This is a genomic window from Streptococcus sp. 2_1_36FAA (genome assembly GCF_000161955.2).
Classification (GTDB): domain Bacteria; phylum Bacillota; class Bacilli; order Lactobacillales; family Streptococcaceae; genus Streptococcus; species Streptococcus gordonii.
Genome location: NZ_KI391975.1, coordinates 1 through 56651 on the forward strand (window position 1 = coordinate 1; position 56651 = coordinate 56651).

57 protein-coding genes and 12 tRNA genes (1 of these 69 running past the window's edge) are annotated in these 56651 nt (G+C 41.7%); 60 read left to right on the top strand and 9 right to left on the bottom strand.

Annotation, left to right across the window (positions count from 1 at the left end; all coding sequences use genetic code 11):
* Positions 1-117: 117 nt before the first annotated feature.
* The 12 genes from HMPREF0847_RS05260 (at position 118) to HMPREF0847_RS05315 (ending at position 1177) form a co-directional block, all read left to right on the top strand.
* A tRNA-Val gene (locus HMPREF0847_RS05260) sits at positions 118-190 on the top strand.
* Positions 191-197: 7 nt separating this feature from the next.
* Positions 198-268 (top strand) — tRNA-Gly (locus tag HMPREF0847_RS05265).
* A gap of 36 nt (positions 269-304) precedes the next feature.
* A tRNA-Ile gene (locus HMPREF0847_RS05270) sits at positions 305-378 on the top strand.
* 14 nt (positions 379-392) lie between these two features.
* Positions 393-464, top strand: a tRNA-Glu gene (locus HMPREF0847_RS05275).
* A gap of 11 nt (positions 465-475) precedes the next feature.
* Positions 476-565: transfer RNA gene (locus HMPREF0847_RS05280), tRNA-Ser, on the top strand.
* A 19-nt stretch (positions 566-584) separates the two neighbouring features.
* Positions 585-658: transfer RNA gene (locus HMPREF0847_RS05285), tRNA-Met, on the top strand.
* Between the two features lie 3 nt (positions 659-661).
* Positions 662-734, top strand: a tRNA-Phe gene (locus HMPREF0847_RS05290).
* 18 nt (positions 735-752) lie between these two features.
* Positions 753-833: transfer RNA gene (locus HMPREF0847_RS05295), tRNA-Tyr, on the top strand.
* A 9-nt stretch (positions 834-842) separates the two neighbouring features.
* Positions 843-913: transfer RNA gene (locus tag HMPREF0847_RS05300), tRNA-Trp, on the top strand.
* A gap of 12 nt (positions 914-925) precedes the next feature.
* Positions 926-998, top strand: a tRNA-His gene (locus HMPREF0847_RS05305).
* Between the two features lie 13 nt (positions 999-1011).
* Positions 1012-1083: transfer RNA gene (locus HMPREF0847_RS05310), tRNA-Gln, on the top strand.
* A gap of 10 nt (positions 1084-1093) precedes the next feature.
* Positions 1094-1177: transfer RNA gene (locus HMPREF0847_RS05315), tRNA-Leu, on the top strand.
* A 693-nt stretch (positions 1178-1870) separates the two neighbouring features.
* On the opposite strand, the gene HMPREF0847_RS05320 is transcribed toward HMPREF0847_RS05315, so the two are convergent.
* Complete coding sequence (locus HMPREF0847_RS05320; protein ID WP_008810082.1) at positions 1871-3127, bottom strand: MFS transporter; 1257 nt, start codon at positions 3125-3127, stop codon at positions 1871-1873.
* A gap of 626 nt (positions 3128-3753) precedes the next feature.
* Here HMPREF0847_RS05320 and HMPREF0847_RS05325 point away from each other — a divergent pair.
* The 9 genes from HMPREF0847_RS05325 to HMPREF0847_RS05365 all read left to right on the top strand — a co-directional run bounded on the left by HMPREF0847_RS05325 (position 3754) and on the right by HMPREF0847_RS05365 (position 11668).
* Positions 3754-4197, top strand: a complete 444-nt coding sequence (locus HMPREF0847_RS05325; protein WP_008810081.1) for a zinc-dependent MarR family transcriptional regulator — start codon at positions 3754-3756, stop codon at positions 4195-4197.
* The gene (locus HMPREF0847_RS05330) at positions 4194-4904 is read left to right on the top strand and encodes a metal ABC transporter ATP-binding protein (RefSeq protein ID WP_008810080.1); all 711 of its coding nucleotides are present in this window, start codon (positions 4194-4196) and stop codon (positions 4902-4904) included. Before HMPREF0847_RS05325 ends, HMPREF0847_RS05330 begins: the two co-directional genes overlap by 4 nt.
* Complete coding sequence (locus HMPREF0847_RS05335) at positions 4897-5703, top strand: metal ABC transporter permease (RefSeq protein ID WP_008810079.1); 807 nt, start codon at positions 4897-4899, stop codon at positions 5701-5703. The genes HMPREF0847_RS05330 and HMPREF0847_RS05335 overlap by 8 nt, the downstream gene beginning before the upstream one ends.
* Positions 5704-5712: 9 nt before the next feature.
* Positions 5713-7215, top strand: coding sequence for a zinc ABC transporter substrate-binding protein AdcA (locus HMPREF0847_RS05340; protein WP_008810078.1), 1503 nt, complete (start codon positions 5713-5715; stop codon positions 7213-7215).
* A gap of 148 nt (positions 7216-7363) precedes the next feature.
* Positions 7364-7795: a CopY/TcrY family copper transport repressor gene (locus HMPREF0847_RS05345; protein WP_008810077.1), complete on the top strand. Its 432-nt coding sequence runs from the start codon at positions 7364-7366 to the stop codon at positions 7793-7795.
* 7 nt (positions 7796-7802) lie between these two features.
* Entirely contained in the window at positions 7803-10049 is a 2247-nt protein-coding gene (locus HMPREF0847_RS05350; RefSeq protein WP_084624306.1) for a heavy metal translocating P-type ATPase, read from the top strand.
* A gap of 20 nt (positions 10050-10069) precedes the next feature.
* A complete protein-coding gene (locus tag HMPREF0847_RS05355) occupies positions 10070-10279 on the top strand; it encodes a heavy-metal-associated domain-containing protein (RefSeq protein WP_008810075.1) in 210 nt (69 codons plus the stop codon).
* A 136-nt stretch (positions 10280-10415) separates the two neighbouring features.
* Positions 10416-11027: a DUF6287 domain-containing protein gene (locus HMPREF0847_RS05360; RefSeq protein WP_008810074.1), complete on the top strand. Its 612-nt coding sequence runs from the start codon at positions 10416-10418 to the stop codon at positions 11025-11027.
* A 95-nt stretch (positions 11028-11122) separates the two neighbouring features.
* On the top strand, positions 11123-11668 hold the full coding sequence (locus tag HMPREF0847_RS05365) for a DUF6287 domain-containing protein (protein ID WP_008810073.1): 546 nt from the start codon (positions 11123-11125) through the stop codon (positions 11666-11668).
* Positions 11669-11693: 25 nt separating this feature from the next.
* Here the strand turns inward: HMPREF0847_RS05365 and HMPREF0847_RS05370 are convergent, their stop codons facing one another.
* Together HMPREF0847_RS05370 and HMPREF0847_RS05375 are read right to left on the bottom strand one after the other, a co-directional pair.
* Positions 11694-12554 (bottom strand): putative RNA methyltransferase, encoded by an 861-nt coding sequence (locus HMPREF0847_RS05370; protein WP_008810072.1) that lies wholly within the window; start codon positions 12552-12554, stop codon positions 11694-11696.
* 82 nt (positions 12555-12636) lie between these two features.
* Complete coding sequence (locus HMPREF0847_RS05375; protein WP_008810071.1) at positions 12637-12945, bottom strand: YciI family protein; 309 nt, start codon at positions 12943-12945, stop codon at positions 12637-12639.
* A gap of 87 nt (positions 12946-13032) precedes the next feature.
* On the opposite strand from HMPREF0847_RS05375, the gene HMPREF0847_RS05380 reads away from it, so the two are divergent.
* Positions 13033-13347 (top strand): winged helix-turn-helix transcriptional regulator, encoded by a 315-nt coding sequence (locus tag HMPREF0847_RS05380; RefSeq protein WP_020992694.1) that lies wholly within the window; start codon positions 13033-13035, stop codon positions 13345-13347.
* A gap of 94 nt (positions 13348-13441) precedes the next feature.
* On the opposite strand, the gene tyrS is transcribed toward HMPREF0847_RS05380, so the two are convergent.
* Positions 13442-14698 carry a tyrosine--tRNA ligase gene (gene tyrS, locus HMPREF0847_RS05385; RefSeq protein ID WP_008810069.1) on the bottom strand — a complete coding sequence of 419 codons (1257 nt, stop codon included), beginning with the start codon at positions 14696-14698 and terminating at the stop codon, positions 13442-13444.
* 177 nt (positions 14699-14875) lie between these two features.
* Between tyrS and pbp1b the strand changes: the two genes are divergently transcribed.
* From pbp1b to HMPREF0847_RS05510, 25 genes are all read left to right on the top strand, one after another.
* Positions 14876-17416: a penicillin-binding protein PBP1B gene (gene pbp1b, locus HMPREF0847_RS05390; RefSeq protein ID WP_020992695.1), complete on the top strand. Its 2541-nt coding sequence runs from the start codon at positions 14876-14878 to the stop codon at positions 17414-17416.
* A gap of 422 nt (positions 17417-17838) precedes the next feature.
* Positions 17839-21411 (top strand): DNA-directed RNA polymerase subunit beta, encoded by a 3573-nt coding sequence (gene rpoB / locus HMPREF0847_RS05400; protein ID WP_008810067.1) that lies wholly within the window; start codon positions 17839-17841, stop codon positions 21409-21411.
* Between the two features lie 40 nt (positions 21412-21451).
* On the top strand, positions 21452-25099 hold the full coding sequence (rpoC, locus tag HMPREF0847_RS05405) for a DNA-directed RNA polymerase subunit beta' (protein WP_008810066.1): 3648 nt from the start codon (positions 21452-21454) through the stop codon (positions 25097-25099).
* Between the two features lie 250 nt (positions 25100-25349).
* Complete coding sequence (locus tag HMPREF0847_RS05410; RefSeq protein WP_008810065.1) at positions 25350-25709, top strand: DUF1033 family protein; 360 nt, start codon at positions 25350-25352, stop codon at positions 25707-25709.
* A gap of 112 nt (positions 25710-25821) precedes the next feature.
* Positions 25822-26760, top strand: a complete 939-nt coding sequence (gene comGA / locus HMPREF0847_RS05415; protein ID WP_008810064.1) for a competence type IV pilus ATPase ComGA — start codon at positions 25822-25824, stop codon at positions 26758-26760.
* Positions 26693-27727, top strand: coding sequence for a competence type IV pilus assembly protein ComGB (gene comGB / locus HMPREF0847_RS05420; RefSeq protein WP_008810063.1), 1035 nt, complete (start codon positions 26693-26695; stop codon positions 27725-27727). Before comGA ends, comGB begins: the two co-directional genes overlap by 68 nt.
* The gene (gene comGC / locus HMPREF0847_RS05425) at positions 27724-28041 is read left to right on the top strand and encodes a competence type IV pilus major pilin ComGC (RefSeq protein WP_008810062.1); all 318 of its coding nucleotides are present in this window, start codon (positions 27724-27726) and stop codon (positions 28039-28041) included. The genes comGB and comGC overlap by 4 nt, the downstream gene beginning before the upstream one ends.
* Complete coding sequence (gene comGD, locus HMPREF0847_RS05430; protein ID WP_008810061.1) at positions 28001-28429, top strand: competence type IV pilus minor pilin ComGD; 429 nt, start codon at positions 28001-28003, stop codon at positions 28427-28429. The genes comGC and comGD overlap by 41 nt, the downstream gene beginning before the upstream one ends.
* On the top strand, positions 28401-28694 hold the full coding sequence (gene comGE, locus HMPREF0847_RS05435) for a competence type IV pilus minor pilin ComGE (RefSeq protein ID WP_008810060.1): 294 nt from the start codon (positions 28401-28403) through the stop codon (positions 28692-28694). The genes comGD and comGE overlap by 29 nt, the downstream gene beginning before the upstream one ends.
* Positions 28678-29115, top strand: coding sequence for a competence type IV pilus minor pilin ComGF (gene comGF / locus HMPREF0847_RS05440; RefSeq protein ID WP_008810059.1), 438 nt, complete (start codon positions 28678-28680; stop codon positions 29113-29115). Before comGE ends, comGF begins: the two co-directional genes overlap by 17 nt.
* Positions 29096-29527: a competence type IV pilus minor pilin ComGG gene (gene comGG, locus HMPREF0847_RS05445; RefSeq protein ID WP_037622427.1), complete on the top strand. Its 432-nt coding sequence runs from the start codon at positions 29096-29098 to the stop codon at positions 29525-29527. The genes comGF and comGG overlap by 20 nt, the downstream gene beginning before the upstream one ends.
* A gap of 30 nt (positions 29528-29557) precedes the next feature.
* Complete coding sequence (locus HMPREF0847_RS05450; RefSeq protein WP_008810057.1) at positions 29558-30511, top strand: class I SAM-dependent methyltransferase; 954 nt, start codon at positions 29558-29560, stop codon at positions 30509-30511.
* A gap of 49 nt (positions 30512-30560) precedes the next feature.
* Complete coding sequence (locus HMPREF0847_RS05455; RefSeq protein WP_008810056.1) at positions 30561-31751, top strand: acetate kinase; 1191 nt, start codon at positions 30561-30563, stop codon at positions 31749-31751.
* Positions 31752-31799: 48 nt separating this feature from the next.
* Positions 31800-32465: a CPBP family intramembrane glutamic endopeptidase gene (locus HMPREF0847_RS05460; protein ID WP_008810055.1), complete on the top strand. Its 666-nt coding sequence runs from the start codon at positions 31800-31802 to the stop codon at positions 32463-32465.
* 76 nt (positions 32466-32541) lie between these two features.
* Positions 32542-33507, top strand: coding sequence for a dihydropteroate synthase (gene folP / locus HMPREF0847_RS05465; protein WP_008810054.1), 966 nt, complete (start codon positions 32542-32544; stop codon positions 33505-33507).
* Positions 33508-33511: 4 nt separating this feature from the next.
* Positions 33512-34843 (top strand): bifunctional folylpolyglutamate synthase/dihydrofolate synthase, encoded by a 1332-nt coding sequence (locus HMPREF0847_RS05470; protein WP_037622507.1) that lies wholly within the window; start codon positions 33512-33514, stop codon positions 34841-34843.
* Positions 34824-35636 (top strand): 2-amino-4-hydroxy-6-hydroxymethyldihydropteridine diphosphokinase, encoded by an 813-nt coding sequence (gene folK, locus HMPREF0847_RS05475; protein WP_008810052.1) that lies wholly within the window; start codon positions 34824-34826, stop codon positions 35634-35636. Before HMPREF0847_RS05470 ends, folK begins: the two co-directional genes overlap by 20 nt.
* A gap of 97 nt (positions 35637-35733) precedes the next feature.
* Complete coding sequence (locus tag HMPREF0847_RS05480) at positions 35734-36441, top strand: ABC transporter ATP-binding protein (protein ID WP_008810051.1); 708 nt, start codon at positions 35734-35736, stop codon at positions 36439-36441.
* 1 nt (position 36442) lies between these two features.
* A complete protein-coding gene (locus HMPREF0847_RS05485; protein WP_008810050.1) occupies positions 36443-37231 on the top strand; it encodes a lantibiotic ABC transporter permease in 789 nt (262 codons plus the stop codon).
* Positions 37231-37953 (top strand): lantibiotic ABC transporter permease, encoded by a 723-nt coding sequence (locus tag HMPREF0847_RS05490; protein WP_008810049.1) that lies wholly within the window; start codon positions 37231-37233, stop codon positions 37951-37953. Before HMPREF0847_RS05485 ends, HMPREF0847_RS05490 begins: the two co-directional genes overlap by 1 nt.
* Before the next feature lie 12 nt (positions 37954-37965).
* Positions 37966-38664, top strand: a complete 699-nt coding sequence (locus tag HMPREF0847_RS05495) for a response regulator transcription factor (protein ID WP_008810048.1) — start codon at positions 37966-37968, stop codon at positions 38662-38664.
* The gene (locus HMPREF0847_RS05500; RefSeq protein ID WP_008810047.1) at positions 38631-39632 is read left to right on the top strand and encodes a sensor histidine kinase; all 1002 of its coding nucleotides are present in this window, start codon (positions 38631-38633) and stop codon (positions 39630-39632) included. The genes HMPREF0847_RS05495 and HMPREF0847_RS05500 overlap by 34 nt, the downstream gene beginning before the upstream one ends.
* Positions 39633-39928: 296 nt before the next feature.
* Positions 39929-40132 carry a helix-turn-helix transcriptional regulator gene (locus HMPREF0847_RS05505; protein ID WP_002896748.1) on the top strand — a complete coding sequence of 68 codons (204 nt, stop codon included), beginning with the start codon at positions 39929-39931 and terminating at the stop codon, positions 40130-40132.
* Positions 40129-40293 carry a hypothetical protein gene (locus tag HMPREF0847_RS11350; RefSeq protein WP_004193711.1) on the top strand — a complete coding sequence of 55 codons (165 nt, stop codon included), beginning with the start codon at positions 40129-40131 and terminating at the stop codon, positions 40291-40293. Before HMPREF0847_RS05505 ends, HMPREF0847_RS11350 begins: the two co-directional genes overlap by 4 nt.
* Before the next feature lie 9 nt (positions 40294-40302).
* Positions 40303-40737 (top strand): hypothetical protein, encoded by a 435-nt coding sequence (locus HMPREF0847_RS05510; RefSeq protein WP_008810046.1) that lies wholly within the window; start codon positions 40303-40305, stop codon positions 40735-40737.
* A gap of 53 nt (positions 40738-40790) precedes the next feature.
* On the opposite strand, the gene HMPREF0847_RS05515 is transcribed toward HMPREF0847_RS05510, so the two are convergent.
* From HMPREF0847_RS05515 to HMPREF0847_RS05535, 5 genes are all read right to left on the bottom strand, one after another.
* Positions 40791-42275, bottom strand: coding sequence for a DUF1846 domain-containing protein (locus HMPREF0847_RS05515; protein WP_008810045.1), 1485 nt, complete (start codon positions 42273-42275; stop codon positions 40791-40793).
* A gap of 178 nt (positions 42276-42453) precedes the next feature.
* Positions 42454-42849, bottom strand: a complete 396-nt coding sequence (locus HMPREF0847_RS05520) for a single-stranded DNA-binding protein (RefSeq protein WP_008810044.1) — start codon at positions 42847-42849, stop codon at positions 42454-42456.
* A 63-nt stretch (positions 42850-42912) separates the two neighbouring features.
* Positions 42913-43539, bottom strand: a complete 627-nt coding sequence (gene ytpR / locus HMPREF0847_RS05525) for a YtpR family tRNA-binding protein (RefSeq protein ID WP_008810043.1) — start codon at positions 43537-43539, stop codon at positions 42913-42915.
* 16 nt (positions 43540-43555) lie between these two features.
* Positions 43556-43873, bottom strand: a complete 318-nt coding sequence (locus tag HMPREF0847_RS05530; RefSeq protein ID WP_012130918.1) for a thioredoxin family protein — start codon at positions 43871-43873, stop codon at positions 43556-43558.
* Positions 43873-44157: a DUF4651 domain-containing protein gene (locus HMPREF0847_RS05535; protein ID WP_008810041.1), complete on the bottom strand. Its 285-nt coding sequence runs from the start codon at positions 44155-44157 to the stop codon at positions 43873-43875. The genes HMPREF0847_RS05530 and HMPREF0847_RS05535 overlap by 1 nt, the downstream gene beginning before the upstream one ends.
* Before the next feature lie 180 nt (positions 44158-44337).
* On the opposite strand from HMPREF0847_RS05535, the gene pepA reads away from it, so the two are divergent.
* The 13 genes from pepA to groES all read left to right on the top strand — a co-directional run.
* On the top strand, positions 44338-45405 hold the full coding sequence (pepA, locus tag HMPREF0847_RS05540; protein WP_008810040.1) for a glutamyl aminopeptidase: 1068 nt from the start codon (positions 44338-44340) through the stop codon (positions 45403-45405).
* A 248-nt stretch (positions 45406-45653) separates the two neighbouring features.
* Positions 45654-46640, top strand: a complete 987-nt coding sequence (locus tag HMPREF0847_RS05545) for a sugar ABC transporter substrate-binding protein (RefSeq protein WP_096754965.1) — start codon at positions 45654-45656, stop codon at positions 46638-46640.
* Positions 46640-47956 (top strand): sensor histidine kinase, encoded by a 1317-nt coding sequence (locus HMPREF0847_RS05550; RefSeq protein ID WP_008810038.1) that lies wholly within the window; start codon positions 46640-46642, stop codon positions 47954-47956. The genes HMPREF0847_RS05545 and HMPREF0847_RS05550 overlap by 1 nt, the downstream gene beginning before the upstream one ends.
* Positions 47949-48632 carry a response regulator transcription factor gene (locus HMPREF0847_RS05555; protein WP_002896732.1) on the top strand — a complete coding sequence of 228 codons (684 nt, stop codon included), beginning with the start codon at positions 47949-47951 and terminating at the stop codon, positions 48630-48632. Before HMPREF0847_RS05550 ends, HMPREF0847_RS05555 begins: the two co-directional genes overlap by 8 nt.
* Positions 48629-49912: an ABC transporter substrate-binding protein gene (locus tag HMPREF0847_RS05560; RefSeq protein WP_008810037.1), complete on the top strand. Its 1284-nt coding sequence runs from the start codon at positions 48629-48631 to the stop codon at positions 49910-49912. The genes HMPREF0847_RS05555 and HMPREF0847_RS05560 overlap by 4 nt, the downstream gene beginning before the upstream one ends.
* A 216-nt stretch (positions 49913-50128) precedes the next feature.
* Positions 50129-50566 carry a PTS sugar transporter subunit IIA gene (locus HMPREF0847_RS05565; protein WP_008810036.1) on the top strand — a complete coding sequence of 146 codons (438 nt, stop codon included), beginning with the start codon at positions 50129-50131 and terminating at the stop codon, positions 50564-50566.
* A 20-nt stretch (positions 50567-50586) separates the two neighbouring features.
* On the top strand, positions 50587-51081 hold the full coding sequence (locus HMPREF0847_RS05570; RefSeq protein WP_008810035.1) for a PTS system mannose/fructose/N-acetylgalactosamine-transporter subunit IIB: 495 nt from the start codon (positions 50587-50589) through the stop codon (positions 51079-51081).
* A 30-nt stretch (positions 51082-51111) separates the two neighbouring features.
* Positions 51112-51963, top strand: a complete 852-nt coding sequence (locus tag HMPREF0847_RS05575) for a PTS mannose/fructose/sorbose/N-acetylgalactosamine transporter subunit IIC (RefSeq protein ID WP_008810034.1) — start codon at positions 51112-51114, stop codon at positions 51961-51963.
* Position 51964: 1 nt separating this feature from the next.
* The gene (locus tag HMPREF0847_RS05580) at positions 51965-52795 is read left to right on the top strand and encodes a PTS system mannose/fructose/sorbose family transporter subunit IID (RefSeq protein ID WP_008810033.1); all 831 of its coding nucleotides are present in this window, start codon (positions 51965-51967) and stop codon (positions 52793-52795) included.
* An 11-nt stretch (positions 52796-52806) separates the two neighbouring features.
* On the top strand, positions 52807-53097 hold the full coding sequence (locus tag HMPREF0847_RS05585; protein ID WP_008810032.1) for a hypothetical protein: 291 nt from the start codon (positions 52807-52809) through the stop codon (positions 53095-53097).
* Positions 53098-53499: 402 nt separating this feature from the next.
* Positions 53500-55473, top strand: a complete 1974-nt coding sequence (locus tag HMPREF0847_RS05590; protein WP_008810031.1) for an ABC transporter substrate binding protein — start codon at positions 53500-53502, stop codon at positions 55471-55473.
* Complete coding sequence (locus HMPREF0847_RS05595) at positions 55473-56276, top strand: ABC transporter ATP-binding protein (protein WP_008810030.1); 804 nt, start codon at positions 55473-55475, stop codon at positions 56274-56276. The genes HMPREF0847_RS05590 and HMPREF0847_RS05595 overlap by 1 nt, the downstream gene beginning before the upstream one ends.
* Positions 56277-56435: 159 nt before the next feature.
* Positions 56436-56651 carry the 5' portion of a co-chaperone GroES gene (groES, locus tag HMPREF0847_RS05600; RefSeq protein WP_020992701.1) on the top strand. Its footprint extends 66 nt past the window's final position, so the window shows 216 of its 282 coding nt (coding positions 1-216); its start codon is at positions 56436-56438; the stop codon falls past the right edge of the window.

A 56651-nucleotide genomic window follows, 5' to 3' on the forward strand; every position in this document is an offset into this window, starting at 1 on the left:
AGGATTAACTTCCTTTTTGGGAGTTTAGCTTAGTTGGAATTGAGAGGCATTCGAGATTCCAATCGGCGGATAAGAGAAACGCAGTTTCTCACCGTTGGCTGAGTTAAACGACCTCTTGGGAGTTTAGCTCAGCTGGGAGAGCATCTGCCTTACAAGCAGAGGGTCAGCGGTTCGATCCCGTTAACTCCCATATTCAAGCGGGTGTAGTTTAGTGGTAAAACTACAGCCTTCCAAGCTGTTGTCGCGAGTTCGATTCTCGTCACCCGCTTTGAACGAAAGGTTCATACCAAGTTTGTAATAACTTGGGCGCGTAGCTCAGGTGGTTAGAGCGCACGCCTGATAAGCGTGAGGTCGGTGGTTCGAGTCCACTCGTGCCCATTTGAATATTTTATGGTCCGTTGGTCAAGGGGTTAAGACACCGCCTTTTCACGGCGGTAACACGGGTTCGAATCCCGTACGGACTATATCATTTCTTGGAGGATTACCCAAGTCCGGCTGAAGGGAACGGTCTTGAAAACCGTCAGGCGTGTAAAAGCGTGCGTGGGTTCGAATCCCACATCCTCCTTTTAGTTGAATAATAGTATCGCGGGATGGAGCAGCTAGGTAGCTCGTCGGGCTCATAACCCGAAGGTCGTAGGTTCAAATCCTGCTCCCGCAATAAGGCTCGGTAGCTCAGTTGGTAGAGCAATGGATTGAAGCTCCATGTGTCGGCGGTTCGATTCCGTCTCGCGCCATTTTATTAATATGATTTTGGAAGGGTAGCGAAGAGGCTAAACGCGGCGGACTGTAAATCCGCTCCTTCGGGTTCGGGGGTTCGAATCCCTCCCCTTCCATAAACCTTTACGGGCATAGTTTAAAGGTAGAACTAAGGTCTCCAAAACCTTCAGTGTGGGTTCAATTCCTACTGCCCGTGTTTGATAATATGGCGGGTGTGGTGAAGTGGTTAACACACCAGATTGTGGCTCTGGCATGCGTGGGTTCGATCCCCATCACTCGCCTATTTATTAATATTGGGGTATAGCCAAGCGGTAAGGCAAGGGACTTTGACTCCCTCATGCGTTGGTTCGAATCCAGCTACCCCAGTTAAACTTGAGCCGGCGTGGCGGAATTGGCAGACGCGCTGGACTCAAAATCCAGTGTCCGCAAGGACGTGCCGGTTCGACCCCGGCCGCCGGTATAGCTTAAGTTTACTGAAGAGACAAGATTTGTGGACCTTGTCTTTTTTTGAGTTACTAATTTTTCCATTATTAAATATTATATCAAGTTTATAAGTCAATAGTTTCTGTTTGCTTGGGGACAAGTGATAATATGAATTAATTGTTATAGTAGAATACCACCTTGTCATTGATTGATTTGAGTGTTTCAAATCATGATTTTTTATTTTTTTTAAACCTTTTATCTATTATATTTTTTATTCTGATTTTATTTCAATGATTTACAAGCCCAATAGAAGTTGGAATGGTGGGGTTGTGTATAGTAATGAAGAAATGGTTGAGAAATTCAGAGATTTTAACAGTTAATTGTTCCTTAGAGATTTTTTAAGATTGTGAAAAAGTGGACCGAGTTTATAGAATAAGCATAGAAAGTGAAAAAGCTATAGAATTGGGAGATCTAATTTCTTCAGTCGAAAATTTAATGAATGTTACCAGCAAGTATACAGGAGTCAAATCTACGAACAGGGTTAAATTATTTATAAATGATGTTTAGTATCTATTTAAAAAATTTGATTATTTCATATTGACTTATCTAAAAAGTTGACTCATATTTTAAGTTTTACTTATTGAGTCAGGTTAGTTGTTGTTAGCATTCAAAAAAAGACAAGGTTTTTTCACCTTGTCTTTTTAGTTTTAGTGTTGCTTTTGTTTCAATTTCAATAAGTGCCTTCTTTTTGGAGTATTCTATATATTCGAGGTAACATCATCATCGTATAGATCAGGAGAGAAACCCCTCCAAATATGAATATCAGACCTCCGTTTATGTCCTTTTGAAATAGATAAGTAAATACAATGGTACCTATCGGCATGATAGACGTATTTAGTGTGAACAAAGTACTCATTACTCTTCCTAAATAATTCGTTTCAATGCTACTTTGAAGATAAGTCATGACGACAATATTTAGAATAACGAGAGTAAATGCGATGATTCCCATGAATAAACCGCCAACGGAAGAAATAATCACTTGGGTTTTACTAGTTGCAAATGTAATTCCCAAACCAACGATAGCGATGGTTAGAAGAAAAAGTGGAACGCGAATTCTATAAGAGAGAAGTGTATTATTTTCTTTTTTGTCTGGCAATAGTGACATCGACACACTGGCTGATAACATTCCAACCGCAGACATAGTTTCTAGGATACCTACTGTTGCATTATCTAATAAGAGTTGCTCTTTGACTACAAATGGGACTCCAATGCTAATGGAAGTATAAAAGAAATTCAGTACAACACTAACAAGAATAATATATTTGACAATCTGATTTTCTTTTAAAAATCGGATAATTTCTTTGACTCCATGTTGATGTTTTTCATTCTGTTTAATCTCAGTTTCCTGTTCTTCGTGTTCATAGAAGAATTTCATTGTAAGTAAGATACCTAAAGCAAGGAAATTTGCAATGATTTCTATTAGAATAAAGCCTGAGAAGCCTAACCAATTATAAAAAATGACTCCAATAGCTGGAGAGAGCATGGTTGCAATAGAGATGGCGGTTTGTGTAACAGAACTTAATCGCTGAATTTTTGTATCGTTTACCAACTCGTGGATAGAAGCTGAATAACAAGTATCATTAATGTTAACTGTAATAGAGTGGAGGATGACAAACGGTATTACTAAATACAAGATAGTAGCTGAATTCGTTAAAAAATAAAAAACATAAAACAGAAAGAAGATGAAGAGCCTGAAGATGAAATTATAAATTAAGATCTTTTTATGACGGTATCGGTCTACTAAATTACCGATTGGAACCAAGAAAATCAAACTGACTAAAGGATAGATGATCATATTGATTCCAAAACTCATTGCCGATTTTGTTTGGTCCAGTAACATTAATCCTAAAGCGAAATTAAAAGCTTTTCCACTTAAAGAACTAATAAAACTACTAATAAAGTCTTTGATGATTTGTCTATTAGACATTTCATCACTTATTAAATTCTTAATATTAATCCCCTCCATTCGTGTCAACATTGCTTCGGTTATCTAATCCTATTCAATGAACCTGTGTTGTAAGGTAATTGGAATATTAGATAAACCATAATTTTTGTTATTAAGATTTTATCAATTATGCTAATAAAAGTATATTAAAAAATGTAGAAAGAAAGTATTTTTTAGATCAGCAGTTGTATTATTCAACTACTAAGAAATAAAAGGAATGACTCACTGTTTATGGAAGTAATTATTTAAGAGAGGAGGATGAGTTACCAATAAGTTACAGAAATTTGAAAAATGAGTCTATTTTCGAGATTCGAAAGTCCTAAAACCCTATTAAACCAAAGTTATAAGATTTCAAAAAGTATTCGTAGAACTCAAAATTCAGTGTCCTCATAGAAGTACTGGTTCGACCCCGGCCGTCAGTATAGCTTAAGTTTATTGGATTTTTTATCTCTTTTTTATTGTGTTTACTTTGTTGATTTTAAAGTAAATGATTTAGTTTGTATTAATTTTTTGATTCTAGTTTAACTTTTTATTTGATTCTTTTTTTAATTGTGTTATAATTAACCAGTGAAATATTAACTGGTTAAGTAAAGAGAGGGAGGGAAATCATGTCACAGTTAGCTCATAAGATTGATTCTTTTTTAAATGAGATTATTTTGAAGGCTGAGAATCAACATGAGATTCTAGTTGGTTTATGTACGAGTAATGTTGCTTTAACGAATACACAAGAACATATTTTGATGTTGTTAGCTGAAGAGATGTTGACCAACTCTGATTTAGCTAAAAAATTAAATGTAAGTCAGGCCGCTGTAACGAAGGCTGTTAAGTCTTTAATAAATCAAGGGATGTTGGAGACTTTCAAAGATAAGAAGGATGCTAGAGTAACTTTTTATCGCTTAACTGAATTAGCACAGCCAATTGCTGATGAACATGAGCATCATCACGCTCATACCTTGGAAACTTATCAAAGTTTACTGGATAGATTTTCTCAAGATGAACAGCAAGCAATTGAAAAATTTTTGGAGGCCTTAGTGGGAGAAATTGGGAAATGAGATATATAACAGTGGAAAATTTATCTTTCTACTATGATAAAGAACCTGTTCTAGAACATATTCATTATTTTTTGGATAGTGGAGAGTTTGTTACGCTGACAGGGGAGAACGGAGCTGCTAAGACTACTCTGATCAAAGCTAGTTTAGGTATTTTGCAGCCTAAGCATGGAGAGGTTAAGATTTCTAAGACAAATACTCAAGGAAAGAAACTAAGGATTGCTTATCTACCTCAGCAGATTGCTAGCTTTAATGCTGGTTTTCCTAGTACGGTATATGAGTTTGTCAAGTCGGGACGTTATCCGCGTAAGGGTTGGTTTCGTCGTTTGAACGAGCATGATGAGGAACATATCAAGGTAAGTCTGGAGTCGGTTGGAATGTGGGAACATCGAGATAAGCGGATTGGTTCTCTTTCTGGCGGGCAAAAGCAGAGAGCTGTGATTGCTCGGATGTTTGCTTCAGACCCAGATATATTTGTCCTAGATGAGCCAACAACAGGGATGGATGCAGGCAGTAAAGATGATTTTTACAAGCTCATGCACCATAGTGCTCATAAGCATGGGAAAGCTGTCTTGATGATTACGCACGATCCGGAGGAAGTCCGTAAGTATGCTGACCGTAATATTCATTTGGTTCGGAATCAGGACTCACCTTGGCGCTGTTTCAATGTGCATGAAAGCGATAATGGACAGGAGGTGAGTCATGCTTAATCTATTTTCTTATGATTTTATGCAACGAGCCTTTTTGGCAGTTATTGCCATGAGCCTCTTCTCACCAATTCTGGGGACCTTCCTGATTTTACGTCGGCAGAGTCTTATGAGTGATACGCTTAGTCACGTTTCACTGGCAGGTGTTGCTTTTGGCTTGGTTCTGGGCTTGTCACCGACTCTCACAACGGTGATTGTGGTCATGATAGCAGCAGTCTTTTTAGAGTACTTGCGGACTATTTATAAGAATTTTATGGAAATCGGTACGGCTATTCTCATGTCTACTGGCTTAGCTATTTCTCTGATTGTTATGAGTAAGGGGAAGAGTTCTAGCTCGATGAGTTTGGATCAGTATCTATTTGGCTCCATTGTGACGATTAGTACGGAGCAGGTGATTTCTCTTTTTGTTATTGCCACTGTGGTACTTGTCTTAACCTTCCTCTTCATTCGGCCTATGTACATCTTGACCTTTGATGAGGATACGGCATTTGTGGATGGGCTGCCGGTGCGGACTATGTCTATTCTCTTTAATATTGTGACGGGAGTTGCAATAGCCCTCATGATTCCGGCTGCGGGAGCTTTGCTGGTTTCGACCATTATGGTCTTGCCGGCCAGTATTGCTCTGCGGATTGGGAAAAACTTTAAATCGGTTATTTTGCTAGCAAATATCATCGGTTTCTTTGGTATGATTGCTGGTCTGTATATTTCTTACTATGCAGAGACGCCAGCAAGCGCTAGTATAACAATTATTTTCGTCAGTTTGTTTTTACTGGTCAATTTGATCAAAAAATTTGTGAAATAGGAGTGAAAAATGAAGAAAATTAGCTTACTATTAGTTGGTTTATTGAGTGTATTCTTGGTGGCTTGTTCCAATCAGAAAAAAGCAGATGGCAAGCTCAATATTGTCACGACTTTTTATCCCGTTTATGAGTTTACCAAGCAGGTGGCTGGAGATGAAGCCAACGTTGATCTTCTAATTGGTGCTGGAACAGAGCCACATGATTATGAACCTTCTGCAAAGGCGGTTGCGACGATTCAGGACGCAGATGCCTTTGTCTATGAAAATGAAAATATGGAAACTTGGGTACCAGATTTGCTCAAGACATTGAAGAATAAGAAGGAAACTGTAATCAAGGCGACTGGAAAGATGCTCTTACTTCCTGGAGGAGAAGAGGAAGACGACCATGATCATGGTGAAGAGGGACACCATCATGAGTACGATCCTCATGTTTGGCTGTCTCCAAAGCGGGCCATTCAAATGGTGGAGCACATCCGAGATAGCTTGAGCAAAGCTTATCCTGACAAGAAAGCTGCTTTTGAGAAAAATGCTGCAGCTTATATCAAGAAGCTAGAAGCCTTGGATAAGGAATATGAAGCTGGTTTGGCTAATGCCAAGCAAAAGAGCTTTGTTACTCAACACGCTGCCTTTAACTATCTAGCATTGGACTATGGTTTGAAGCAGGTTCCAATTTCTGGACTTTCACCAGACAGTGAACCATCGGCTTCACGCTTGGCTGAATTGACCGAGTACATCAAGAAGAATAAAATCAAGTATATCTACTTTGAAGAAAATGCTTCTCAGGCCTTAGCTTCCACTTTGGCTAAGGAAACAGGAGTAGAATTAGATGTCTTGAATCCACTGGAAAGCTTGACCGAAGAGCAGACAAAGGATGGGGCAGACTATATTTCGATCATGCAGGCTAATCTAAAGGCACTTAAGAAAACGACTGATCAAGAGGGAGCAGAGATTGCAGCTGAGAAAGAAGAAGATACTAAGACTGTTCAAAATGGCTACTTTGAAGACAGTGCCGTCAAGGATCGGTCCTTGTCTGACTATGCGGGCGAATGGCAGTCTGTATATCCTTATCTGAAGGACGGTACCTTGGACCAAGTCTTTGACTATAAAGCGAAGTTGACTGGAAAAATGACAGCTGCTGAATACAAGGACTACTATGATAAAGGCTACAAGACAGATGTTTCCAATATCAATATCACAGATAAAACTATGGAATTTGTGGTAGATGGAAAATCCAAGAAATATACTTATAAATACGTTGGTAAGCACACTCTGACATACTCTAAGGGAAATCGTGGAGTTCGATTTATGTTTGAAGCGACAGATAAAGATGCTGGCCAGTACAAGTATGTTCAGTTTAGCGATCATAATATTGCACCGACCAAGGCGGCTCATTTCCATATCTTCTATGGTGGTGAAAGCCAGGAGGCCCTCTTTGATGAGCTGGAAAACTGGCCAACCTACTATCCAAGTAAGTTGACAGGTCAAGAAATTGCCCAAGAGATGTTGGCACACTAATATAGAAAAAGTTGAGAAGACGGGATTATCCCGCCTTCTTTTTTGTATCTCGGAAGGTATCGATAAAAATACTTGACAAATCTCGATTACAAATGTAAACTAATAAAGTATTGAATTACAAATGTAAATAATAAGGAAGTGTTAAACAATGGAACAGCAAAATATTAGCCAAGCAGAATGGCAAGTTATGCGCGTGTTATGGGCATATCCGCATAGCCGTAGCACAGAGATTATAGCGCGTTTGGAGGCAGACTTCTCATGGAAGCCGGCAACCATCAAGACCCTTTTGAATCGCCTCAAGACAAAAGAATTTATTGCCATGGAAAAGATAGAGGGTAAGTTCTACTATGATGCTCGTATTTTAGAATCAGATCATCTGGAAAGTACTTTGCAGGCTCTCTTTGATAATATCTGTAACACCAAGCATGGAGAACTTTTGATTTCGATGATTGAGAGAAGTCAGTTCAGCCAAGGAGATTTGCAGTTGCTTAGTCAGGCCATTGATAAGAAAAGGGCTTCAGCCCCACTAGAAATTGAATGCCATTGTCCGCAAGGTCAGTGTCGCTGTGGTCGTAGATAAGGAGATTATGATGGAGAAAAAAGAATACAAGCTATCAGGAATGACCTGTGCAGCTTGTGCTATGACAGTTGAGATGGCGGTCAAGGATTTAGAAACGGTCGAGGATGTTAATGTCAATCTAGCCACAGAACGTCTCAGTTTAGTTCCTAAGGCGGGATTTGATAGTCAGCAAGTTCTAGATGCGGTAGCTGAGGCCGGTTATCAGGCTGAAGAAAAAGGCATAGCCAAACCGTCTGATGTAAACGAAGAGGCTGTAGCCAGAGCGCAAGCATTACGAAGAAAGAAACAAGAGCTACTGATTCTTTTGCTTACGGCTCTGCCTTTGCTTTATATCTCTATGGGAAGTATGGTTGGCCTTCCCATGCCTAGCTTCTTTGATCATATGGCGCATCCCTTGGTCTTCGTTCTGTCACAACTGCTTTTAACGTTGCCAGCTGTGTGGATCGGTCGTGGCTTTTATCAGAGAGGATTTCGCAATCTTATCAAGCGCCATCCTAATATGGATAGTTTGATTGCGGTGGGGACCAGCGCAGCGTTTCTTTACAGTCTCTACTCGGTCAGTCAGGTTTTTCTAGGTCATCATCCCTTTGTCCATCAGCTTTACTTTGAGTCTGTTGCAGTGATTATTACCTTGGTTCTTCTGGGCAAATATCTGGAAAGTTCAGCTAAGGGGAGAACGTCTCAGGCAATTCAGTCTCTGCTTGAGTTGGTGCCTAGTCAGGCGACAGTGATTCGCTATGGTGAGGCTGTGACCATTGATACAGAGGATATCCGAGTTGGAGACATTATCCGTATCAAACCAGGAGAGCGTATGCCAGTAGATGGCCTTGTGACGGAGGGGCAGACCTTTGTGGATGAGTCCATGATGACTGGTGAAAGTGTCCCAATTGAGAAAAAGGTTGGCGATACCATTACCAGTGCAACGATCAATCAGAATGGAAGTATTGACTACCAAGCAACTAGGGTGGGTTCGGATACGACCTTAGCTCAGATTGTCAGATTGGTGGAGGAAGCGCAGGGGTCTAAGGCACCGATAGCGGCTTTAGCCGATAAGATTTCGCTCTATTTTGTTCCAATCGTGCTGAGCTTAGCTACTTTGTCTGCGCTTGGCTGGTATTTTCTAGCTGGTGAGAGTCTTAGCTTTTCTCTGTCAATCTTTATCGCAGTCTTGGTCATTGCCTGCCCTTGTGCGCTAGGATTAGCCACTCCGACAGCTATAATGGTTGGGACTGGTAAAGGGGCTGAAAATGGAATTCTGATTAAGTCTGGACAAGCTTTGGAAGCAGCATATCAACTGGATACTATTATTCTTGATAAGACTGGGACGATTACGGTTGGTAAGCCTAGTCTGACAGATCTACTACCCTTGGGCGATTTGAATCGGTCTGACTTGTTGCAGCTAATAGCTAGTGCTGAGCAGCATTCTGAGCATCCTTTGGCTCAGGCTATCTTGGAAGCGGCTGAAGAGGAAGAGCTTAACTTACTGCCAGTCAGCCATTTTGAGGCCATAGTTGGACGAGGCTTGGCAGCTCAGGTCGAGGGCAGACGGCTTCTGGTGGGAAATGAGTCTTTGATGAAAGAAAAGAACATTGACTGCGGTGCTTTTCAAGAACAGTTGTTAGAGCTTTCCCAAGAAGGAAAGACAGCTATGTTTGTCGCAATAGATGGACAGCTGGCTGGTATTCTAGCGGTAGCAGATGAGATGAAGTCCAGCAGCCTGTCGGCGGTGAGTGAACTCCAGTCTATGGGGCTGGAAGTTATCATGCTGACAGGGGATCGTGAGGAAACAGCGAAAGCTATTGCCCAGAAAGCTGGCATCCAAAAAGTTATCGCAGGTGTATTGCCAGATGGTAAGGCCACTGCTATTAAGAGCTTGCAGGAAGCTGGGAAAAAACTGGCTATGGTCGGAGACGGTATCAATGACGCACCTGCTCTGGTTCAGGCAGATGTTGGGATTGCTATCGGATCAGGCGCTGATGTAGCTATCGAATCAGCAGATGTAGTGCTCATGCATAGTGACTTGCAGGATGTGGTCAAGGCTATCAAGCTTAGCCAGGCGACCATTCGCAATATCAAGGAAAATCTTTTCTGGGCCTTTGCTTATAATACATTAGGCATCCCGATAGCAATGGGTCTATTACATCTTTTTGGTGGTCCCTTACTCAATCCTATGTTGGCTGGTCTAGCCATGAGCTTGAGCTCAGTATCGGTTGTCGTCAATGCTCTGCGTCTAGGACGCTTTAAAATGAACTAAGTATACGGAGGAATAAATCTATGAAACAAACAGTCCAATTAGAAAACTTATCTTGTCAAAACTGTGTCAAACACGTCACCCAGCATTTCCTATCTATGGAGGGAGTGTCAGATGTGGCTGTGGACATAGAAAAACAGACAGCTCAAGTGACAACGGATAAACTTTATAGTGTATCTGACTATGAAGCGGCTTTAGCTAAAACGATTTATAAGGTCTTATCAGTTGATTAATGCTTAATTTAAGATAAGATCTCACTTTCTTTTGAACCTGCTTGGTCTCTCATTGTAATATTTTGTAAAACATCTTGACTTAATATTACAATTCTATTACAATGAAATAAAGAACCGGTTAAGGGGAGGAAATTATATGAGTAAGAAGCTACTTATTGGCTTAATCACAGCATTGTTTATCGTTATAGCAGTCGTGTTTATTTATTTTAAATTTTTTACCATTTCTGAAAATAAACCTTCCTCAACAACTTCACAGTCCAGAATTAGCACAAGTCAGTCTAGCCAAAGCTCAACCAAGAAGGAATCAAGTGAGGATTCTAGTAGCGTAACAACTAATTCGACCTCAGAGAAACCTTCAAATGAGACTGGAAAACCGAGTGACCAAGCAGAAGGTAAGGAGCAAATAAAGGCTCGTTCAACTGTATTTGATTTTAATGCGATGACTCATGGGAATTTTACAAGCGTAAAAGGGACATGGAAGAATGCTGAAGGTCAGACAATTACCTTTGATGAGAAGGGCATAGTGGCTGATGAAACTAGCATTTCTTCTTTCAACTATGATGCTGCAGGCAATTTGATCGTAAATGTTCAAACGGGATTAACAGGTTATTCAATCTGGTTTGTGATGAAGGGAAATGCCATTGTACCAGAAGGAGATACTTCTGATACAAATCGTGATAGAATTTTTGCAGGTCAAGGAATGCCAGAAGATATCGCAAGTGCAGCTTACTACCGAGTTGATCAGTAAGACGGTTGCTAAATTAATAGAAAAAAGATACAATAAGTCCTATACTAGAAAATAGAAAAGGGCTTATTTTTTAAGCCTGACAAATGAGGAAAAATATGAAAAAAAGAATATTGTTAACAACTATTTTAATAGCTTTAGGAGGAGGACTAGTCTTGTCAGGATGTTCTGGAAAAGGAGAAACAAAAGAGAGTTCAGCTTCTTCAAGTCAAATAGCATCTTCGAAGAGTTCAGTAACTTCGACCAGCTCTGAATCCAGTAAGACTTCAGAAAGTTCTACAAGCCCTAGTCAGGAAACGGAGAAAAAAATGAACATTAGTGAATTGGCTGATGGAAATTTTGCAAGTATCCAAGGGACTTGGCAAAATGATAAAGGGGAACAACTTGTATTTGATGAAAATGGTCTAGTTTCAGCTGAATATGAATTTGGCGGTGCTTCCTTAACCGACTACGGAACAGCAGCTGGCGGTGTATATGGTGGCCAAACAGGAGGTTTCTTGCTAGAATTTATTCCAAGTGGTGTCAAGCTTGCTGATACAGAAAACTTTAAAGATAGCTCTGATACTAGTCGTGACCGCCTTTGGACTGGGGTTGGTATCCAGTCCTTTGCTGAACAAGGTAGTTTTTACTATCGTATTAAATAAGAGAAGATATTAAAAAGACAAGCTTTTAAAGCTTGTCTTTTTTGCTTTTTCCAATCAGAATGGTAGCAGAAATGGTAATTTCTGTGAGATCAGACCAATCAATTTCTTCCTGCTTAATATGAAAGAGGAGGGGGGTCATGCCAATGAGAGCTTCCTTTTGGATTTCATTGATTGGATAGGTGACAGTAACCTCTTTTTGTTCAAGAATTTCAAATGAAGTCTTAAAATGGTCTAGTATATCCTGGTTAGAATAATCTTGCTTTTGCAGTTGCCCAGCAACTTTTTTGCGGATTTCCTGAACATGCTGACTGGTAGGAATGACCTTGAGCAGGAGTCCTTGTTTAGTCAATACACGTTGGAATTCCTGGTAGTTTGCAGGAGAAAAAATATCTAAAATAAGATCAATACTATGATGTTTGATAGGAAGTTTGGCCAAATCTCCCACAAACCAATTGATAGAAAGGCTAGTATCAGTCTTGCTAGCTAGCTGGATGGAGTCTTTGGAAATATCAAAAGCATAGAAATCTTTGTCTGGGAAAACTTTTTGCAATTCCATACTATAGTATCCTTGGCCACAACCAACATCTAAAATAGTTTGAGTATCAGGTGATTGTTGCAAAAAAACTTCAATTTCCTGTAAAATATGTTGGTAAAAGCCAGCCTCTAAGATGATTTGGCGCTGAATAAAGTTGTCTTTATCATAGTCTTTTGATTGTCTTATCTGGGGTGCTAAGTTTACGTAACCGTATTTTGCAATGTCAAAAGAATGGCGGTTGCTACACTTGAGACTAGTCTCGACCAATCTCAGATTTTCTTGGCAGATGGGGCAGGCAAAGGCACTAGCAGAAGTAAAGCGCTGGAGTTTAGGTTTGAGGTTTGTATTCATACTAGTAGTGTAACAAAAGAGCATCTATATAGCAAACAATCTGACGATTTTGGATTTCTTTAATTGCGCTAGTTTATCAAATTTATTTATTTCCATCGACTTGATTGGTTAGTAAAGTTTTCAATTCAGGACAATATTTACTTGCCTCAAATTCAATGATATCATATTGGGCAATCTTATTTTTGTAGAATGGGTCTTGCCTAATGATTTCTTGAACAACTTCTTTATTCTTACCTTGCATAAGGATAATTCCTCCAGTTCTTGGATTTTTTCTACCAGATGCAATAAACAAACCTTCCGCATAATAATGGTTCAGAAAATTTATGTGTTCTTGTAAATATTTTTCAACTGCCTCAAGTGGCTCAATATAGGTAAGATTTATAATAAACATAAATAACTCCTTTAAAATAAATGATAAAAAGATTATAATGCTTTATAAATAAGTTGTAAAGTAGGCACATTTTTGTAAGGAGAAAAAATGTTAACAAATAAAAATTGGAACTGTAGTATGTCTCGGGTTTTAGATGTTGTTGGTGGAAAATGGAGGCTGAATATATTATGGGTTATAAACAAGAATAAGAAAGTCCGCTTCAATCAATTGAGAAGAGAAGTTGAAGGGATTACAACTATCAGTCTAACACGTGGACTAGATGTTTTGATAGAGAACCAATTGGTTGAGAAATTTGATTTTGAGACTATGCCACTCCATACAGAATATCAGCTAACAGAAAAAGGTAAATCACTGATGCCGATTTTAAAGGACTTAAATCAATGGGGAAAAGAATGGCTGTAATAACTTTTTAGCTGGGGAGTGACCTTACATAATTCTAGGGAAAAGTATATAAGAAAACCACGAAGTTCATACGAAACTTCGTGGTTTTACTTTCTTAATAAGTCAAGACAAAGTATTTTTTCTTACCACGGCGGATGACGGTCAATTCATTTTCTAATTTGTCTGCATCGCTCAAAGTATAGTCAAGGTCTTGGATGCGGTCTCCATTGACGTAGATAGCTCCGTTTTGGACATCTTCACGCGCCTGACGTTTGGAATTAACAACTCCAGCAGTAACAAGTAAATCAACAATGTTGAGGTTGTCTTCTGCTTGGACTTGATAATTTGGAACACCACGGAGTCCTTGTTTCAGCTCTTTAACAGAAAGGTTCTTAATATTTCCTGCAAATAGCTGTTCTGTAATATTTAAGGCTTCTTGGTAAGCTTTTTCGCCATGAACTAGAGTGACCACTTCACGTGCTAAGATTTTCTGAGCCAAACGTTCATGTGGTGCTGCCTCAAACTGCTTGCGGATCTCCTCAATCTCATCTAAGCTTAGGAAGGTGAAAATTTTAAGGAAACGAACGGCATCATCGTCCATGACATTCATCCAGAATTGGTACATTTCATATGGGCTTGTCTTGTCAGCGTTCAGCCAAACAGCATTTCCTTCTGATTTACCAAATTTCTTACCGCTAGCATCGGTGATAAGAGGAACAGTAATGACGTGTCCAGTCTTGTCAGCTTTACGACGCAAGAGTTCTGTTCCAGCAGTCATATTTCCCCATTGATCAGAACCACCAATTTGCAGAGTAACATTGTGTTTTTGATTTAAGATGAAAAAGTCGTATCCTTGCATGATTTGGTAGGCAAATTCAGTATATGAAATCCCTGTTTCAATCCGTTTTTTAACAGATTCTTTACTCATCATGTAGTTGACTGTGAAGTATTTTCCAACGTCACGTAGGAAATCGATAAAACTGATATCTGAAAACCAGTCGTAGTTATTAACCATTTCAGCTTTGTTCTGGCCGTTTTCAAAGTCAAGCAAGCCTGCAAGCTGCCCTTGGATGCTTTTAACCCAGCCTTCTACGGTTTCTTTGGTTTGTAAACTACGTTCAGCATCCTTAAAAGATGGGTCGCCAATAAGACCAGTTGCTCCTCCAACTAAGGCGTAAGGTTTGTGTCCAGCCAACTGTAGGCGACGGCTTGTTAAGATGGCTACAAGGTGACCAAGGTGCAGGCTGTCTGCTGTTGGGTCATATCCAGTATAATAAGAGACTTGACCTTCTTCTAGTTCTTGGCGCAGGGCTTCTTCATCAGTAGTTTGAAAAATCAACCCACGTTCTTTGAGCTCATCAAAAATGTGCATGTCTGTCTCTCCTTTTCAAAGTTTTAAATTCATTCTCCCATTGTATCACAAACCAGGAAAAGAGTGTAATAAAATTGCAAAAAAACTAGTAAAAAATCTTCCCAAGCTCTTGTAAATCGCGCTGTTCTTGTCATATGGACGAAGATTTTGATATAATAGGCAATACGAGGATATAATATGTTGGAACAAAAAGTAAAAAAGTTTCTTGAAATTTTAAAACCATTTATTAAAAAAATTCAGATCCTATGGAAAAAAGTGGCTGAAAAATCTCGCCTTTTCTTTGGGAAAATTTGGAAGTGGCTGGGGTCTAAGCTACAAACTGATGGAGAGCCTTGGTCTCCTATGGATATTGGGGCTACTGTCTTGCGAACAATCAAGCTTCTTTCGAATACCCTGTTCGTCCTTTTGTTTCTGGGATTTTTATTTGGTGCAGGGATTGCGACTGGCTATGCCTTAAATTTATTTAATAATGTAGCAGTACCCGAAAAAGATACTTTGATCCAGAAAGTTCAAGATATATCAGCTATTTCAGAATTAACGTATGCTGATGGTAGCCTGATTTCGACAATAGATAGTGACCTGATAAGGGTTACGGTGGGTAGCTCGGCGATTTCTGAAAATGTTAAGAAGGCTGTAATTGCAACAGAAGATGAGAACTTTATGAGCCATAAGGGAGTCGTTCCTAAGGCTGTTTTACGGGCCACTCTGGGGTCAGTAGTTGGAATTGGTTCTGCTAGTGGTGGTTCCACTATTACGCAGCAGGTTATCAAACAGCAAGTTGTTGGAGATGCTCCTACCTTTAATCGTAAAGCAACAGAAATCATTGACTCCTTAGCATTAGAGCGCTATATGAGTAAGGATGAAATTCTGACAACCTATCTCAATGTATCACCTTTTGGTAGAAATAATAAAGGCCAAAATATAGCTGGTGTTGAAGAGGCTGCTAAGGGAATTTTTGGTGTTAGCGCAAGTAAATTAACAGTGCCTCAAGCAGCTTTTATTGCGGGATTGCCTCAAAGTCCAATTGTATACTCTCCCTACACGGCAAAGGGGACTTTGAAAGATTCAAAGGACATGGCCTATGGTTTGGAGAGGGCTAAGGACGTTCTTTATAATATGTACCGGACAGGTGCTTTAAGCCAAGATGAGTACAATCTTTATAAAGATTATGATTTGACCAAAGATTTTTTACCTGCTGGAAATGTTGAAACGGCATCACGTGGCTATCTATATTATCAAGCCAAGTCTGAAGCTGAGGATGCCATGTATCAGTATCTCATCAAGAGAGATAATGTTTCCCAACAAGATCTGAAAAATACAGCCACTGTTAAGGCCTATAAGGAATTAGCAGCAAAAGAACTAAGTGAAGGTGGCTATACCGTTAAAACCACAATTAATAAGGCGGTTCATAACGCCATGCAAAATGCTGTTGCTGCATATGGTGGAATCTTAGATGATGGAACTGGACAGGTTCAAGTTGGGAATGTTCTTTTAAATAACCAGACTGGTGCTGTCCTAGGGTTTATCGGTGGAAGGAATTATGCCGAGAATCAAAATAATCACGCTTTTGATACGGAGCGTTCACCTGGTTCGACCATCAAGCCGATTTTAGCCTACGGGATTGCAATTGACCAAGGTCTGATGGGAAGTGCAAGTGTCCTATCAAATTATCCGACAACCTTCTCAAGTGGAGATCCTATCATGCATGCGGACAGTCGAGGGACGGGGATGATGGATTTGCAAGAAGCCCTGAATACTTCTTGGAATATTCCTGCCTATTGGACCTATAAGCTCCTGCGTGAAAAAGGAGTTAATGTCAAAGGTTACATGGATAAAATGGGTTATTCAATTCCTGACTATACAATTGAAAGTCTACCATTGGGAGGAGGGATTGAAGTCTCTGTTGCCCAGCATACCAATGGTTTCCAGGCGCTAGCTAATAATGGGACTTATCAGAAGCGCTATATGATTGAAAAGATCAGTGATAGATCAGGTAAAGTTATTTATGAACATAAGGCTAGCCCTGTCCAGGTCTATACACCAGCGACAGCGACTATTATGCAAAGCTTGATGCGAGGAGTCTTGGAATCTGGGTCTACAACGACTTTTAAATCACGACTAGCGCAAGTAAATGGTGGTTTGTTGAGTGCTGACTGGATTGGGAAAACAGGAACTACCAATGTCAATGGTGATATGTGGCTGATGCTTTCAACGCCAAAGGTAACTTTGGGAGGTTGGATAGGACACGATGACAATACTTCGATGGGGGCTCTAACTGGCTATAATAATAACGCAAGCTACATGGCCAATCTTGTAAATGCCATCTATCAAGCAGATCCAAACGTCTTTGGTATTAGCGATCGTTTTAACCTAGATTCTAGTGTTATCAGTTCAGAAGTTTTAAAAGCTACTGGAACAAAACCTGGTCGTACGACCGTTAATGGCCGTGATATTTCATTGGGCGGTCAAACAGTTACTAGCTACTGGGCTAAGAATGGAGCACCAGCTTTATCTTATCGTTTTGCTATCGGTGGCACAGATAGCGATTTACAGCAGGCTTGGGCGGCACTTGCTGGAAACCAAACTTCTGACCGTCGGGGCAAAGAAGAGAAAGAAAAAGAGAGCGAGACAAGAAACGAAAAAGAAACGAGCAGTTCGAGTAAAAAACAAGAAGATTCCTCTACAGATAAAAATTCTAGTCAAAGCCAGACAAATTAAAATAAAAAGGCTTTCATAATGCCGATAATCTTGCATTTTCAGGCAGAATAAGGTACAATATTATTAATAATTTGTCGTCTGCTTTTTTGAAATATTGTCCAAAAGAGCTTACAGCAGTTAAATCAAACTTTCATAAGTCAGATTTAGCTGCTCTTTTTGTGCCTATTTTTAGGAAAAACGAGTTATGTAACCATAATTTAATTTTTCTGAAAATTAAACAAGAGGGACTGATTGTAGCTGTTTTGCAGTTTGACAAAACAGAATAGAGGAATTGCCTCTGAAAAGATTTAATTGAACTCGCCCTAAAAGAGCCGGTAAGAAGTTCCTGGTTAGAACAAAATCATTTTCTTCTGAATCTAAAATCTGGAATTTCTTTAAGCTTTGTTGATGGGCTGCGTATCTTACTATAAAGGAGTAAAAACTTGGCAGGACATGACGTTCAATACGGGAAACATCGTACCCGTCGTAGTTTTTCAAGAATTAAGGAAGTTCTTGATTTACCTAACTTAATTGAGATTCAAACAGATTCTTTTAAAGACTTCTTGGATCATGGTTTGAAGGAAGTTTTTGAAGATGTGCTTCCAATTTCAAACTTTACCGACACTATGGAGCTGGAGTTTGTCGGTTATGAAATTAGGGAACCAAAATATACGCTGGAAGAAGCACGGATTCATGATGCCAGCTACTCAGCGCCAATTTTTGTGACTTTCCGTCTGATTAACAAGGAAACTGGTGAAATCAAGACTCAGGAAGTCTTCTTTGGTGATTTCCCTATTATGACTGAAATGGGAACCTTCATCATCAATGGTGGTGAACGGATTATCGTATCCCAGTTGGTACGTTCTCCAGGGGTTTACTTCAACGATAAAGTCGATAAAAACGGTAAAATCGGCTATGGATCAACTGTTATTCCTAACCGTGGAGCATGGTTGGAACTGGAAACAGATTCAAAAGACATTGCCTATACTCGTATTGACCGGACGCGTAAGATTCCATTTACAACTTTGGTTCGTGCGCTTGGTTTCTCAGGTGATGATGAAATCTTTGACATTTTTGGTGATAGCGACTTAGTGCGCAATACTATCGAAAAAGATATTCACAAAAACCCTATGGATTCCCGTACAGATGAAGCTCTGAAAGAAATCTATGAGCGTCTCCGTCCAGGTGAACCTAAGACAGCTGAAAGTTCTCGTTCACTTCTTGTCGCTCGCTTCTTTGATCCACATCGCTATGATTTGGCAGCTGTTGGACGCTACAAGATCAATAAGAAGCTTAACATCAAGACTCGTTTGCTGAACCAAACAATTGCTGAGCCTCTTGTGGATGCTGAAACAGGTGAAATCCTTGTTGAAGCGGGAACTCTTATGACTCGCAGTGTGATTGACAGTATTGCAGAGCAGTTGGACAATGGTTTGAACAAAATCACATATATTCCAAATGATTCAGCTGTTTTGACAGAGCCTGTAGAGCTTCAAAAGTTCAAAGTTGTGGCACCAAATGACCCAGACCGTGTTGTGACCATTATTGGGAACGCGAATCCATCTGATAAGGTTCGGACTGTAACCCCTGCTGACATTTTGGCTGAGATGAGCTACTTCCTCAACTTGGCAGAAGGTATCGGTCGTGTGGACGATATTGACCATTTGGGGAACCGTCGTATTCGTGCGGTTGGTGAGCTTTTGGCTAACCAAGTTCGTCTGGGACTTTCTCGAATGGAGCGTAACGTTCGTGAACGGATGTCTGTTCAGGATAATGAAGTTCTCACACCGCAACAAATCATTAATATTCGTCCAGTAACTGCGGCAATTAAAGAATTCTTTGGTTCTTCACAGTTGTCACAGTTCATGGACCAACACAATCCGCTGTCTGAGCTTTCTCACAAACGTCGTCTATCTGCCTTAGGACCTGGTGGTTTGACACGTGACCGCGCTGGTTATGAAGTGCGGGACGTGCACTATACTCACTATGGTCGTATGTGTCCGATTGAAACACCTGAAGGACCAAACATTGGTTTGATCAATAACCTGTCTTCTTATGGACACCTTAATAAATACGGATTTATCCAAACGCCTTACCGCAAGGTAGATCGTGAAGCTGGTGTGGTAACTAACGAAATCGTTTGGTTGACAGCTGATGAAGAAGATGAGTTTATCGTAGCGCAGGCCAACTCTAAGCTTAATGAAGAAGGTGGTTTTGCAGAGCCTATCGTTATGGGACGCCACCAAGGTAACAACCAAGAATTCCCATCAGATCAAGTAGATTACATGGATGTATCGCCTAAGCAGGTAGTTGCCGTAGCGACAGCATGTATTCCATTCTTGGAAAATGACGACTCCAACCGTGCCCTCATGGGTGCCAACATGCAACGTCAGGCCGTGCCTTTGATTGATCCAAAAGCGCCTTATGTTGGTACTGGTATGGAATACCAAGCGGCTCACGATTCTGGTGCTGCAGTCATTGCCCAGCATGATGGTAAGGTCACTTATGCAGATGCAGATAAGGTTGAAGTTCGTCGTGAAGATGGATCACTTGATGTTTATCATATTCAAAAATTCCGTCGTTCTAACTCAGGAACTGCATATAACCAACGTACCCTTGTTAAAGTTGGCGATGTCGTAGAAAAAGGTGACTTTATCGCCGACGGACCTTCTATGGAAAATGGAGAAATGGCCTTGGGACAAAACCCAATCGTTGCCTACATGACATGGGAAGGTTACAACTTCGAGGATGCGGTTATCATGAGCGAGCGTCTGGTGAAAGACGATGTCTACACCTCTGTTCACTTGGAAGAATACGAATCAGAAACACGTGATACAAAGCTTGGGCCTGAAGAAATTACCCGTGAAATTCCAAACGTAGGGGAAGATGCCCTACGCAATTTGGACGAAATGGGTATTATCCGTATCGGAGCGGAAGTTAAAGAAGGCGACATCCTAGTCGGAAAAGTAACTCCGAAGGGTGAAAAAGATCTTTCTGCTGAAGAGCGCCTCTTGCACGCTATCTTCGGAGACAAGTCTCGCGAAGTTCGTGATACGTCTCTCCGTGTACCTCACGGGGCTGATGGTGTCGTTCGTGATGTGAAAATCTTTACCCGTGCAAATGGTGATGAGCTACAATCTGGTGTTAATATGCTGGTTCGTGTCTACATCGCTCAAAAACGTAAGATCAAGGTCGGAGATAAGATGGCCGGTCGTCACGGAAACAAAGGGGTTGTATCCCGTATCGTTCCTGTGGAAGACATGCCTTACTTACCAGATGGAACACCAGTAGATATCATGTTGAACCCACTCGGGGTACCATCTCGTATGAACATCGGTCAGGTTATGGAGCTCCACCTTGGTATGGCAGCACGTAATTTGGGCATTCACATTGCGACTCCAGTCTTTGACGGAGCTAGCTCAGATGATCTTTGGGATACTGTTCGTGAAGCTGGTATGGATAGTGATGCTAAGACAGTTCTTTATGATGGTCGTACCGGTGAGCCATTTGACAACCGTGTCTCTGTCGGTGTCATGTACATGATCAAGCTCCACCACATGGTAGATGACAAACTCCACGCCCGCTCAGTAGGACCTTACTCAATGGTTACCCAACAACCACTCGGAGGTAAAGCTCAGTTTGGTGGACAACGTTTTGGTGAGATGGAAGTTTGGGCCTTGGAAGCTTACGGTGCTTCTAACGTTCTGCAAGAAATCTTGACTTACAAGTCAGATGATGTCAACGGACGTTTGAAGGCTTATGAAGCTATTACTAAAGGGAAACCAATTCCAAAACCAGGTGTGCCAGAATCCTTCCGCGTTCTTGTTAAAGAATTGCAATCTCTTGGTCTGGACATGCGCGTTCTCGACGAAGATGATAATGAAGTAGAACTGCGCGACCTAGACGAAGGAGAAGACGATGACGTGATTCACGTTGACGATCTTGAAAAAGCGCGCGAAAAAGCAGCTCAAGAAGCGAAAGCAGCCTTTGAAGCTGAAGGAAAAGGAAAAGAATAAGAATTCACACTGACTAGAAAATGAAGAAAGGTAAGAAATAGTGGTTGATGTAAATCGTTTTAAAAGTATGCAAATCACCCTAGCTTCTCCCAATAAGGTCCGTTCATGGTCTTACGGGGAAGTGAAGAAACCTGAAACAATCAATTACCGCACACTTAAACCAGAACGCGAAGGTCTCTTTGACGAAGTTATTTTTGGCCCAACCAAGGATTGGGAATGTGCTTGTGGTAAGTACAAACGGATTCGTTACAAGGGAATTATTTGTGACCGCTGTGGTGTTGAAGTAACCCGCGCTAAAGTTCGTCGTGAACGTATGGGGCACATCGAATTGAAGGCACCTGTTTCACATATTTGGTACTTTAAAGGAATTCCAAGCCGCATGGGACTCACTTTGGATATGAGTCCTCGTGCTTTGGAAGAAGTCATTTATTTTGCGGCTTATGTGGTCATTGATCCTAAGGATACACCGCTAGAGCACAAGTCAATTATGACTGAACGTGAGTATCGTGAACGTTTGCGTGAGTACGGTGCAGGCTCATTTGTAGCGAAAATGGGAGCGGAGGCTATTCAAGATCTCTTGAAACAAGTAGATTTGGAAGCTGAAATTGCTGTTCTCAAAGAAGAATTAAAAACTGCGACTGGACAAAAACGTGTGAAGGCAGTTCGTCGCTTGGACGTTTTGGACGCCTTCTACAAGTCTGGTAATAAACCAGAATGGATGGTTCTCAATATCCTGCCAGTCATTCCGCCAGATTTGCGTCCGATGGTTCAGCTGGATGGTGGTCGTTTTGCGGCTTCTGACCTTAATGACCTCTATCGCCGTGTTATCAACCGGAACAATCGTTTGGCGCGCTTGCTTGAGTTGAATGCACCTGGTATCATCGTGCAAAATGAGAAGCGTATGCTTCAAGAAGCGGTAGATGCTTTGATTGATAATGGTCGTCGTGGTCGTCCGATCACAGGACCAGGTAGCCGTCCACTTAAATCATTGAGCCACATGCTCAAAGGTAAACAAGGTCGCTTCCGTCAAAACTTGCTGGGTAAACGGGTTGACTTCTCAGGACGTTCTGTTATCGCCGTTGGTCCAACTCTTAAGATGTACCAATGTGGTGTGCCACGTGAAATGGCGATTGAGCTCTTTAAACCATTCGTGATGCGTGAAATCGTTGCGCGTGATATCGTGCAAAACGTAAAAGCCGCTAAACGTTTGGTAGAACGTGGAGATGAGCGCATCTGGGATATCCTGGAAGAAGTAATCAAGGAACACCCAGTGCTTCTTAACCGCGCACCGACCCTTCACCGTTTGGGAATTCAGGCGTTTGAGCCGGTTCTGATTGACGGTAAGGCTCTTCGCTTGCACCCACTGGTCTGTGAAGCCTACAATGCCGACTTTGACGGTGACCAAATGGCCATCCACGTACCATTGTCTGAAGAAGCGCAGGCTGAAGCTCGTATCCTCATGCTAGCTGCTGAGCATATTTTGAACCCTAAAGATGGTAAACCAGTTGTAACGCCATCTCAGGATATGGTCCTAGGTAACTACTACCTGACTATGGAAGAAGCAGGTCGCGAAGGCGAAGGTATGGTCTTCAAGGATATGGATGAAGCTGTCATGGCTCTTCGTAATGGTTATGTGCACTTGCATACTCGTGTAGGTATCACAACCGATAGCCTGGCGAAACCATGGACTGAGTCGCAAAAACATAAAATTTTGATGACCACAGTTGGTAAAATTCTCTTTAATGCGATTATGCCGGAGGAATTGCCTTATCTGCAAGAGCCAACCAATGCTAACTTGACTGAAGGTGTTCCGGATAAGTACTTCTTAGAATCAGGAAAAGATATCAAGGAAGCCATTCAAGCTCTTGAATTGAATGTACCATTTAAGAAGAAAAATCTTGGGAATATTATCGCTGAAATCTTCAAACGCTTCCGTACAACAGAAACATCTGCCCTGCTTGACCGCTTGAAGAACTTGGGTTACCACCATTCTACTTTGGCTGGTTTGACAGTGGGTATCGCTGATATTCCGGTTGTCGAAGATAAGGCTGAGATTATCGAAGAATCTCACAAACGTGTAGAACAAATCACTAAACAATTCCGCCGTGGTATGATCACAGACGACGAACGCTACAATGCTGTCACTGCTGAATGGCGTGCTGCCCGTGAAAAACTTGAAAAACGTTTGGTTGCCAACCAAGATCCGAAGAACCCTATCGTTATGATGATGGACTCTGGAGCGCGTGGTAACATCTCAAACTTCTCACAGCTTGCCGGTATGCGTGGTTTGATGGCTGCGCCAAACGGACGTATCATGGAATTGCCAATCTTGTCTAACTTCCGTGAAGGTTTGTCAGTACTCGAAATGTTCTTCTCAACTCACGGAGCTCGTAAAGGTATGACGGATACGGCCCTTAAGACAGCCGACTCTGGTTACCTGACACGTCGTTTGGTTGACGTTGCTCAAGACGTTATCATCCGTGAAGACGACTGTGGAACAGATCGTGGACTCCTGATTACTTCTATCACAGATGGTAAGGAAATGATCGAACCTCTTGAAGAGCGTTTGGTTGGTCGCTATACTAAGAAATCTATTAAACATCCTGAGACAGGGGAAGTCCTAGTTCCTGCTGATGTTCTTGTAACTGAGGATATGGCACGTCAAGTGGTTAATGCTGGTGTGACGGAAGTCACAATCCGCAGCGTTCTAACATGTAACACTCGCCATGGTGTCTGCCGCCACTGTTATGGAATCAACTTGGCAACTGGTGATGCGGTTGAAGTGGGTGAAGCAGTCGGAACAATCGCTGCTCAATCTATCGGGGAACCTGGTACTCAGTTGACTATGCGTACCTTCCACACGGGTGGTGTTGCTTCAAGCTCAGATATCACTCAAGGTCTTCCTCGTGTCCAAGAAATCTTTGAAGCCCGCAATCCGAAAGGGGAAGCGGTCATCACTGAGGTCAAGGGTGAGGTTACAGCTATCGAAGAAGATGCATCTACTCGTACCAAGAAGGTCTTTGTTAAAGGTCAAACTGGTGAAGGTGAGTATGTGGTGCCATTTACAGCTCGCATGAAAGTTGAAGTGGGTGACCAAGTGTCTCGTGGTGCGGCTTTGACCGAAGGTTCTATCCAACCTAAGCACTTGCTGGCTGTTCGTGATGTCTTGTCCGTTGAAACTTACCTGCTTGCTGAGGTACAGAAAGTTTACCGTAGCCAAGGGGTAGAAATCGGAGACAAACACATCGAAGTAATGGTTCGTCAAATGATCCGTAAAGTACGTGTCATGGATCCAGGTGATACAGATCTTCTCATGGGAACTCTTATGGATATTACAGACTTTACAGATGCTAACCGTGATGTAGTTATCTCAGGTGGTGTACCTGCGACAGCTCGTCCAGTCCTCATGGGAATCACCAAAGCTTCCCTTGAGACAAACAGCTTCCTGTCTGCAGCTTCCTTCCAGGAAACAACTCGTGTCTTGACTGATGCGGCTATCCGTGGTAAGAAAGACCATCTGCTTGGACTTAAGGAAAATGTTATCATCGGTAAGATTATCCCTGCTGGTACTGGTATGGCTCGCTACCGTAACTTGGAACCACAAGCTATCAATGAAGTAGAAATTATTGATGAAGTTGTGGTGACTCCAGAAGACGTAGAGTCTACAGAAACACTAGTAACAGAATAAGATGAAAGAAACTCGTTTTAAAAACGGGTTTCTTTTTTATCGGAGATAAGCTTGGTTGAGCCCTAAAAATCTCAGGCTTTGGTATTTGCAAGATGAGAGAAAATGCTCCATTTTAGCTGAATTGCTTGATTATAGAGTATAAAATAAAGCATCTCCATTGATTTTGTCTAAAATATAGAACTAACCATGAGCAAATTAGTTTCATTATCAAAGGATTTTGTATATAATATACGGTACAAAGGAAGAAAATATGTACCGAGTAGTAGAAATGTATGGGGACTTTGAACCCTGGTGGTTTTTGGACGGTTGGGAAAATGATATTATTCAAGAACAACGGTTTGAAAAGTACTATGATGCTTTGAAATTTTATAAAATTCAATGGCTAAAATTAGAAACAGAATTTAAAGAATATAAGAGTCGCAGTGATTTGATGACTGTCTTTTGGAATGAAAAAGATCAGAGATGGTGTGAAGAATGTGACGACTACGTTCAGCAATATAGGTCAATTATATTGTTGGAAGATGAAAAGGTTATTCCAAAAAGCAAATACCGTCCGGGTTATGCCAAACAAAATGGACTTGAGAAGCATCGATCATGCCGAATCAAATAAAATAAAGAAGAAAACCGATAAATTTAATCGGTTTTTTTGTTGTGTTTACGAATAAATAGTTGAAGAAAGGCTTGAAAAAACTTTTCAACAAAATTTATTTGAGGGAGGTCTTATGGTTCAAAAAATTGCCCAGGCGATTGTCCGGCAGGCTAAGGAAGAGTGTGCTCAGGATATTTATTTTGTACCCAAGGATGATTGCTATGAACTTTATATGCGGATTGGTGATGAACGACGCTTCATACAGACTTATGATTTTGACCAATTAGCCGCTGTGATTAGTCATTTTAAATTTCTAGCAGGGATGAATGTAGGCGAAAAACGTCGTAGTCAGCTAGGGTCCTGTGATTATCGTTATGATGATAAGGAAACATCAATTCGTCTGTCAACTGTAGGTGATTATCGTGGTTATGAGAGTTTGGTTATTCGACTTTTGCACGATGAAGAGACAGAATTGAAGTTTTGGTTTACTCATTTTCCTGAGTTTAGAGAGAAGTTTAAGGATCGAGGACTGTATCTTTTTTCGGGACCAGTAGGGAGTGGCAAGACCACTCTCATGCATCAATTAGCTCAACTAAAATTTAAGGGTCAGCAGGTTATGTCCATTGAGGATCCTGTTGAAATCAAGCAAGAGGATATGCTTCAACTACAGCTGAATGAAACGATTGGTCTGACCTATGAAAGTCTAATTAAACTTTCCCTGCGTCACCGTCCGGACTTGCTCATCATTGGAGAAATTCGGGATAGTGAAACCGCTAGAGCAGTGGTTCGAGCTAGCTTGACGGGAGCTACAGTTTTTTCGACGATTCATGCTAAAAGTATTCCTGGTGTTTACGAACGCTTATTGGAATTGGGTGTTAGCGAGGAAGAGTTGAAAATTGTTTTACAGGGTATTTGCTATCAACGCTTGATTGGGGGAGGAGGTGTGATAGACTTTGCCAGCAACAACTACCAAGAACACGAGCCGACCATCTGGAATCAGCAGATTGATCAGCTTCTTGCAGCAGGACATATCCTTCCTGAGCAAGCAGAAGCAGAAAAAATTAGGAACTAGCAAGCAAAAGCAGGTCATTGAACTGTTTAATAATTTATTCTCTAGCGGTTTTCATTTGGCTGAGACTGTAGATTTTTTAGGACGAAGCGCTCTTTTGGAGCAAAACTATGTTCAGCAAATGCGTCATGGCCTAGCTAATGGACAAGCATTTTCAGAGATTATGACTAGTCTAGGTTTTTCTGATGCGGTAGTAACCCAGCTGTCATTGGCTGAGCTACATGGGAATTTATCGCTTGCCTTGCTAAAAATAGAGGAGTATCTGGATAATCTTGCGAAGGTAAAAAAGAAGTTAATTGAAGTAGCAACCTATCCCATGATGCTTCTTGGCTTTTTGGTATTGATTATGATGGGCTTGAGAAATTACCTATTACCCCAACTCAGCAGTCAAAATTTTGCAACTCAACTCATTGGTCATTTGCCTACTATTTTTCTACTAACCGTCTTAATGTTACTTGGATTAACAGGAACGATTTATCTGATCTTCAAAGGTCAGAAACGGATCCCTGTATACTCTTTCTTAGCTCGCCTGCCTTTTGTTGGATCCTTTGTAAAGATTTACCTAACCGCCTATTATGCGCGTGAATGGGGCAATATGATTGGGCAAGGCTTGGAGCTCAGTCAGATTTTTCAGATTATGCAAGAGCAACGCTCGGTTTTATTTCAGGAAATTGGTCAAGATTTAGGTCAAGCTTTACAAAACGGTCAAGAATTTTCAGATAAAATTGCTTCTTATTCTTTTTTCAAAAAGGAATTGTCTCTAATCATCGAATACGGGGAAGTCAAATCTAAGCTGGGAAGCGAACTAGAAATCTATGCTCTTAAGACTTGGGAAGAATTTTTTGGTAGGGTCAATCGGACCATGAATCTGATTCAGCCCCTAGTCTTTGTCTTTGTAGCCTTGATGATTGTCTTATTGTATGCGGCAATGCTATTGCCCCTTTATCAAAATATGGAGGTTCATCTATGAACAAATTAAAAAATTTACGCGTAAAAGCCTTTACTTTAGTGGAAATGTTAGTCGTCCTTTTGATCATCAGTGTTCTGATGCTCTTGTTTGTACCTAATCTAACCAAGCAAAAAGAGGCTGTTTCGGATACTGGAAATGCTGCGGTGGTTAAGGTAGTTGAGAGCCAGGCTGAGCTCTATGAACTCAAAAATACAGGAGATCAAGCAACCCTCAGCAAACTAGTCGCAGCTGGGAACATTAGTCAAAAGCAAGCAGACTCTTACAAGGCTTATTATGGTAAGAACAATAGTGAGACTCAGGAAGTTGCCAATTAAGGCCTTTACAGTTTTGGAAAGCCTCTTGGTCCTGATGATTAGCAGTTTTATCTTGCTGGCTTTATCAAGCTCTGTTCAAGCTACTTTTGAGCAGATTCAGGAAAAGATCTTCTTTTTAGAATTTGAGCATTTTTATCAGGAAAGTCAGAAGCTTAGCGTATCTTCTCAGAGAAAGCTGGTGCTAGAAATCTCAAACCAAGAGATTTCAAACGGCTATGCTCGTCTTCCAATTCCTAAAGGAATCCAAGCACCTGAATCTACACAGATCTATTTTGATAAGGCTGGAGGTAATTCTTCACTCAGTAAAGTTCAGTTTCAAACCAAGGAAGGACTGGTGACTTATCAACTCCATATTGGAAATGGTAAATTTAAGAAAACGACAAATTAAAGGGACCATCTTACTGGAAGCCTTACTGGCTTTGGGAGTTTTTGCTGTAATTGCAAGCTTGTTACTAGGTCAAATCACGCAATCACGCAAAGAAGCAGCTGCCATTTTAGAAAAAGAGGAGGTCCTGCGGGTGGCCCAGATGGCCCTCCAAACAGGGCAGGACCATCTTTCCTTAAATGGTATTGAAATTCGTATCCAGAGAACGAAGGATCAGATTCGAGTGTTCCATCAGGGGGAGGAATTGATTGATGTTGAAAAAAGGTAAAGTAGGAGCTTTTACCCTGCTGGAAGCCTTAGTAGCCCTCTTGGTCATCAGTGGTGGCCTCTTGGTTTTTCAAGCTATGACCAAGCTTCTAGCCAGCGAAATTCAGTATCAAGAGCAGACTAAGGCTAAGGAATGGCTCTTGTTTGCGGACCAGCTAGATGTAGAACTATCTCGTAGCCATTTTGAAAAGGTTGAGCAAAACAAGCTTTATGTTAAACAAGATGGTAAGTCGATTGCCTTTGGTAAGTCTAAAAGCGATGATTTTCGAAAGACGGATGCGAATGGCCGTGGTTATCAACCCATGATTTATGGCTTAGAAGCTGCTCAAATACATAAAGAAGGTCAGATAGTTCATTTGCTTTTGCAGTTTAAGGATGGCCTAGAAAGAGAGTACATCTATCGTGTTGAAGAAGAACATTAGGGCTGGGGTCATGCTTTATGCCCTGCTTATGGCTGCCGTTTTTAGTCTGCTGTTGCAGTTTTATCTCAATCGTCAGACGGCCCATCAGCGTAATCTTTTAGCCCAGCAAGAAAGACAGGAAGCTTACGCTATAGCCTTGCTGACAAAAGACCAGAAGCTAGCTGATAGTGGACAATTTTCTTTTAATAAAGGCCAAAGTCAATACCAGAAAGAAAAGGACCAGTTGGTTGTCAATGTAGTGATCTCTGACCGGACTTACGATTTTACCTTTGCTATCAAGGAGCCATCAGTCAGGTTGGATAAGGATCAGGATAAAGATAAAAAGTCTAAACTGGAAAAAGAAGAAAAGAAAGAAGCAGAGCCTGCCCGTGAAAAAGAGGAAGCCAAAGACGATAATGGCAAAAAAGATTAAATTTTGATAAGATAAGGAGCGGAGGAAACTATGAATTTTGAAAAAATCGAAGAAGCCTATACGCTCCTTTTAGAAAATGTCCAAGTCATTCAAAACAAGCTTTCAACTAATTTTTATGATGCCTTAATCGAGCAAAACGGTATCTATTTGGATGGGCAAACGGACTTAGAAATTGTCAAAAAAAATCATCAGACCTTGAAGAGCTTAAAGCTAAGCAGAGAAGAATGGCGGAGAGTCTATCAGTTCATTCTGATGAAGGCTTCTCAGACAGAACCTTTGCAAGCCAATCATCAGTTTACACCAGATGCCATTGGTTTTCTGCTGATTTTCATCATTGACCAGCTGATGGTAGCATCAGATATTACTCTTCTTGAGATGGGGAGCGGAACCGGAAATCTTGCAGAGACAATCTTGAACAATAGTCGGAAAGAGATTGATTATCTAGGATTAGAGATTGATGATTTACTGATTGACCTATCTGCCAGTATTGCAGAAGTGATGGGATCAAAAGCCCATTTTGCCCAGGGAGATGCTGTGCGCCCTCAAGTTCTAAAAGAGAGCGACTTGATTATTAGTGATCTGCCTGTCGGTTACTATCCGGATGATCAGATTGCCAGTCGCTACCAGGTAGCCAGTCAGATGGAGCACACCTATGCTCATCATCTATTGATGGAGCAGGCTTTAAAGTATTTAAAGGTTGATGGCTATGCGATCTTCTTAGCTCCTAATCACCTCTTAACCAGCCCGCAGAGCGACTTACTTAAATCCTGGCTCAAAGACAATGCCAGCTTGGTTGCGATGATTGCTTTGCCAGAAAAACTCTTTGCATCAGCCTCTCAGGCTAAGACGGTTTTTGTTTTGCAAAAACAAAAAAATATAAAAGCAGAACCTTTTGCCTATGCATTGACAGATCTACAAAATCATGATGAAATTACTCGCTTTCGCGAAAGTTTTCAAAAATGGCGCAAAGTTAGTGAAAACTGATCAAAATTCTGGTATAATGAGAACTGAAAACGCTTAAAAGAGGTAAATTATGTCTAAAACAATCGCAATAAATGCAGGAAGTTCTAGTTTAAAATGGCAGCTCTACTTGATGCCAGAAGAAAAAGTATTAGCTAAAGGTTTGATTGAGCGGATTGGACTCAAAGATTCTATTTCAACGGTGAAATTTGATGGTCGTACTGAAAAACAGGTGCTTGATATTACTGACCACACTCAAGCTGTAAAGATTTTGTTAGACGATTTGATGCGTTTTAATATCATTGCGTCTTTCGATGAGATTACAGGAGTAGGTCACCGTGTCGTTGCGGGCGGTGAGTATTTCAAAGATTCTGCTCTAGTTGATGAAGAGGTTATTCAAAAAGTTGAAGAACTTTCTCTCTTGGCACCTCTTCATAATCCAGCAAATGCCGCAGGGATTCGTGCTTTTAAGGAACTGTTGCCTGACATTACAAGTGTGGTAGTGTTTGATACTTCTTTCCATACAACTATGCCAGAAAAAGCTTATCGTTATCCATTGCCGACGAAATATTATACGGAAAACAAGGTACGTAAATATGGAGCACATGGTACTAGCCATGAGTATGTAGCGCATGAAGCAGCTAAACTTTTGGGCAAACCGATTGAGGAGTTGAAACTTATCACCTGTCATATTGGTAATGGTGCTTCTATTACGGCTGTTGATAAAGGTTTGTCTGTTGATACTTCTATGGGCTTCACACCTCTGGGGGGTGTCATGATGGGAACGCGGACTGGTGACATTGATCCTGCAATAATTCCTTATCTCATGAAACATACAGATGATTTTAAAACTCCCGAAGATATCAGCCGAATTTTGAATCGTGAATCTGGTTTACTTGGGGTTTCCGAGAAATCAAGCGATATGCGTGATATTCATGAAGCGATGCGGGCAGGTGATGCCAAGGCTCAATTAGCTAACGACATTTTTGTAGACCGGATTCAAAAATACATTGGTCAGTATCTTGCCGTTTTGAATGGAGCGGATGCCATCATCTTTACCGCAGGAATTGGCGAAAATTCTGTGACTATTCGTAGACTGGTTATTGAAGGAATTTCTTGGTTTGGTTGTGATATTGATCCAGAAAAGAATGTCTTTGGGCAATATGGGGATATCTCGACACCAGAAGCCAAGGTCAGAGTGTTAGTTATTCCAACAGACGAAGAGCTAGTCATTGCGCGTGATGTAGAACGTTTTAAAAAATAATAGGGGGTTAAGGCATTAGCCTCCCTTTTTTGCTAGATTGGGGAAGAAATGGAATTCTATTTAAAAAAACTAAAATATTGTTTAATTGTGTTGGTGATAGTAGTCTTGACACAAGTTCCTTTCATTGCAATGAGGTATTTAGAAGACAAACAATCACCAATTAGTGTAGGTGGAATAATCATCCTGTACCTATTTATTATTCTTTTAACGCTCTTTCTTGCTAAAAGAGAAGGAATTCTCACATTTGATTTCAGCTTTTTTAGTTGGTCTTCAGTGGGACTTTTGGCCTTATCTTATTTCCTATCGATTCTCATCGGTGCTTTAGGGTTTGTTGTCATGAGATTGGAAGGGGGCTCGCTTATTCCTCGTAATCAAGAGAGAATTCAAGAGGCGATGAGCGAGATCCCACAGATTGTCATGATTATCGCAACAGTGATTGGAGCTCCAGTTCTAGAGGAAGTCATTTTTCGTGGCTTTATTCCCAAGAAACTCTTTCCTAAGCATCAACTGGTGGGATTTGTGATAGGTGCGATACTTTTTGGCCTTTTTCATGGCCCGACTAATATTGGTAGTTTTATCATTTATGGAGGAATGGGAGCAGTCTTTGCCTATGTAGCCTATACGACAGAAAGGTTAGAAATGTCTATTATGGCCCATATGCTTCGAAATGGAATTGCCATATTCCTCATGTTATTTGCAAATAATCAAGCCTGACGAGAAATTTTCTCGTCTTTTTTCTGAGGAAAATATGATAAAATGTTAGTAATTAAGAATTAGTGAGAGAAATAAGATGGCTCAAAAAAAGATAGATGTTAGAAGACTCGTCCCAGATGGGAAGACTGGTTTGTGCGGGATTCTTAATGTAACCCCAGATTCTTTTTCAGATGGTGGAAAATATAACACTGTAGAATTTGCTTTAGAGCAAGCGCAGTATCTGATTCAAGAAGGTGCCCAGATGTTGGACATTGGCGGGGAGTCTACGAGACCCGGTAGCCATTATATTGAGATTGAAGAAGAAATTGAACGAGTGGTTCCAGTGATTGAGGCTATTCGTAAGCAAAGTGATGTCTTGATTTCAGTTGATACTTGGAAAGCGCCCGTAGCAAAGGCAGCCCTGACAGCGGGTGCAGATATAATTAATGATATCACCGGATTTTTAGGTGATGAAGGAATGGCGCAAGTGGTGGCTGAGTCTTCTGCTGGAGCTATTCTGATGTTCAATCCGGTTATGGCTCGACCTCATCATGCTAGCTCAACAATCTTTCCCAAGTTTGGCTTTCAAGATGTATTTACAGATCAGGAATTATCAAAGTTTGCGCATTCAGAAATTGTAGATTTGATGTGGGCCTTTTTTGATAAATCCTTGGCTAGAGCAAAAGTGGCAGGAATAGAGAAGAACAGCCTCATGCTGGATCCGGGTATCGGTTTTGGTCTTACTAAACGAGAAAACCTAATTCTGTTACAGCATCTTGAAGATATTCATCGGGCTGGTTTTCCAATCTTTCTTGGCGTTTCTCGCAAGCGCTTTGTTGTGAATATACTGGAAGATGCAGGCATTGAGGTTGATCCAAAGACAGATTTGGGTTACCAAAATCGTGATATAGCTTCCAGTCATTTGACCAGTATTGCGGCCAGTCAAGGGGTAGAAATGCTACGTGTTCACGATATTCCTTATCATAAAATGGCGGTGGAGATTGGTGATGCAATTCGTTTAGCCAATCGCGCTGAAGATTTAACCTTGGGGCAATACAAATAAGATGATAGATAGAAACGAAAAACCAGACTTGAGTTGGATTGCAAACTATCGGACGGATACTCCGAACTTTGGCTTAGAACGAATGGAAGCCATGCTGGCTTATCGAGGAAATCCTCATAAGCAACTTTCAGTCATTCATATAGCAGGAACCAATGGCAAGGGGTCAACGATTGCGACTCTTCGAGAACTTCTTCAGTTAAGAGATTTAAGAGTTGGAACCTTTACTTCTCCGTATATTGTTTCTTATAATGAGCAAATTGCTATAAACGGACAGGCTATTTCCAATCAAAAATTGAACCAGCTCTTGCAGATTTATAAAGATTTGTTTGTCCATCAAGGACATCATTCGGCTTTCAAGGGAGTGACTGAGTTTGAAATCATCACGGCCCTGGCCTATGATTATTTTGCTCAGGAAGAAGTGGATGTGGCGATCATTGAGGTCGGTATGGGCGGACTTCTAGACTCGACAAATGTTTGTCAGCCGGATCTAACTGCGATTAGCACGATTGGATTGGATCATATGGCTCTTTTAGGCTCTACTCTTGGGGAAATAGCAGAGCAGAAAGCCGGAATCATCAAACTTTCTGTTCCAGTAGTCACTGGTAAGATTGATAGAGAAGCCCTGGAAGTTATCCAGCGCGTAGCAACAAGTAAACAGGCTCCAACATATTTATATGGACAGGCCTATCAGGTTGATTGGCTCAGAAGCGAAGAAACTGGCGAAGTCTTTTCACTGGAAAATGAATGGCGAGAGTCCAGTATTTACCAAACATCACTCCTAGGAACTTATCAAACAGACAATGCCGCCTTGGCTATTGAGATTTGTGATCTATACTGCCAACAAAAGGGCTTGTCTCTTCTGACAAAGGAAGAAATCGACCGTGGTCTTCTAGCAGTTGCCTGGCCAGCTAGGATGGAAAAAATTTTGGAGCAACCTCTGATTTTTTTAGATGGGGCCCATAATCCGCATGCTTTGAGTCCTCTACTAGCTTCCTTCCAAGAACGCTTTGCTTCAAAAGATAAGAAGATTTTATTTACCTGTATTCGGACCAAAGCACTAGATGAGATGTTGCAGTTGTTTGCTCAAGCAGATGTATCTGTCACATTGACATCCTTTGCGGATGAGCGAGCAGTTTCTGAAGAAGAAATGAAGAGACAAGCCTTCCAAACGGGGTTAACCTATCAACCTTGGAAGCAGTATGTAGATAGCTATTTACAAGATGCAGATAAGGATCGAGAGGTACTTCTGATTACTGGCTCCTTGTATTTTTTGGCTCAAGTCAGAGCCTATATATTGACAAAGAAAGAGGGAATAGATGGATCAGCTAAGGATTAAAGATTTGGAAGTCTATGCTTATCATGGGGTTTTTGCGGCTGAAAAAGAACTGGGCCAGCGTTTTGTGCTGGATCTGATTTTGGACTATGATATGACCCGGGCTGCTAAAACAGGTGATCTGACAGCTTCAATCCACTATGGAGAATTGGCTCAGGATTTGACCCACTGGTGTCAGGAAAGCAAGGAAGACTTGATTGAGACGCTGGCTTACAAACTGATTGATCGGATTTTTCTGACTCACCCTTTAGTGCAGAAGGTCAGCTTGGAGGTCAAGAAACCTTGGGCTCCTGTTCCTCTGCCTTTGGACACATGCTCAGTCAAGCTAGTTCGTCAAAAGCGGAAAGTCTTTGTCGCTCTGGGTAGCAATCAGGGCAACTCAGATGCCAATCTGGATGCGGCTTTGGAAAAAATGGCAGAGCAGAATATAAGAATTTTGCAGGCATCAAGCCGTATCGAGACGGAGCCTTGGGGTGGGGTTGAGCAGGATCCGTTTCTCAATCAAGTTGTTGAAGTTGAGACCTGGCTCAATCCTGAGGAATTAATGCAGACCCTGTTAGCTATCGAAGCGGATTTAGGGCGCGTGCGGGAGATCAAATGGGGACCTCGTGTGATTGATCTGGATATTCTTTACATAGGGCAAGAAGAGTTATACAGTCCAAACTTGATTGTTCCTCATCCTTATGTGGCTGAGCGAGCTTTTGTCTTGCAATCTCTGGTGGAAATCGCTCCACACTTTGTCGATCCCGTGCAGAAAAAAAGCATCCGTCAGCTCTGGGATGTAGTTGAAAAATGAGAAAAGAAGCTTGTCGTAAGGCAAGTTTTTTTCTTGTCTGATTTTCTTCTGAACTTGCCATTGTAAAATGAAGTCAAATAAAGAAAAGGAGTTCAGTATGGAACATATTGTAAAAATTGATCGTGTTTCTAAAAAATATGGAGACAAGCAAATTTTAAAGGATATTTCTTTTACAGCTAGGAGTGGTCGCATTACAGCTTTTCTAGGACATAATGGTGCAGGAAAAAGCTCGACTTTGAGGATTTTGTTGGGGTTAGATCGGGCGACAGCAGGGACTGCGACTTTTGATGGGCAAACCTATCAGTCAATGACCTATCCGCTCAGAACGGTAGGTGCAGCTTTTGACGGTATTGGGGGTCTGCCAAATCGAAAGGTCTATGACCACTTGAGGATTATTGCGGCGAGTAATGCTATTCCCAAATCTCGGATCGATGAGGTTTTGGAGATGACTGGGATCGCTCATAAGAAAAAGGATTTCTTATCAAGCCTGTCTCTAGGAGAGGGGCAGCGCCTGGGGTTGTCAGTAGCTTTACTAGGTGATCCTCAGTTTCTAATATTAGATGAGCCGACCAATGGCTTGGATCCAAGTGGAATTAAGTGGTTTAGAAAGTTCATTCGCCAGCAGGCTGATTTAGGGAAAACCGTCCTTCTATCCTCTCATATCCTGTCTGAGGTACAAATGGTAACAGATGATGTAGTCTTGATTCATCATGGGCAAATTATCGAACAGGGAACTCTAGAAGATGTATTACAAGGAACAGATAGTTTAGAAGAGCTCTTCTTCGACTTAACAGAGGAGGTTTAAGATGAAAGAGACGATGTCCTTATTGCATTCAGAGTGGTTGAAAATCCAATCAACCAAGGCTTTCAGGGTAAGTGTGGTCTTTATGCTGTTATTGGTACCTGTTGTGTCATGGCTAGAGGGACGCCAGTATCTGTCTATCGGTTTAGATGCGACCCCTGAGACGGTTCCCCGTCTGGCAGAAGCTATTGATCCGCTGGAATATCTAGGTCTTAATGGCGCTTCTATGGGTGGTATGGTTTTAGTCATCTTAGCTGGAATTTTGGGAGCAACGGAATTCCAGTCTCATAGCTTGCGAACCAGTCTATTGGCCTGTAATAACCGCCTGAAGCTACTTGTGGGGAAAATATTGACCTTTGGTTTGTTTTCACTCGTCATTAGCTTATTATCCATTTATTTGAGCTATATTGTCATGCACTTGGCTTTAGGAAAAGAAGGGCTACATCCAATTTTACTTAATCAAGCTGCCTGGAGTCATCTTTTATGGAAGGCACTAGCTACTGCATTGCTGGGTCTCCTGTCCTTTTTATTGGGATTGCTTGGGCGGACGATGTTGCTTCCCTTACTCTTTCTCGTACCCCAAATCTATAATCTAGGAAACTACCTAGCTACCCACACGAGTTGGGGAGCTTATTTGCCACAGCCCGCAGGAGAGTTATTTGTTGCAACGCCGACTTCTCAATATGCTAATAATCCCTTGCAAGGACTCTTGGTACTAAGCGTATGGTTGCTAGTCATCGGCGGCATGGCCTCTCTGCGCTTTTTGAAGACGGATTTAGGAGGACGCTACTGATGATAAAAGCTTTGCTTAGAAGTGAATGGATTAAGTTTCGTTCTTACTACCTCGCTCTTGGTGCAGGCTTGGTGGCTCTGGTAGTCGTTCCATTTTTTCTAATGAATCTTGACTACAGTCGAACAGCAGTTGGCCAGACAAAGGCTCTGAGTGAGGCTTTGCATGCCCTCTATCTGGCGCAGCCCGTCATCGTCATCTTTACTTCCCTCTATTTTGCTCAGGAGTTTGTCAAGTCAGGGATGCGAACGAATTTTCTAACCGTATCAAATAGAAAGGCTTGGTTGGCTGGGAAAATCCTTTTTCTGGTTTTGCTGCTCTTGGTTCTCTACAGTGTCATGATAGGCAGCTGTTTCCTTGTTATGCTGGCTCGTTTTGACCTAGACTTTAGCTGGTCCTTACTGGGGAAATTCCTTTATTACAGCTCTTTTGGTCTTCTCAGCAATCTTTTTCTGGCTTTTTTAACTGCCGGCCTCGCTTTGCTATTTCAATCTTGGGTTGTGCCGGTGTCAGTGCTCTTTCCTCTCTTGATTGGTCTCAGCCGTTTATTGGCAACGTTCATCAAAGAAGCAAAATACTTGCCCGATCTGGCTACCCTAAATCTTTTTGAGTATGAAGGGCTTCAGCATTCAATAGATCTATCAGGGCTGGGAATACAGCTGTTATGGTTAGCTTTGGTTTGGAGCTCTGCTATATTCTTAACCTTGAAACGAGATGTTCGCTAGAGGTATGCTATAATGGAAATCATGAGACAGTATCGTATTTTGGTGGTTGATGACGACCAGAGCATTTTGAAGCTGGTGAAAAATGTCCTAGAGCTCGATGCTTATGATGTGACGACGCTTGATCGGATAGAAGAGCTAGAGCTGACGCATTTTGTCGGATATGACTTGATTCTGCTGGATGTGATGATGGAGCCTGTTAATGGTTTTGAGTTGTGCTCCTACATTCGTCCTCATCTTTCGTGCCCCATCATCTTTCTGACGGCCAAGGAGTTGGAGGCGGACAAGGTGGAGGGGCTCTTTCGCGGAGCAGATGACTATATTGTCAAACCTTTTGGGACCAAAGAATTGCTGGCGCGTGTCAGAGCTCATTTTCGTCGGGAGGAAAGACGTGAGGAGCGCTATTCTGAAATTGCTTCTTGTCAATTTTATCCTGAGCGCTATGAAGTTGCCTGTTTTGGTAAAGTCTTGAAATTTTCAGAGCGAGAGTTTAAGTTGCTGCATTTACTAGCTAGCAATCCCAAGCAGACCTTTTCAGCTGAACGCCTGCATACCTTGCTTTACCCAGAAAGTTCAGAAACACAGCTTCGCTCCATCTCAGAATACGTATATCAGATTCGCCAAAAATGCAAACAAGAAGGGCTGCAAGCAATTGCAACAGTGAGAGGAGTAGGCTATAGATGGCAATTAGAACCCGAAATTTCAAAAGCCTAGTCTGGACAACCAGTTTAAAAGTCGTCTTTTTTCATGTTTTGATTTTTGTGCTTATAGGCTATGAATTTACGCAAGGAAGTAATCACGTTCTTTTCACCTTGTTCTTTTGGGCGGGGAGCTTGCTGCTGATTACTTTTTATCATATTTTGAAATTGCTCCGAAAAATCGACAGGGAAATAAAAATGCTAAAGAGCAAGAAGCTTTTAGAAGAAAATCAAAGCCAGTTTTTTCGGATCGAGGAAATGCTAGAAGTCTATAGCGATTTACGGAGCAGCCACCAAGAACAGGAGTTGATTTTACAGCTATCAGCGACATCGCACGATTTGAAGACGCCCCTAACTGTGATTAAGGGGAATGCTGAGCTCTTGGAGTTGGCGCAGTTGGGTCAGCCACAGGCAGACTATGCTACTGAGATTTTGCAGGCTAGTCACAAGATGGAAGAGTATTGTGGCTCTTTGATTGATTACGCTAAGACCTTTCAGATTGATTCTAATCAGTTCAGTCAGCTTTCCTTAGGGAGCTTTTTGGTTTCTCTACAGGACGATTGGGCACTGTTCAGCAAACAAGAAAGCCATCGTTTTTCTCTCCAAGAAGATTGTGATCCTAGCTTAAGCTTGTCTATTCATTTGGACTATCTCAAGCGGGCTTTGCTCAATATCTTACTAAATGCGCTTGAACATGCTGACCAAGACCAAAAAGAAGTGAAGCTAACGGTATCAGTGCAGCAGGACCAGTTAGTTTTTGCTATCTGGAACAATGGTCCTGCATTTTCAGAGGAGATGCTGCTAGGAGCAGAACAGCTCTTTTACCAGAGTGACCAAAGCCGCAATTCAGCTAATCCCCATCATGGCATCGGCTTAGCCTTTTCTAAGCAGGTAGCTCTCTTGCACGGTGGTCGTCTGACCCTGCTCAATCCAGACCAAGGAGGAGCTTGTGTCGAGTTGACTGTAGCTTTGGAAAGCAAATAACAAAGGAAGTCAATCAAGATGATAAAAGAGAGTGGGACAGAAATCGGTAATTCGTTAGAATTCGATTTCGTCGTCCCACCTCCGCACAGTTGAGTAGGGCTGTAAAAGCTGATGGAATCAGCGTAGTAGAGCCCACTCAACCACTGCGTCTTGCTCGACAATCCAAAGACAATTGAGAGGCTAGGACTTTTGTCCCAGCCTCTTTTTTGCCGCTTTCTTCTTGACAAAAGATGTAAAGGGAGCTATACTATATTTGAAAAGTAAAGTTTGTTTTACATTGTGAAAAGGAGTCGGCTTTGGAAAATCGAATTCAAGAATTGCGAAAAAGAAAAAAGCTCAGCCAGGAAGAACTGGCTGAGAAGCTAGAGGTTACGAGACAAACGATTATTTCTTTGGAAAAGGGCCGCTACAATGCTTCGCTCCTTTTGGCTCATAAAATTGCATCCTTTTTCAATTTAAGGATTGAAGAAGTGTTTCTCTTTGAGGAGGATGAATCATGAAATGGACTTATATGCTCAAATGGGGACTAGGTTTCTTAGTAGTCCTTGTCTTGATCTTTCTTCATTTACAGTTCGATTTTATCCCTAAGGAAATCCTGCCTGTTGTGGGAATGATCTTGATTGTGCTGATCTTGAAAATTTTTCAAGCGTATGAAAAATAGGAGGCCGACATGGAAACATTAACTAAACAAGAATTTCGAAAAAAACTTCAAAAGAAAGTTATCGTGGGACGTATCTTAACCTTTATCATCTTGGTAGGATTGGCCTGGAGCCACTTTCATTCTCTGAATGATCGGCAGGAAGGAGTCATGGTCGGCATACTGCTGGGGCTTTCTTTGATGACTATTCGGTATAATCTTGCCCTAAGACGGGAGGAAAATTTTGAGCGGTTCTACATTCAGGTGACTGACGAACGCAATCGCATGATTGATGAAAAGACCCGCACTCTGCTTTTTAATATTCTTTTGCTGCTGGCAGCGTGCTTGAGCGTTTTGTCTATGGTTTTCCCAATCATCTTAAGTCTCAATCAGTTTCTGACCTTGACTATTATCCTGGTTTTGGGACTTTACTATCTCTTGCGCTTTCTCCTGTCCAAGCGTTATTAAGAAAAAAGCTGGCGACGCCAGCTTTCTAAACAAGCTTTTAACAGAGCTTGTTTTTATTTTCTATAAAGTCGATCATACTGGTAAACGGGGTCCATGGTCACATGGATGCCTAGTTTGCGCAGGACGTTTTTGTCTTCGCCAGTTAGAGTGACAGTAGAGTGGGCCTCGCTGCCCTTGAGATTACCGAGTTGTTGCATAGCATTTGCCGCATCTTGATTTTCCATGGCTGTGATTGCCAGAGCCATCAAGATTTCGTTTGAGTGGAGGCGAGGATTGCGGCTGCCCAGATGATTGATTTTCAGGCCTTGGATTGGCTTGACATACTCAGGCTCGATCAGCTTGGTTTCTTTAGCAATATGGGCTAATTTCTTAATGGCATTAATCAATACAGCAGCCGTAGGACCAAAGAGTTCAGAGGTTTTACCAGTTACGATTTCACCGTTTGGTAATTCCAGGGCCAGAGCTGGCTCACCAGTGCTTTCAGCTTTATCGCGCGCAGCAACTGTTACCTTACGGTCCAGCGGTGTAATGCCCAGGTCGTTCATCAAGAGTTCGATTTTCTTGACAGCAGATTCAGAAACGCGCTCCGCCTTGAAGTCCAGAATCGTCTGGTAGTAGCGACGGATGATTTCCTGTTGAGATGCCTCGATAGCTGCATCATTATCTACAATGGCAAAGCCGACCATGTTGACGCCCATATCCGTTGGTGAAGCATAAGGTGATTTTCCAAGGATACGTTCTAGCATGCGCTTGAGGACTGGGAAAATTTCAATATCACGGTTGTAGTTGACTGTGGTTTTTCCGTAGGTTTGCAGGTGGAATGGATCAATCATGTTGACATCGTCCAGGTCTGCCGTCGCTGCCTCATAAGCTAAATTGACCGGATGGTGCAGGGGCAGATTCCAAACGGGGAAGGTTTCAAACTTGGCGTAGCCTGACTTGATGCCATTGATTTGGTCATGATACATGTTGGACAAGCAAGTAGCCAATTTACCAGAACCAGGACCAGGTGCAGTAACAACGACTAGATTACGGCTGGTTTTGATGTAGTCGTTTTTCCCCATACCTTCAGGCGAGATGATATGGTCCATGTCGGTCGGATAGCCCTTAATTGGGTAGTGGATGTAGGAGGCGATGCCATTCTTTTCCAGCTGGCTGCGGAAGAGGTCAGCTGCTGGCTGACCGGAATACTGGGTGATGACCACTGAGCCTACATAAATATCTAGCTCGTTGAAGGTATCGATTAGTCGCAGAACTTCCTGGTCGTAGGAAATGCCCAAATCGCCACGCGCCTTAGAGTGTTCAATGTTGTTGGCATTGATAGCAATGACAATCTCTACTTGGTCCTTGAGCTCTTTGAGCAGTCTGATTTTATTGTCCGGCTCATAGCCTGGCAGGACGCGGGCAGCATGGAAGTCTTCTAGCATTTTACCGCCGAATTCCATGTAAAGTTTGCCCTCAAATTGATTAATGCGCTCCAAGATATGGTCGCGCTGCAGGTTTAAGTATTTGTCAGAATCAAAAGCAATTTTTTTCATTTTCATTTTTACCTCTGCTAAGCATTATAACAAAAAAGAGATATTTTTGGGAGCAAAAGTAGTATCTGAGGACAAATAAAAAGAACCGATCAGAAGAAAAAATTTTAAATAGAACGATAAAAAAACCAAGGCTATTCAGCCAAGGTTCTTAATAGAAAAGAAAGGAAAAGTGGGAGTTTTAGAAAGGAAGTTCCTCTTCTTCCAAGACTAGGTCAGCCAAATCGGCTCCAGAATTATTTTCACGAATAGCCCGCTGGGCACGACTTTCAAGAAGCTGGAAACCATGTCCAAGGACTTCTGTGATATAGTGAGTCACACCGTCTTTTTCATAACGACGGGTCCGTAGTTCGCCGTCCAGAGAGATCAAGCTTCCTTTGCTGGCATAACTAGCTAGAGTCTCAGCCAATTTGCCCCAAAGGACGATATTAATGAAGTCTGCTTCGCGCTCACCATTTTGATCCTTGTAACGGCGATTGACCGCAATCGTTGCGCGTGTGACAGATTTTTCATTGCTAGTTTTGTGCAATTCTGGTGTGGCCGTCAAACGACCGATAATAATGACTTTATTGTACATATAATTTCCTCCTACTTATTTATTCGTAAGAGAAAGAAAAAAATCGTGAAAATCACGATTTTTTTACCCTTGCCAATGTTTTGCTGGATCAAACGCAGTTCCGACGACTTCAGAGTCGGCTAATTCGATAATGCCACGTTTTTGAGGAGCGTTTGGTAATTGCAATTCACGTGGACTGCACATCATACCAAAACTTTTCTCACCCCGTAGTTCACCAGGAAAGATAAGGTTTCCCTTAGGCATCATAGCGCCAGGAAGGGCAACGATAGTTTTGAGGCCTACTCGAGCATTGGGGGCACCGGCTACAATTTGAAGAGTCTTATCTGCTGCGACCTGGACTTGACAGATGTTGAGATGGTCACTATCTGGGTGAGCAATCATTTCGACGATTTCTCCGACGACAAATTTCGGTTGGAGATCATTGATCAGAGTTTCAGAAAAGCCTTCTTTAGCCAACTCTTGGTTGAGCAAGGCAACCTCTTCGTCAGTAAGAAAGATCTGGCCACTTTGTTGGATATTAAGAATATCTGATACTTGGAAAATGTTCCAAGCTACGGTTTCAGCTGTATCTTCTCGGAAAATACGAGCAATATTTCCTTTGCGTTCAACAGAAAGTTTTGCATCTTCGTTGTTGGCAACAATCACCATCAAAACATCGCCAACAAATTCTTTGTTATAAGTAAAAATCATTCTTTTCTCCATTTGATTAGTTTAATGACGCTAAAAAATCATTGATTTCAGACTTGGTTTTTCGATTGCGATTGACCAACCGACCTATTTCGTGTCCCTTTTCCAGTACAACCAAACTAGGAATCCCATAGACATCCCAGCGTTTAGCAAGGTCAAGATAAGCATCACGGTCTACTTGGATGAAGGTGAAATTTGGATTCCTTGCCTCAATCTCTGGTAGGGAGGGCTGGATGAAACGACAGTCTCCACACCAGTCTGCTGTGAAAAAGAAGACAGTCCTCCCCTCTGACTGAACGTAAGTTGCCAATTCTTCTATATTTTCAGGAATAATCATCATTTTTCCTCATAACTTAGCTGGCCGTTTTCGTAGACAAAGGTAAAGTGGCGGTCATCTTCAAGGACTACTCCACCAACCAGTGTATCTTCGCTGGACTCATAGAGTTGCACATAGACCGTGGCAATCTGTCCTTGACTAGCAAAGAAGCTACGGACCAGTTGAATAATCTCTTCTCTCTTTTTGGCTAGCTGTTGTTCTTTGACGACTTTTCGCGCGCCCAAGGCAAGACTTCCTGCTCCAAGAAGAGCAGCTGTTGTTAAAATGATTTTTTTAGCTTTCATGACAATATTTTAACACAAAAAAGAAGGGGGAACAATGGCCAAGATAGAAAAGGAGAAATTGACAAGCGAGAGGACTTAACTGAAATTTTTTTACTTGGATATTTCTCCTGTAGAGAGTTAGGCTTTTGCTACCTATCTTTCCCAAAAAGTGATAAAATAGGGGACAGAAAGAAGGTATATATGACAGACTTATTTTCAAAAATCAAAGAAGTAACTGAGATTTCTGCAATCTCAGCTCATGAAGGTCCTGTAAGGACTTATTTGCGGGAGAAAATGACTCCGCATGTGGATGAAATGGTGACGGATGGCTTGGGTGGCCTCTTTGGTATCAAGCATTCAAACTTAGCAGATGCGCCTCGAGTTTTAGTGGCCTCTCATATGGATGAAGTTGGTTTCTTGGTCAGTGAGATTAAAGCAGACGGTACTTTTCGTGTAGTTGAAATCGGTGGCTGGAATCCTCTTGTGGTCAGCAGTCAGCGCTTCAAATTGTTTACTAGAGAAGGTCGGGAAATTCCAGTGATTTCTGGCTCTGTTCCACCTCACTTCCTACGTGGAGCTGGTGGGACACCAACCCTGCCACAAGTAAGCGATATTGTTTTCGACGGTGGATTTGCCAATAAGGAAGAAGCAGAAAGTTTCGGAATTCGTCCAGGAGATGCTATTGTGCCAGATAGCTCAGCTATTTTAACAGCTAATGGTAAAAATGTTATTTCCAAATCTTGGGATAACCGTTACGGGGTTCTCATGGTCAGTGAATTGGCTCAGGCTTTATCAGGACAATCTTTAGGCAATGAGCTATATGTCGGTGCTAACGTCCAAGAAGAAGTTGGTTTGCGTGGAGCTCACGCCTCAACAACTAAATTTGAGCCCGAACTATTCTTTGCTGTAGACTGTTCTCCAGCTGGTGATGTATATGGTGGTCAAGGCGCTATTGGTGACGGAACACTGATTCGTTTCTTCGACCCTGGTCATCTCATGCTGCCTAATATGAAAGACTTCCTGCTTACTACAGCTGAAGAAGCTGGTATCAAGTACCAATACTATTGTGCAAAAGGTGGAACAGATGCTGGTGCAGCCCATCTCCAAAACGGTGGTGTGCCATCTACAACTATCGGAGTTTGCGCTCGGTATATCCACTCCCATCAGACACTTTATGCAATGGATGACTTCTTACAAGCTCAGGCATTCTTGCAAGTAATTGTGAAGAAGTTAGATCGTTCAACAGTCGATTTGATTAAAAATTACTAAACTGATAATTGTCTTTTGTGATACTGCAATCAGTCAATAAAACAACACCGCAGTTAGATGAAGCTCCATGGTTCTATTTGGTCATGGAGCTCTTTTAGTGGGGAAGGCTAGATTGGAAGTATAGAAAAAACTTTGATGTCAGCTATAAAGAAATAGTTAGCTTCTTAGAGCAGATTTTGATTTTTTCGTGCTTTGTAATATAATAATTCTGTATATAAGTGAAGCCTACTAGAAAGATTGGGGTATGGATGATGGCGAAAAAAGAAATGCAAAGAAGTCGTATGCATTATAAAAATACTTTGTGGCCCCTCTTAGTTCTACTTGTAATGGCTTTATCTTTTGTGTATTTTAAAGGGATTCTTCCGGATCCAAAACAGGTCAAGATTGGGGTGACCTACATGACCATGAATAACGACTTTTACAAGACCTTAAATGCGGAGTTGGAGAAGAAAACTAACCAGCAGGGCAGCCGACTTTACGTTAGGGATCCTGAATTGGATGAGGGCAAGCAGAGCCAACAGATTGATTTTTTCGTCAAAGAAAAGGTAAATGTCATTGTGATTAATCCAGTGAAAAGCAATAGTCCAAGTATCATTTCCTCTCTTCAGAAGGCCAAGAAAGCTGGGATTAAAATCATCGTAGTGGATACGCCAATCAGCAAGGAAGTGGCAGTCGATACGACAATTGTTTCAGATAATTACCAAGCTGGTGTTTTAATTGCTAAAGATATGATGAAACGTTTGCCAGCTGCGAATATCCTTCTGCTAGAACATCGAAATGCAGTTTCTGCTATGGACCGCATTCGAGGTTTTGTAGAGACAATAAAAAATCAGCCTCAGTACAAGATTATTTCCCAAAAAGAGACGCTTGGACAGACTGAAGAAGCAATGCCTCAAGTAAAAAGTGCCTTAGATGAAGGAATGGACTTTAATGTGGTCATGGCTCTCAATGATCGGGCAGCGATTGGTGCCCTAGCGGCTATTAAAAATAACGGCTTGAACCGAAAGCTTTCTATTTATGGCGTGGATGGCTCACCAGATATCAAAAACTTTTTGGCTACAACAAACGATATAGAGGGAACTGTAGCCCAATCGCCCATTCAGATGGGACGCAAGGTGGCGCAGGTAATTGAGCTGATGCAGGAAGGGAAATCCTACGACAGCCAATATCTGATTCCAGTTCATCTGGTTAATAGGGATAATATCAGTCAATACACAGTTACAGGGTGGCAATAATGAGACCTCAAAAAAGTATATTTTACAGCAAAATAGCGCTGATGATCATCAATCTGGTTGCCATTGTCTATAATGCGTCTATCTATCTCTTTGCGACCAACTATGTAGCTGCTAAGGGCTTCAGTCACTCGCTCTTGGAGCGTTTGGATGCCATTCCTGGCTCTCCCAGCTTGATTTTCTGGGTATCAATTAGCTTGTATGCCTGCCTGCTCTTGGTCATGTACTATCGCGAGCGCCACCCTAATCAGCTGTCTGTCTATGACAAGGTGACCATTATTGAAATCCTGCTTATGTTGGTCATCTTTTCTGTCTTGCACTCGTCCTACAATGGCTTGATTCTCCTGGTGTTTGCGGATATTTTCTATGGCTCTAAGGAGTTCAATTCTTCTAAAGACAAGAAGTACTGGTTTTCTTTCATTATTTTGAGCTTTGGCATGCTGCTTTTGTCCAATTATGATCTCATGTCGCTTTTTATCAAGCTGCCTTCTCTAGATACCTATATTCGGTTTTACCCAGAGTCCGTTCGGCTGTTACTGCTTTTTGGTAAGAATTTCCTCTACTCTCTCAATATCGTTGTCTTTATGATTTCCTTGCTCTTCTATATCTTGTCGGCTATTACAGAGCGTCATCGGATTGAGGAAGAGCTGCGTATGGCTTCTCAGGCTAATCGCGAGTTGAACTCTTATCTGGCCTTGTCCGAAAAGATAGCAGAAGACAGAGAGCGGAAGCGGATTGCCAGAGAGATTCATGATACATTGGGCCATGCCCTGACGGGAATTTCAGCGGGTATTGATGCGGTCAAGGTCTTGGTTGATATTGATACCAATCGGGCGAAGGAACAGCTCAATAATGTCTCTGTCGTCGTTCGAGATGGTATCCGTGATGTCCGAGGCTCGCTCAATAAGATGCGACCGGGAGCTCTGGAAAATAATACTTTGAAGGAAGCTCTGATTAAGATTATCCGTGAGTATGAAGCTATCTCCAACTTGGAGATTCATCTTCGTTACGAATGGGATAATATTGATTTGGATATTGCAAAGGAAGACATTGTCTTTCGGGTGATTCAGGAGTCTATTACTAACTCTGTCCGCCACGGGCATGCCAAGACTATCTGGATTGAGCTACTGGAGGAAGAAGAAGCTTATGTAATGACCATTCAGGATGATGGTGTTGGCTTTGATGAACTTCACTATGGCTATGGCCTCAAGCAGATGCAGGAGCGCCTAATGATTATTGGAGGAAGCGTCCGCTTTGAAAATAGGGACGGTTTCTACACGCATATCGAAATCCCCAAAATAGGAGGAAGACATGATTAAGGTTTTAATAGCAGATGATCAGGCCTTGATTCGCGAGTCTCTGCAAATCATCCTGTCAGCCCACGCAGATATTGAGGTGGTCGGGACGGTCGGAGACGGCAAGGAAGTGCTGGAAAAGCTTCATCGGGTACGCCCAGATGTGATTTTGATGGATATTCGCATGCCAGTCATGGACGGTGTTCTTTGTACCAAGGCTGTCAAAGAGCAGTATCCAGATGTTAAGATTATCATTCTGACGACCTTTGATGACGATGAATTTATCTTCTCCGCTCTCAAATACGGCGCGTCTGGTTATATTCTTAAAGGGGTTTCGACAGAAGAGCTTCACGAAGCCATTCAGACAGTCTATCGAGGCGGAGCCATGATCAATCCCAATATTGCCACCAAGGTCTTCAAAATCTTTTCACAGATGGCCCAGTCCAACTTTGCTATCACGGTGACGGAGGAAAATATAGAGGACATGAGCCGGACGGAGTGGAAGATTATCCAGCAGATTGGCTTTGGAATTTCGAATAAAGAAATTGCTGCCAAGCTTTTTCTATCAGAAGGGACAGTCCGAAATTATCTGTCAGGTATCTTAGCCAAGCTCAACTTGCGTGACCGCACCCAGCTGGCTATCTGGGCTGTTCAGACTGGGGTTACCCAGAGAGATTTTAGTAAGGAAAGCGACAAATGAAGTGGAGATTGAGACATTTGGCCCTGCTGGTTGTCCTGATCATATCTGTTGCCCTAGCTTTTGTCTTTTGGGCTTCAGCTCAGGAAAAAGTCCTGCGTATCGGCGTCTATGCTGGCTCCAGCTGGGATGTACCTAACAGTCGAGAAAACAAGGTCTTGGACAGCCTGATTAAGAAATTTGAAAAGACGCATCCTCATGTCAAGGTCGTCTATGAAAGCGGGATTCCCAAGGATGATTACGCTGACTGGCTGACAGAGCAAGTCTTGAAAGGCGAGCAACCGGATCTCTTTATGGTACCGGAAAACGACTTTAGCATGTTGGCTTCGACTGGCGCTCTCAAATCCTTGGACACCCTCCTAACGGATGATGAGCGAAAGGCCTTTTATCCGGTGGCTTATGAAGCTGGGCAATATCAGGGAGTCAGCTATGCTCTTCCAGTTGAGAGCAATCCTATCATGATGTGTGTCAATAAAGACTTGCTTGAAAAAGAAGGAATTAACATTCCTGAGTCAGGCTGGACTTTAGAAGATTTCTATGAGATTTGTAAGAAAGTAACCAAAGACACCAATGGCGATGGTGTGGTGGATCAGTACGGTATAACAGATTACACTTGGCAGCAGGCTCTGGTAGCTTACGGTGGCCATCTTACCGATAAATCCGGTATCAATGTAGACAGCTCAGAGATGCACCAAGCCCTGTCCTTTATGAGCAAATTAGATATGCTCAGTCGGCACTATAAGGTGACTTCTAATGACTTTGATGAGGGACGGGTGGCCTTCTATCCTATGAGTCTGGCCCAGTATCGGACCTACAAACCCTATCCTTATCATGTTTCCAAATATTCTAGCTTTTCTTGGACCTGTATCCCAATGCCTACAGCCAACAATCAGGTGATGGGAACTCAGGTCAAGACCTCGCTCTTTGCCATGTCTTCTAATACCAGTCAAGAAAAACTGGCATGGGAATTTATGCTTTTGTTGTCGCAGGATAAAGAAAGCCAACAGGCTCTATTTGAGAAATCTCAAGGGACTTCGGTCTTGCCATCTGTAGTGAAAAGTCAGCAGTCTAGAGCAATCCTACAAGCAGATGATTTTGGCTTGGATTCTTTGACTTCTGAGAGGTTGGATCGCATGATGAATCGCTCTATCATTGATATCAGCCTAGAAGTAGATCAACATACGATGGAGCGGATGGACTATCTGATTCAAAAAGCGATGCAGAATCAAGAGATTGATAGTTCCCTACCTAGTATTCAAAAGGAAATAGAAAGCGGAAAATAATCTGCTTTCTTTTTTTACATTTCAATCACAAAATAAACAAAGTTGACTAGACCAATATGACAATTGTCATATTCTTATTAACAAATGTCATCTGACTTACGTGACATTTGACAATATGAAACCGGTTCCATATCTTGTACAATAAAGTCATAAAGAAACCTTCATCATTTAAAGTCTGAATTGGCTAAGAAGTAGAAGGGTAAGGAGGCAGGAAAGATGAAATATCTTGTATTGGTCAGCCACGGTGGCTTGGCCGAAGGGGTGCAAAGTTCTTTGGGAATGTTTGCCGGCGACAAGACAGATCAAGTGATTGCTGTTGGTCTAAAAGCAGGTAAGTCAGTAGACGATTTTGCCTTGGAGTTTCGCCAAGCTTTAGCGGGCTTAGCTGAGGAAGATCAGGTTCTTGTGTTGGCAGATATTGTTGGGGGAAGCCCTCTTACTACTGCCTGCAATGTCTTGGCTGAACTTGGGAAACTAGACACAGCAGTTGTCCTAGGTGGTCTAAACCTGACTATGGCTTTAACAGGGCTAGTGATGAAAGATATGTTAGAAGGCAAAGAACTAGCTAGAACCATTCTTTCAGAAGCTTCAGCAGCTCTTCAAGAATTCGAAGTCGCAACCGATAGCGACGAAGAAGATGACGACGATATTTAAATACTTAAAGGAGATTTATCATGACAATTTCATTTGTACGGATTGATGACCGCATGATCCACGGTCAGACAGTTACTCGCTGGGCTAAGGAATATCCTTGTGATGGCTTAATTGCGGTCAATGATGCAGCTGCAGGGAATGCCGTGTTAAAACAGGCTTATAAAGCTGCTTCAGATAAGAAAACTTTTGTTTGGACTAAGGAAGCTTTCAAAGAAAAATCACAAAAGGTCTTGGATTCAGATAGTCGCTATTTCTTAATCACAAAGAATCCAATTGATATGAAAGAAATTTTAGTAGACCAAGGCTTTGTTCCAGCTGATGTCAAAGAAATTATCGTCGGCCCTGCTAATGATCGCCCAGGAGCAACGAAATTAGGAAATAATCAGTCCATTACTCAGGAAGAAGCAGAGGCAATTGAAGCAATTGAAAAGGCTGGTTATAAGGTGAAATTCCAATTGTTGCCAGATGTTTCCATCGGCTACTGGAGTGATTTCAAGTCTAAATTTGGTTTTTAATAATACTATAAGCGTTAAAGGAGGCTTATTATGACAATTTCTTGGTTACAGGCCGCTTTGCTAGGATTGTTTGCGTGTTTGTCATCCATGCCTGGTCTAGGTGGTACATCAATTGGTAACTATACTCTGGGACGCCCGCTTGTTGGTGGACTTGTTTCAGGGCTTATCTTAGGGGATATTAAACTAGGGATAGTCTGTGGGGTTGCCATGCAATTGGTTTATATTGCCCTGGTTACTCCTGGTGGTACTGTTTCAGCAGACGTTCGTGCGGTTTCTTATATCGGTATTCCGCTAGCGATGGTAGCTATTACGACACAAGGCTTAGCCCTCGATTCTTCAGATGCAGCAAACTTGGCTAAATCAATGGGAACTTTGGTAGGGACAGTTGGTACCGTTCTATTTTATGGTACAGCAACAATGAACTTGCTCTGGCAACATATTGGTTGGAAAGCTGTTGAAAAGGGAGAATTTAAACGTTTATACGCAGTAGACTGGGGCTTCCCATGGATTTCACACATTGTCTTCTCCTTCTTGCCAACTCTAATCATGTGTAAATTAGGGGCAGATGCAGTTACAGCTTTGAAATCAGCCCTTCCTTTGGATGGAATTCCAATGAAAACCCTCTTTACAGTGGGCTCACTCCTTCCATGTGTCGGAATCGCTATTTTGTTAAAACAAATTGTTGAAAAAGCTGTCGACTTTATTCCTTTCTTTGTCGGTTTTACTCTTGCAGCTTCTCTAGGATTAAATCTAGTCTCTTGTGCAGTCATTTCATTGATTTTCGCTGTTCTATTCTATGAAATTCAAATGGCTAAAAATGTCAGAGCTCAAGCAGTAGCAAGTACAGGCGTGATTGATGACGATGATGAGGAGGATATCTAAAATGGCAAAATTAACGAAAAAAACATTAGGAAAATCTTTCCATCATTGGTACTATGGTAACTTGACTTGCTTCTCACAAGAGCACATGCAGACTTTTGGTTATCTCGCGTCTATGCTACCAATTGTGGAAGAACTTTATTCGAAAAAAGAAGACCAAGCAAAGGCAATGCATACTTATACAGCCTTCTTCAATACTGAACCACAGCTAGGTGCCTTGATTGTCGGGATTACAGCAGGGCTCGAAGAAGCACGTGCAAATGGTGCTGACGGAGTGGATGATGAAACAATCAATGGACTTCGTGCTGGTTTGATGGGACCTGTTGCTGGTATAGGTGACTCACTGATTGTTGGGACCCTGATCCCGATTATCTTGGGGATAGCCCTTGGTTTGTCAAATGGAGGATCTCCACTAGGTGCTATCTTCTATATCGTTGTCTGGAACTTGCTAGCTTACTTCGGTATGAAATTTGCCTATTTTAAAGGATACGAACTGGGCGACAAAGCGGTTGAATTTCTTGTTGGTCCTCAAGGACAAGCTATCCGTAAATCTGTATCTATCATTGGTGGTATGGTTATTGGTGCGGTAGCAGCTACTTGGGTGCCTGTTAAAACAGCTTTCCAATTAAAAGACTCATCAGGAAAAGCATTCTTGGTTCTGCAAGATCAGTTAGACGGAGTTTATCCTGGACTTTTGACGGCATTATTTATCGTCTTTTGCTGGTGGTTAATGGCTAAGAAAAATCTGTCTCCAATCAAAGTGATGCTGCTTCTTGTAGTTGTTGCATTTATTGGTGTATTACTTGGCTTCTTTAATCCAGGTTTGAAATATTAAAAGGAGAAATCATGACAGAACAAGAATTGATTCAAGGCTATGAAACAGAAATTCACTATCAAAAACATATGATTGAAAATCTAGGACGTTGGTTTAGTCTCTTCTTTACCATTGCGAGTATCGGTCTTGTTCTGATTTATTTCTTCCGCCAAACCAATATGATTCTTTTCATTGTTGGAATTATCCTAGCAGTTTTAGGTATTCTTGCCATGTTAGTATTTGGTTATGGTATCTACAAAGGCCGACTCAATCTTCAAAAAGTCATTGATGATTTTGAAGCTAAAATTCAAATAAAATATTAAGCTAGATGCCCCTGATAAAAGATTATCGGGGGTTGATTATTAAAAATTTTCAGAAATTTTCTAAAAAAGTCTTGACATTGTCTGAAATTAAGGGTATAGTATTAAACAATAAAAACAAGGAGAAATAAAATGGTTAAACAAACGTCATCACAGACAATTAAATTAAATACCTACTTTTACTTTAGTTTCTTTAGATAGACGTTTGTAGCCGAAAGGATACAAACGTTCCCCGTTTGTATCTATGAAGCTAAAGCATTTTATGATGAATCCAGCTGATTAGATATCTTTTCTAACTGACTGGATAAAAGTGGATGATTGATCTCATCTATATCAGCACTTAAAAGCCAGTTAGAATAAAATCTAATTGGCTTTTTGTTTTTGAAAAAATTTAAGGAGCATGATATGAAAAAAACACTACTTTCCTTGGTTAGTTTGGCGATGGCCTTACTTCTTGTAGCAGGATGCAGTTCTTCAAAGAAGTCGGAAAAACAGGTCCACATTGGGATTCTTCAATATGTGGAGCATGAGTCCCTGACAGCTGCTCGAAAAGGCTTTGAGAATGAGTTGAAAGACCAAGGGTATATTGATGGTAAGAATATCAAGATTGACTACCAGAATGCCCAAGGGGACCAGTCCAATCTCCAGACGATTTCTACGAGCCTACTTTCTAAGAATGACTTGGTTCTAGGGATTGCAACGCCAGCAGCCCAATCATTAGTCAATCTATCGACTGATACCCCTATTCTCTTTACGGCGATTACAGATCCTGTCTCTGCAAAGCTCGTGAAGTCTATGGACAAGGTTGGCGGTCTGGCAACTGGTACCAGTGACCGAGTTTCTGCAAAGAAACAAGTGGCTCTACTGAAAAAAGTCATGCCTAATCTGAAAAAAGTTGGGATTATGTATACGACTAATGAACGAAATTCAGAGATTCAGGTGCAAGAGGCAGAAGCAGCGTTTAAAGAAGCTGGTATTGAGACAGTTGTCAAGGGGATTTCCTCCACTAATGATGTGCAAGATACTACAAAAAGCCTGATGAGTCAGACGGAAGCCCTCTTTATCCCTGCTGATAATACCATCGTTTCAGCGATCACCTTGGTGACAGACTTATCTAAAGAAATGAAGGTGCCCGTAGTGGGTGGTTCTGTTGACGTGGTAGATGATGGGGTGCTCTTTACCTACGGGGCTGATTTTGAAGCTTTGGGTCGCCAAACTGCTAAAATGGCTATTCGAATTATGAATGGAGAAAAGGTCGATGATATTTCAGCTGAAGATCCTGAGACGCTAAAGGCAGTCGCTAATAAAGAAATGGCTCAGCTTCTAGGAATCGACATCAGTGCCATTGAGCAAGAGGAGCAGGCAAATGCTCAAACGAAAAAAACAACTCAGAAAAGCTCTTCTACTAAAAACACTGCAAATCCGAAAGTGAATTCTCTTTCTAAATCCAAGTCGTCTGATTCATCTGGTGGTCTTCTAGATATTGTACTCTCTGCTCTATCTCAAGGTTTGCTCTGGTCCATTATGGCTATTGGAGTCTTCATTACCTTCCGGATTTTAGATATTGCAGACCTGACTGCAGAAGGATCCTTCCCACTTGGTGCAGCAACTACAGCCATTTTGATTATGAAAGGCCTGAATCCTCTTCTAGCCACCATTGGCGGTTTCATTGCTGGAATGCTGGCGGGGGCAGTGTCTGGTTTTCTACATACCAAGATGAAGATTCCAGCTCTTCTGACTGGGATTATCACCCTGACTGCCCTTTACTCTATTAACTTACTTGTACTAGGAAGTTCTAATCTTTCTCTTTCTGGGCAAAAGACCCTGGTAACTATGATGACAAGTTTACTTAGTCTATCCAAGACTGCTTCTGTCATTGTATTAGGGCTTGCTTTCGTTGCCTTTGTTATCTTACTTTTAATTGTCCTACTCAATACCCAGCTTGGCTTAGCTTTGCGGGCGACCGGAGATAATTTGACTATGGGGGCAGCCAATGGAATTAAAGTTGACCGAATTAAGATTTTAGGTTATATGCTTTCAAATGGGCTAATTGCCCTTGCTGGCTCCCTTTTAGCTCAAAATAATGGTTATGCGGATATGAATATGGGAACAGGAACCATTGTAAACGGCTTAGCATCGATTATCTTGGCCGAAGTCATTGTTAAATACCTTCCGCTTGGAAAACGTCTCTGGTCCATTGTGGTCGGATCCATCCTATATCGTTTAGTTCTAGTAGTTATTCTGGCTATGAATGTGGATGCTCAAATGCTTAAATTAGCCTCAGCTATTCTTCTTGCTCTCATTCTTTACGTTCCAGAAATTCGTCAAAAATTGCAGATTAAAGCAAACAAAACCTTAACACCAGGAGGTGACAGCTAATGCCTTTATTAACATTAACCAATATTCATAAGACCTTTGAAAAAGGAACAATCAATGAGAATCCTGTTCTCCGAGGCTTGGATCTCGAAATCGAACAGGGAGACTTTATTTCCGTAATTGGTGGGAATGGAGCAGGGAAATCAACCTTGATGAACTCTATCGCAGGTGTCGTAGAGATTGATGATGGAGATATCTTGCTTGATGGTCAGTCTATTAGAAAGTCTTCAGTAGCTGATCGATCGAAAAGTATTAGTCGAGTTTTTCAAGACCCGCGGATGGGGACAGCCACCAATTTAACGATAGAAGAAAACATGGCCATTGCCTACCGTCGTGGGAAGAAGCGGAGTTTTTTCAAACGCTCAATTACGGAAGAAGAACGCCAAATCTTTAAGGGTGCACTGGAACATCTCGGCCTAGGTCTCGAAAATAGGATGAAGACGGATGCTAATTTCTTGTCTGGTGGTCAAAGACAGGCTTTGACTCTTTCGATGGCGACCCTAGTTCGACCTAAGGTTCTCTTGCTGGACGAACATACCGCAGCTCTCGATCCTAAAACAAGTGATATGGTGATGAACTTAACGAAAAAAGTAGTAGAAGAGCAGAAACTAACAACCCTCATGGTCACTCATAACATGGAACACGCCATTGAGTATGGTAATCGCTTGATTATGCTCTATCATGGGAAGATTGTCGTGGATGTGAAGGGTGAAGAAAAGGAAAATCTAACGGTAGCTCAGCTCATGGATCTCTTCCATAAAAACAGTGGTCAAGTACTGAATGATGATGCTCTAGTCCTAGGGTAAGACAAAAAAACTGATTGGTTTTTCTGATCAGTTTTTTTAAGTTCTTTGAAGAAAAATAGTATTTTTTTCTTGACTATTTTTGACCAAGTGATAAAATAATAACTATAGATTAGCACTCGATAGACGAGAGTGCTAAAATTCAATCTCAGGAGGGATACTATGTTAAAACCATTAGGTGACCGAGTGGTCCTAAAAATAGAAGAAAAAGAAGAGAAAGTTGGCGGTTTTGTTATTGCAGGTAACAGTCATGCAGCGACTAAGACAGCCACAGTTGTAGCGGTTGGCCAAGGAGTTCGTACGCTGACTGGTGAATTGGTAGCACCATCTGTCAAAGCTGGAGACAAGGTTCTTGTTGAAAGCCACGCAGGAGTAGAA

Coding starts and splice junctions, on each gene's coding strand:
- HMPREF0847_RS05320 (WP_008810082.1), bottom strand. CDS start 3,127: ATGTCTAATAGACAAATCATCAAAGACTTTATTAGTAGTTTTATTAGT.
- HMPREF0847_RS05325 (WP_008810081.1), top strand. CDS start 3,754: ATGTCACAGTTAGCTCATAAGATTGATTCTTTTTTAAATGAGATTATT.
- HMPREF0847_RS05330 (WP_008810080.1), top strand. CDS start 4,194: ATGAGATATATAACAGTGGAAAATTTATCTTTCTACTATGATAAAGAA.
- HMPREF0847_RS05335 (WP_008810079.1), top strand. CDS start 4,897: ATGCTTAATCTATTTTCTTATGATTTTATGCAACGAGCCTTTTTGGCA.
- HMPREF0847_RS05340 (WP_008810078.1), top strand. CDS start 5,713: ATGAAGAAAATTAGCTTACTATTAGTTGGTTTATTGAGTGTATTCTTG.
- HMPREF0847_RS05345 (WP_008810077.1), top strand. CDS start 7,364: ATGGAACAGCAAAATATTAGCCAAGCAGAATGGCAAGTTATGCGCGTG.
- HMPREF0847_RS05350 (WP_084624306.1), top strand. CDS start 7,803: ATGATGGAGAAAAAAGAATACAAGCTATCAGGAATGACCTGTGCAGCT.
- HMPREF0847_RS05355 (WP_008810075.1), top strand. CDS start 10,070: ATGAAACAAACAGTCCAATTAGAAAACTTATCTTGTCAAAACTGTGTC.
- HMPREF0847_RS05360 (WP_008810074.1), top strand. CDS start 10,416: ATGAGTAAGAAGCTACTTATTGGCTTAATCACAGCATTGTTTATCGTT.
- HMPREF0847_RS05365 (WP_008810073.1), top strand. CDS start 11,123: ATGAAAAAAAGAATATTGTTAACAACTATTTTAATAGCTTTAGGAGGA.
- HMPREF0847_RS05370 (WP_008810072.1), bottom strand. CDS start 12,554: ATGAATACAAACCTCAAACCTAAACTCCAGCGCTTTACTTCTGCTAGT.
- HMPREF0847_RS05375 (WP_008810071.1), bottom strand. CDS start 12,945: ATGTTTATTATAAATCTTACCTATATTGAGCCACTTGAGGCAGTTGAA.
- HMPREF0847_RS05380 (WP_020992694.1), top strand. CDS start 13,033: ATGTTAACAAATAAAAATTGGAACTGTAGTATGTCTCGGGTTTTAGAT.
- tyrS (WP_008810069.1), bottom strand. CDS start 14,698: ATGCACATTTTTGATGAGCTCAAAGAACGTGGGTTGATTTTTCAAACT.
- pbp1b (WP_020992695.1), top strand. CDS start 14,876: ATGTTGGAACAAAAAGTAAAAAAGTTTCTTGAAATTTTAAAACCATTT.
- HMPREF0847_RS05410 (WP_008810065.1), top strand. CDS start 25,350: ATGTACCGAGTAGTAGAAATGTATGGGGACTTTGAACCCTGGTGGTTT.
- comGA (WP_008810064.1), top strand. CDS start 25,822: ATGGTTCAAAAAATTGCCCAGGCGATTGTCCGGCAGGCTAAGGAAGAG.
- comGC (WP_008810062.1), top strand. CDS start 27,724: ATGAACAAATTAAAAAATTTACGCGTAAAAGCCTTTACTTTAGTGGAA.
- comGD (WP_008810061.1), top strand. CDS start 28,001: ATGGTAAGAACAATAGTGAGACTCAGGAAGTTGCCAATTAAGGCCTTT.
- comGE (WP_008810060.1), top strand. CDS start 28,401: ATGGTAAATTTAAGAAAACGACAAATTAAAGGGACCATCTTACTGGAA.
- comGF (WP_008810059.1), top strand. CDS start 28,678: ATGTTGAAAAAAGGTAAAGTAGGAGCTTTTACCCTGCTGGAAGCCTTA.
- HMPREF0847_RS05450 (WP_008810057.1), top strand. CDS start 29,558: ATGAATTTTGAAAAAATCGAAGAAGCCTATACGCTCCTTTTAGAAAAT.
- HMPREF0847_RS05455 (WP_008810056.1), top strand. CDS start 30,561: ATGTCTAAAACAATCGCAATAAATGCAGGAAGTTCTAGTTTAAAATGG.
- HMPREF0847_RS05460 (WP_008810055.1), top strand. CDS start 31,800: ATGGAATTCTATTTAAAAAAACTAAAATATTGTTTAATTGTGTTGGTG.
- folP (WP_008810054.1), top strand. CDS start 32,542: ATGGCTCAAAAAAAGATAGATGTTAGAAGACTCGTCCCAGATGGGAAG.
- folK (WP_008810052.1), top strand. CDS start 34,824: ATGGATCAGCTAAGGATTAAAGATTTGGAAGTCTATGCTTATCATGGG.
- HMPREF0847_RS05480 (WP_008810051.1), top strand. CDS start 35,734: ATGGAACATATTGTAAAAATTGATCGTGTTTCTAAAAAATATGGAGAC.
- HMPREF0847_RS05485 (WP_008810050.1), top strand. CDS start 36,443: ATGAAAGAGACGATGTCCTTATTGCATTCAGAGTGGTTGAAAATCCAA.
- HMPREF0847_RS05490 (WP_008810049.1), top strand. CDS start 37,231: ATGATAAAAGCTTTGCTTAGAAGTGAATGGATTAAGTTTCGTTCTTAC.
- HMPREF0847_RS05495 (WP_008810048.1), top strand. CDS start 37,966: ATGGAAATCATGAGACAGTATCGTATTTTGGTGGTTGATGACGACCAG.
- HMPREF0847_RS05500 (WP_008810047.1), top strand. CDS start 38,631: ATGGCAATTAGAACCCGAAATTTCAAAAGCCTAGTCTGGACAACCAGT.
- HMPREF0847_RS11350 (WP_004193711.1), top strand. CDS start 40,129: ATGAAATGGACTTATATGCTCAAATGGGGACTAGGTTTCTTAGTAGTC.
- HMPREF0847_RS05510 (WP_008810046.1), top strand. CDS start 40,303: ATGGAAACATTAACTAAACAAGAATTTCGAAAAAAACTTCAAAAGAAA.
- HMPREF0847_RS05515 (WP_008810045.1), bottom strand. CDS start 42,275: ATGAAAAAAATTGCTTTTGATTCTGACAAATACTTAAACCTGCAGCGC.
- HMPREF0847_RS05520 (WP_008810044.1), bottom strand. CDS start 42,849: ATGTACAATAAAGTCATTATTATCGGTCGTTTGACGGCCACACCAGAA.
- ytpR (WP_008810043.1), bottom strand. CDS start 43,539: ATGATTTTTACTTATAACAAAGAATTTGTTGGCGATGTTTTGATGGTG.
- HMPREF0847_RS05530 (WP_012130918.1), bottom strand. CDS start 43,873: ATGATTATTCCTGAAAATATAGAAGAATTGGCAACTTACGTTCAGTCA.
- HMPREF0847_RS05535 (WP_008810041.1), bottom strand. CDS start 44,157: ATGAAAGCTAAAAAAATCATTTTAACAACAGCTGCTCTTCTTGGAGCA.
- pepA (WP_008810040.1), top strand. CDS start 44,338: ATGACAGACTTATTTTCAAAAATCAAAGAAGTAACTGAGATTTCTGCA.
- HMPREF0847_RS05545 (WP_096754965.1), top strand. CDS start 45,654: ATGATGGCGAAAAAAGAAATGCAAAGAAGTCGTATGCATTATAAAAAT.
- HMPREF0847_RS05550 (WP_008810038.1), top strand. CDS start 46,640: ATGAGACCTCAAAAAAGTATATTTTACAGCAAAATAGCGCTGATGATC.
- HMPREF0847_RS05555 (WP_002896732.1), top strand. CDS start 47,949: ATGATTAAGGTTTTAATAGCAGATGATCAGGCCTTGATTCGCGAGTCT.
- HMPREF0847_RS05560 (WP_008810037.1), top strand. CDS start 48,629: ATGAAGTGGAGATTGAGACATTTGGCCCTGCTGGTTGTCCTGATCATA.
- HMPREF0847_RS05565 (WP_008810036.1), top strand. CDS start 50,129: ATGAAATATCTTGTATTGGTCAGCCACGGTGGCTTGGCCGAAGGGGTG.
- HMPREF0847_RS05570 (WP_008810035.1), top strand. CDS start 50,587: ATGACAATTTCATTTGTACGGATTGATGACCGCATGATCCACGGTCAG.
- HMPREF0847_RS05575 (WP_008810034.1), top strand. CDS start 51,112: ATGACAATTTCTTGGTTACAGGCCGCTTTGCTAGGATTGTTTGCGTGT.
- HMPREF0847_RS05580 (WP_008810033.1), top strand. CDS start 51,965: ATGGCAAAATTAACGAAAAAAACATTAGGAAAATCTTTCCATCATTGG.
- HMPREF0847_RS05585 (WP_008810032.1), top strand. CDS start 52,807: ATGACAGAACAAGAATTGATTCAAGGCTATGAAACAGAAATTCACTAT.
- HMPREF0847_RS05590 (WP_008810031.1), top strand. CDS start 53,500: ATGAAAAAAACACTACTTTCCTTGGTTAGTTTGGCGATGGCCTTACTT.
- HMPREF0847_RS05595 (WP_008810030.1), top strand. CDS start 55,473: ATGCCTTTATTAACATTAACCAATATTCATAAGACCTTTGAAAAAGGA.